The 57671-nt window shown below is 34.9% G+C and carries 54 protein-coding genes; 16 read left to right on the forward strand and 38 right to left on the reverse strand.

The window, feature by feature from the left end; translation table 11 throughout:
- The first annotated feature begins 2 nt into the window (after window positions 1–2).
- Window positions 3–302 (forward strand): hypothetical protein, encoded by a 300-nt coding sequence (locus BUA03_RS08345; protein ID WP_066081650.1) that lies wholly within the window; start codon window positions 3–5, stop codon window positions 300–302.
- 16 nt (window positions 303–318) lie between these two features.
- On the opposite strand, the gene BUA03_RS08350 is transcribed toward BUA03_RS08345, so the two are convergent.
- The 5 genes from BUA03_RS08350 to BUA03_RS08370 form a co-directional block, all read right to left on the reverse strand.
- Complete coding sequence (locus BUA03_RS08350) at window positions 319–621, reverse strand: DUF6787 family protein (RefSeq protein WP_066081648.1); 303 nt, start codon at window positions 619–621, stop codon at window positions 319–321.
- A gap of 140 nt (window positions 622–761) precedes the next feature.
- A complete protein-coding gene (locus BUA03_RS08355) occupies window positions 762–1196 on the reverse strand; it encodes a DUF6146 family protein (RefSeq protein WP_066081646.1) in 435 nt (144 codons plus the stop codon).
- Between the two features lie 116 nt (window positions 1197–1312).
- On the reverse strand, window positions 1313–2263 hold the full coding sequence (locus BUA03_RS08360) for a D-2-hydroxyacid dehydrogenase (protein WP_066081644.1): 951 nt from the start codon (window positions 2261–2263) through the stop codon (window positions 1313–1315).
- A gap of 125 nt (window positions 2264–2388) precedes the next feature.
- On the reverse strand, window positions 2389–3459 hold the full coding sequence (gene serC, locus BUA03_RS08365) for a 3-phosphoserine/phosphohydroxythreonine transaminase (RefSeq protein ID WP_066081642.1): 1071 nt from the start codon (window positions 3457–3459) through the stop codon (window positions 2389–2391).
- Window positions 3460–3552: 93 nt separating this feature from the next.
- Window positions 3553–4611, reverse strand: coding sequence for an acyl-CoA reductase (locus tag BUA03_RS08370; protein ID WP_066081640.1), 1059 nt, complete (start codon window positions 4609–4611; stop codon window positions 3553–3555).
- A gap of 134 nt (window positions 4612–4745) precedes the next feature.
- Between BUA03_RS08370 and BUA03_RS08375 the strand changes: the two genes are divergently transcribed.
- Window positions 4746–5096: a 4Fe-4S dicluster domain-containing protein gene (locus BUA03_RS08375; RefSeq protein ID WP_066081638.1), complete on the forward strand. Its 351-nt coding sequence runs from the start codon at window positions 4746–4748 to the stop codon at window positions 5094–5096.
- A gap of 56 nt (window positions 5097–5152) precedes the next feature.
- On the opposite strand, the gene BUA03_RS08380 is transcribed toward BUA03_RS08375, so the two are convergent.
- Window positions 5153–5893, reverse strand: a complete 741-nt coding sequence (locus BUA03_RS08380) for a class I SAM-dependent DNA methyltransferase (RefSeq protein WP_066081636.1) — start codon at window positions 5891–5893, stop codon at window positions 5153–5155.
- Between the two features lie 97 nt (window positions 5894–5990).
- Window positions 5991–8696, reverse strand: a complete 2706-nt coding sequence (locus BUA03_RS08385; RefSeq protein ID WP_066081634.1) for a TonB-dependent receptor — start codon at window positions 8694–8696, stop codon at window positions 5991–5993.
- Window positions 8697–8999: 303 nt separating this feature from the next.
- Between BUA03_RS08385 and ychF the strand changes: the two genes are divergently transcribed.
- The 4 genes from ychF to BUA03_RS08405 all read left to right on the forward strand — a co-directional run bounded on the left by ychF (window position 9000) and on the right by BUA03_RS08405 (window position 15888).
- Complete coding sequence (gene ychF / locus BUA03_RS08390) at window positions 9000–10094, forward strand: redox-regulated ATPase YchF (RefSeq protein ID WP_066081632.1); 1095 nt, start codon at window positions 9000–9002, stop codon at window positions 10092–10094.
- A 337-nt stretch (window positions 10095–10431) separates the two neighbouring features.
- Complete coding sequence (locus BUA03_RS08395; protein ID WP_066081630.1) at window positions 10432–10953, forward strand: NADPH-dependent FMN reductase; 522 nt, start codon at window positions 10432–10434, stop codon at window positions 10951–10953.
- Window positions 10954–11091: 138 nt separating this feature from the next.
- The gene (locus tag BUA03_RS08400) at window positions 11092–12954 is read left to right on the forward strand and encodes a DNA topoisomerase IV subunit B (RefSeq protein WP_066081629.1); all 1863 of its coding nucleotides are present in this window, start codon (window positions 11092–11094) and stop codon (window positions 12952–12954) included.
- 222 nt (window positions 12955–13176) lie between these two features.
- Complete coding sequence (locus tag BUA03_RS08405) at window positions 13177–15888, forward strand: DNA gyrase/topoisomerase IV subunit A (RefSeq protein ID WP_066081627.1); 2712 nt, start codon at window positions 13177–13179, stop codon at window positions 15886–15888.
- Window positions 15889–15923: 35 nt separating this feature from the next.
- Here the strand turns inward: BUA03_RS08405 and BUA03_RS08410 are convergent, their stop codons facing one another.
- The 5 genes from BUA03_RS08410 to murQ all read right to left on the reverse strand — a co-directional run bounded on the left by BUA03_RS08410 (window position 15924) and on the right by murQ (window position 19121).
- Window positions 15924–16697 carry a TerC family protein gene (locus BUA03_RS08410; protein WP_066081625.1) on the reverse strand — a complete coding sequence of 258 codons (774 nt, stop codon included), beginning with the start codon at window positions 16695–16697 and terminating at the stop codon, window positions 15924–15926.
- Between the two features lie 26 nt (window positions 16698–16723).
- Entirely contained in the window at window positions 16724–17098 is a 375-nt protein-coding gene (locus BUA03_RS08415) for a DNA topoisomerase IV (RefSeq protein WP_066081623.1), read from the reverse strand.
- Window positions 17099–17459: 361 nt separating this feature from the next.
- Window positions 17460–18032: a pentapeptide repeat-containing protein gene (locus BUA03_RS08420; protein WP_066081621.1), complete on the reverse strand. Its 573-nt coding sequence runs from the start codon at window positions 18030–18032 to the stop codon at window positions 17460–17462.
- On the reverse strand, window positions 18032–18253 hold the full coding sequence (locus BUA03_RS08425) for a DUF6095 family protein (protein ID WP_066081618.1): 222 nt from the start codon (window positions 18251–18253) through the stop codon (window positions 18032–18034). The genes BUA03_RS08420 and BUA03_RS08425 overlap by 1 nt, the downstream gene beginning before the upstream one ends.
- 52 nt (window positions 18254–18305) lie before the next feature.
- Window positions 18306–19121 carry an N-acetylmuramic acid 6-phosphate etherase gene (gene murQ / locus BUA03_RS08430; protein ID WP_066081616.1) on the reverse strand — a complete coding sequence of 272 codons (816 nt, stop codon included), beginning with the start codon at window positions 19119–19121 and terminating at the stop codon, window positions 18306–18308.
- Between the two features lie 212 nt (window positions 19122–19333).
- Between murQ and BUA03_RS08435 the strand changes: the two genes are divergently transcribed.
- Both BUA03_RS08435 and BUA03_RS08440 read left to right on the forward strand, forming a co-directional pair.
- Window positions 19334–20476, forward strand: coding sequence for a helix-turn-helix domain-containing protein (locus BUA03_RS08435; RefSeq protein WP_066081614.1), 1143 nt, complete (start codon window positions 19334–19336; stop codon window positions 20474–20476).
- A 156-nt stretch (window positions 20477–20632) separates the two neighbouring features.
- Window positions 20633–23023, forward strand: coding sequence for a TonB-dependent receptor (locus tag BUA03_RS08440; protein ID WP_066081611.1), 2391 nt, complete (start codon window positions 20633–20635; stop codon window positions 23021–23023).
- Window positions 23024–23080: 57 nt separating this feature from the next.
- Here the strand turns inward: BUA03_RS08440 and BUA03_RS08445 are convergent, their stop codons facing one another.
- Window positions 23081–23749, reverse strand: coding sequence for a ZIP family metal transporter (locus BUA03_RS08445; protein WP_066081609.1), 669 nt, complete (start codon window positions 23747–23749; stop codon window positions 23081–23083).
- Window positions 23750–23906: 157 nt separating this feature from the next.
- Complete coding sequence (locus BUA03_RS08450; RefSeq protein ID WP_066081607.1) at window positions 23907–24671, reverse strand: class I SAM-dependent methyltransferase; 765 nt, start codon at window positions 24669–24671, stop codon at window positions 23907–23909.
- A 330-nt stretch (window positions 24672–25001) separates the two neighbouring features.
- On the opposite strand from BUA03_RS08450, the gene BUA03_RS08455 reads away from it, so the two are divergent.
- Together BUA03_RS08455 and BUA03_RS08460 are read left to right on the forward strand one after the other, a co-directional pair.
- Window positions 25002–26207 carry a THUMP domain-containing class I SAM-dependent RNA methyltransferase gene (locus tag BUA03_RS08455; protein WP_066081604.1) on the forward strand — a complete coding sequence of 402 codons (1206 nt, stop codon included), beginning with the start codon at window positions 25002–25004 and terminating at the stop codon, window positions 26205–26207.
- A gap of 57 nt (window positions 26208–26264) precedes the next feature.
- Window positions 26265–26501, forward strand: a complete 237-nt coding sequence (locus tag BUA03_RS08460; RefSeq protein WP_066081602.1) for a hypothetical protein — start codon at window positions 26265–26267, stop codon at window positions 26499–26501.
- An 88-nt stretch (window positions 26502–26589) separates the two neighbouring features.
- On the opposite strand, the gene BUA03_RS08465 is transcribed toward BUA03_RS08460, so the two are convergent.
- The 5 genes from BUA03_RS08465 to BUA03_RS08485 form a co-directional block, all read right to left on the reverse strand.
- The gene (locus tag BUA03_RS08465; RefSeq protein WP_066081600.1) at window positions 26590–27453 is read right to left on the reverse strand and encodes a DUF6048 family protein; all 864 of its coding nucleotides are present in this window, start codon (window positions 27451–27453) and stop codon (window positions 26590–26592) included.
- Entirely contained in the window at window positions 27425–27946 is a 522-nt protein-coding gene (locus BUA03_RS08470; protein ID WP_066081597.1) for a DUF6452 family protein, read from the reverse strand. The genes BUA03_RS08465 and BUA03_RS08470 overlap by 29 nt, the downstream gene beginning before the upstream one ends.
- An 80-nt stretch (window positions 27947–28026) precedes the next feature.
- Complete coding sequence (rlmD, locus tag BUA03_RS08475; RefSeq protein ID WP_066081595.1) at window positions 28027–29442, reverse strand: 23S rRNA (uracil(1939)-C(5))-methyltransferase RlmD; 1416 nt, start codon at window positions 29440–29442, stop codon at window positions 28027–28029.
- A 404-nt stretch (window positions 29443–29846) separates the two neighbouring features.
- A complete protein-coding gene (locus tag BUA03_RS08480; RefSeq protein ID WP_066081593.1) occupies window positions 29847–31166 on the reverse strand; it encodes a mechanosensitive ion channel family protein in 1320 nt (439 codons plus the stop codon).
- Between the two features lie 513 nt (window positions 31167–31679).
- On the reverse strand, window positions 31680–32972 hold the full coding sequence (locus BUA03_RS08485) for a CPBP family intramembrane glutamic endopeptidase (RefSeq protein ID WP_066081591.1): 1293 nt from the start codon (window positions 32970–32972) through the stop codon (window positions 31680–31682).
- A gap of 313 nt (window positions 32973–33285) precedes the next feature.
- Between BUA03_RS08485 and BUA03_RS08490 the strand changes: the two genes are divergently transcribed.
- The gene (locus BUA03_RS08490) at window positions 33286–33696 is read left to right on the forward strand and encodes an OsmC family peroxiredoxin (protein ID WP_066081590.1); all 411 of its coding nucleotides are present in this window, start codon (window positions 33286–33288) and stop codon (window positions 33694–33696) included.
- Window positions 33697–33791: 95 nt separating this feature from the next.
- On the opposite strand, the gene BUA03_RS08495 is transcribed toward BUA03_RS08490, so the two are convergent.
- On the reverse strand, window positions 33792–34484 hold the full coding sequence (locus BUA03_RS08495) for an SGNH/GDSL hydrolase family protein (protein WP_066081588.1): 693 nt from the start codon (window positions 34482–34484) through the stop codon (window positions 33792–33794).
- A gap of 116 nt (window positions 34485–34600) precedes the next feature.
- Complete coding sequence (gene cysM / locus BUA03_RS08500; RefSeq protein ID WP_066081586.1) at window positions 34601–35488, reverse strand: cysteine synthase CysM; 888 nt, start codon at window positions 35486–35488, stop codon at window positions 34601–34603.
- A gap of 350 nt (window positions 35489–35838) precedes the next feature.
- On the opposite strand from cysM, the gene BUA03_RS08505 reads away from it, so the two are divergent.
- Window positions 35839–36537, forward strand: coding sequence for a DUF1003 domain-containing protein (locus tag BUA03_RS08505; RefSeq protein WP_066081581.1), 699 nt, complete (start codon window positions 35839–35841; stop codon window positions 36535–36537).
- Window positions 36538–36561: 24 nt separating this feature from the next.
- Here the strand turns inward: BUA03_RS08505 and BUA03_RS08510 are convergent, their stop codons facing one another.
- Window positions 36562–36849, reverse strand: a complete 288-nt coding sequence (locus BUA03_RS08510; RefSeq protein ID WP_066081579.1) for a DUF2752 domain-containing protein — start codon at window positions 36847–36849, stop codon at window positions 36562–36564.
- Between the two features lie 100 nt (window positions 36850–36949).
- Between BUA03_RS08510 and BUA03_RS08515 the strand changes: the two genes are divergently transcribed.
- A complete protein-coding gene (locus BUA03_RS08515) occupies window positions 36950–37132 on the forward strand; it encodes a hypothetical protein (protein ID WP_066081577.1) in 183 nt (60 codons plus the stop codon).
- Window positions 37125–37676: a Smr/MutS family protein gene (locus tag BUA03_RS08520; protein ID WP_066081834.1), complete on the forward strand. Its 552-nt coding sequence runs from the start codon at window positions 37125–37127 to the stop codon at window positions 37674–37676. Before BUA03_RS08515 ends, BUA03_RS08520 begins: the two co-directional genes overlap by 8 nt.
- A 138-nt stretch (window positions 37677–37814) precedes the next feature.
- Here the strand turns inward: BUA03_RS08520 and BUA03_RS08525 are convergent, their stop codons facing one another.
- Window positions 37815–38759, reverse strand: a complete 945-nt coding sequence (locus BUA03_RS08525; RefSeq protein WP_066081576.1) for a hypothetical protein — start codon at window positions 38757–38759, stop codon at window positions 37815–37817.
- A gap of 205 nt (window positions 38760–38964) precedes the next feature.
- On the opposite strand from BUA03_RS08525, the gene BUA03_RS08530 reads away from it, so the two are divergent.
- Both BUA03_RS08530 and BUA03_RS08535 read left to right on the forward strand, forming a co-directional pair.
- Window positions 38965–39885 (forward strand): EamA family transporter, encoded by a 921-nt coding sequence (locus tag BUA03_RS08530; protein WP_066081574.1) that lies wholly within the window; start codon window positions 38965–38967, stop codon window positions 39883–39885.
- A 19-nt stretch (window positions 39886–39904) separates the two neighbouring features.
- Window positions 39905–41029: a cysteine desulfurase family protein gene (locus BUA03_RS08535; protein WP_066081572.1), complete on the forward strand. Its 1125-nt coding sequence runs from the start codon at window positions 39905–39907 to the stop codon at window positions 41027–41029.
- A 183-nt stretch (window positions 41030–41212) separates the two neighbouring features.
- On the opposite strand, the gene BUA03_RS08540 is transcribed toward BUA03_RS08535, so the two are convergent.
- The 15 genes from BUA03_RS08540 to BUA03_RS16365 form a co-directional block, all read right to left on the reverse strand.
- Window positions 41213–43429, reverse strand: coding sequence for a glycosyltransferase (locus BUA03_RS08540; protein WP_066081571.1), 2217 nt, complete (start codon window positions 43427–43429; stop codon window positions 41213–41215).
- A 12-nt stretch (window positions 43430–43441) separates the two neighbouring features.
- A complete protein-coding gene (locus BUA03_RS08545; RefSeq protein WP_066081568.1) occupies window positions 43442–44479 on the reverse strand; it encodes a glycoside hydrolase family 130 protein in 1038 nt (345 codons plus the stop codon).
- Between the two features lie 49 nt (window positions 44480–44528).
- Window positions 44529–45521 carry an MlaD family protein gene (locus tag BUA03_RS08550; RefSeq protein ID WP_066081566.1) on the reverse strand — a complete coding sequence of 331 codons (993 nt, stop codon included), beginning with the start codon at window positions 45519–45521 and terminating at the stop codon, window positions 44529–44531.
- An 8-nt stretch (window positions 45522–45529) separates the two neighbouring features.
- Window positions 45530–46282 (reverse strand): ABC transporter ATP-binding protein, encoded by a 753-nt coding sequence (locus BUA03_RS08555; protein WP_066081564.1) that lies wholly within the window; start codon window positions 46280–46282, stop codon window positions 45530–45532.
- Window positions 46283–46288: 6 nt separating this feature from the next.
- Entirely contained in the window at window positions 46289–47071 is a 783-nt protein-coding gene (locus BUA03_RS08560; RefSeq protein WP_066081562.1) for an MlaE family ABC transporter permease, read from the reverse strand.
- Between the two features lie 306 nt (window positions 47072–47377).
- A complete protein-coding gene (locus tag BUA03_RS08565; protein ID WP_066081560.1) occupies window positions 47378–49972 on the reverse strand; it encodes a cation-translocating P-type ATPase in 2595 nt (864 codons plus the stop codon).
- 4 nt (window positions 49973–49976) lie between these two features.
- Window positions 49977–50978, reverse strand: a complete 1002-nt coding sequence (locus BUA03_RS08570; protein WP_066081558.1) for a sodium:calcium antiporter — start codon at window positions 50976–50978, stop codon at window positions 49977–49979.
- Window positions 50979–51116: 138 nt separating this feature from the next.
- Window positions 51117–51950, reverse strand: coding sequence for a universal stress protein (locus tag BUA03_RS08575; RefSeq protein ID WP_066081556.1), 834 nt, complete (start codon window positions 51948–51950; stop codon window positions 51117–51119).
- Between the two features lie 145 nt (window positions 51951–52095).
- Window positions 52096–52389: a chaperone modulator CbpM gene (locus BUA03_RS08580; protein ID WP_175542101.1), complete on the reverse strand. Its 294-nt coding sequence runs from the start codon at window positions 52387–52389 to the stop codon at window positions 52096–52098.
- Window positions 52386–53291 (reverse strand): DnaJ C-terminal domain-containing protein, encoded by a 906-nt coding sequence (locus BUA03_RS08585; RefSeq protein ID WP_066081553.1) that lies wholly within the window; start codon window positions 53289–53291, stop codon window positions 52386–52388. Before BUA03_RS08585 ends, BUA03_RS08580 begins: the two co-directional genes overlap by 4 nt.
- Before the next feature lie 1066 nt (window positions 53292–54357).
- Window positions 54358–55512: a phospholipase D-like domain-containing protein gene (locus tag BUA03_RS08590; protein ID WP_066081551.1), complete on the reverse strand. Its 1155-nt coding sequence runs from the start codon at window positions 55510–55512 to the stop codon at window positions 54358–54360.
- 123 nt (window positions 55513–55635) lie between these two features.
- Window positions 55636–56043: a hypothetical protein gene (locus BUA03_RS08595; RefSeq protein WP_169807444.1), complete on the reverse strand. Its 408-nt coding sequence runs from the start codon at window positions 56041–56043 to the stop codon at window positions 55636–55638.
- Between the two features lie 194 nt (window positions 56044–56237).
- On the reverse strand, window positions 56238–56591 hold the full coding sequence (locus BUA03_RS08600; RefSeq protein WP_066081548.1) for a site-2 protease family protein: 354 nt from the start codon (window positions 56589–56591) through the stop codon (window positions 56238–56240).
- Window positions 56592–56686: 95 nt separating this feature from the next.
- Window positions 56687–57349: an NAD(P)-dependent oxidoreductase gene (locus BUA03_RS08605; protein WP_082854348.1), complete on the reverse strand. Its 663-nt coding sequence runs from the start codon at window positions 57347–57349 to the stop codon at window positions 56687–56689.
- A 27-nt stretch (window positions 57350–57376) separates the two neighbouring features.
- Window positions 57377–57637 carry a Rossmann-fold NAD(P)-binding domain-containing protein gene (locus BUA03_RS16365; RefSeq protein ID WP_082854347.1) on the reverse strand — a complete coding sequence of 87 codons (261 nt, stop codon included), beginning with the start codon at window positions 57635–57637 and terminating at the stop codon, window positions 57377–57379.
- Window positions 57638–57671 lie beyond the last annotated feature (34 nt).

Genomic DNA, 57671 nt, shown 5'->3' on the forward strand with positions numbered 1-57671 from the left:
CTATGACAGAACAAGTTTCTATTACCACAACTGCTAACAAAACTAGAAACCTCATTTTAGGAATTGTATTTGATGGCATTGGAATGCTCTCGTTTACTGTTCCTCTAATTGGTGAGTTTTCAGATGTAATATGGGCTCCATTAGCAGGTTTTTTAATGACTTGGATGTATAAAGGAACGATTGGGAAGGTAGGAGGAGTGGTTACTTTTTTAGAAGAAATTTTACCGTTCTCGGATTTTATTCCAACATTTACCTTAACCTGGATTTATAATTATGTAATTAAAAACAAAGATGCCTCGTAATTCGAGGCATCTTTTGTTAGTCGTTAAAAAGAAATCCTAGTCCCAAGCGTTTAAGCATTTTTTTTTCGAAAGCCCAAAAGAATTTAAACTGGCCAAACAAAAAGCCAATTAGCACTAAAAGCACTTGGTAGATTGGAAATATTAAAAGTAGTCTTACTGGTGTAAACCAATAGCCTAAATCTTCTTTCGTAATTCCAAGCCAAAAGCAAAAAGGTGTTGAGAGCCATGCCGAGGCAGATCCAGTTATCGCAAAAACAATAAATATAATAGTAAGTTGGAAATTAGTTTCAATGCCCCAACGTTTTTTTAGTTTGTTCATTTTTATTTATAATCAGTACAAAGGTAGTGATACTGTTTGTTATTAGGTACTAGCGCATTAAAAATTGGACGATAGAAGTTCTGAAATGGCCTTTGACCAGAAAATGAAAGAATAAATTTCAAAAACAAAAAATCTCAATCTTATCTGATGGGTACAAAACCAAAAAGTATTTGATTGTACGTATTCTGAAAATAAATCATATAATTATAAATCAAGTAATTCACTTCGTATCCGTAATTAATTGTTGGATCATAATTAATAGTCATTTCATATAAATTAGGATCATACCGTTGCGGTTGCAAAACACGGCTGTTCCATTCCATAACATAAAGCTGATTTTTAGCCGCAAGAAAGGCTTGAGAATGATAACCCCGTTGAAATGCTCTTGAATTGAGCCACATATTAAATCCTGGATCAATTATAATTACTTCATATTCAAGTTCGTCATTGGCAATACGGACCGTGTCACCTTGAGCCGCAACCGATTTTTCAGTAGTGGGAAAATTAGACTTCGATGTGTTACAGCTAATAATGAACACTAGAATAATTGCTAAGAAATAAACACTATTTTTCATAATCAAAAATTGAATACTAAAATTACAATATTAAATCATTTGTTAGTAGCGTTTTAACAAAAAAGAGAGGTTGTCTTTTAGGGACAACCTCTCTCGAATATTTAAATAGTGTAGGACTAGCTTAATAAATTAATTATCTGTGATGCTAATTCAGTACCAATTCTATCTTGTGCTTCTCCTGTTGCAGCCCCAATATGTGGAGTCAAAGAGATTTTATGATTCATCAAAATAGCCATTTCTGGAGTGGGTTCGTTTTCAAAAACGTCTAATCCTGCAAATAATACTTTGCCGCTTTCTAATGCCTTTACAAGTGCCACTTCATCAATAACACCACCACGAGCGCAGTTTACAATACCTACACCGTCTTTCATGATTGCTAATGCTGCCTCATTGATAATGTAGCCGTCTTGAGCAGGAACATGTAACGTAATGAAGTCAGCTTCTTTGAATACCGATTCCAATGATTGTGAAACGATGGTAGTTGTGATAGCTTGTCCATCAAAAAATACAACTTTGATGTCAACTTGAGGGATAAAACTATCGGCAGCGATCACCTTCATTCCTAAACCCAATGCCATTTTAGCAGTAGCCTGACCAATGCGGCCAATTCCTACTACTCCAAGAGTTTTTCCTCTTAATTCAACTCCATTTGCATACGCTTTCTTCAAACCTTCAAAGTTTGTATCTCCTTCTAGAGGCATATTTCTATTGGAGTCATGTAAAAAACGAACTCCAGAAAATAAATGTGCAAAAACTAATTCTGCCACTGATTCTGAAGATGAAGCCGGAGTATTGATTACGTGAATTCCTTTACTTTTAGCATAATCCACATCGATATTGTCCATTCCTACACCACCACGTCCTATAATTTTCAATCCTGGGCAAGCGTCAATAATGTCTTTGCGAACTTTGGTAGCGCTACGAACTAAAACGACACTTACATTATTTTCATTAACAAAGTTAGCGACTTGCTCCTGCGCCACTTTTGTTGTTATTACTTCAAATCCACCTTTTTCTAAAGCTAAAATTCCACTTTTAGAAATTCCGTCATTGGCTAATACTTTCATTTATTTTTTATTTAAAAATTGAATCATTTAAAAATTAAAAGATTCAATATGGATTATTATACTGTATAAATTAAATGTTTAAAAATTGCTTTTTCAAATCTTTAAATCTTTAAATCATTTGATTTTTAAATCTTTGTTTCCAATTCTTTCATAACATCAACCAATACTTGAACGCTTTCTAAAGGAAGCGCATTGTACATAGAAGCTCTGTAACCACCTACGGAACGGTGACCTGGTAAACCTGAAATTCCCGCTGCTTTCCACATTGCATCAAATGTTGCCGCATGCGCTTCATCATGCAATAAGAAAGTAGCATTCATATTCGAACGATCTTCCACTGCAGCTGCTCCTTTAAATAATGGATTTCTGTCTATTTCGGTATAAAGTAATGTTGCTTTAGCATTGTTTATTTTCTCAATAGCAGCAATTCCTCCAAGATTTTTTAACCATTGTAAGGTCAATAAAGAGGCATATATAGGGAAAACAGGAGGCGTATTGTACATGCTTTCTGCTTTAATATGTTTGGCATAATCCAACATGCTTGGGATAACGCGACCGTTTTTACCTAGAATTTCTTCTTTAATAACAACTAAGGTCGTTCCTGCTGGACCCATATTTTTTTGTGCTCCAGCATAAATAATATCAAACTTAGAAAAGTCTAATTCTCTAGAAAATATATCAGAACTCATGTCGCACACTAATGGCATATCAACTGAAGGAAATTCCTTCATTTGTGTTCCAAAAATAGTGTTATTACTCGTGCAGTGAAAATAATCAGCATCTGCTGGTACCGTGTATCCTTTTGGAATATGATTGTAGTTTTGCTCTTTCGAAGAAGCTACGGTAACAGTTTCTCCAAAAAGTTGTGCTTCTTTTATTGCTCCTGCAGCCCATGTTCCGGTATCCAGATAAGCCGCTTTTCCGCCTTCTTTCATTAAATTGTAAGGAACCATTAAGAATTCTAAACTTGCTCCGCCAGCAAGAAATAAGGCGCTGTATCCTTTTCCCTCTAGACCCAAAAGTTCAAGTGAAAGTGCTCTAGCCTCATCCATAACGGCTACAAAGTCTTTACTTCTGTGCGAAATTTCTAAAAGCGATAATCCCGAATCATTAAAATTTAATAGTGCTTGTGCTGATTTTTCAAAAACTTCTTGCGGTAAAATACAAGGTCCTGCGCTGTAGTTGTGTTTTTTCATGGTGTAGTTTAAGTCCAAAAAATTAAAGAGCAAATTTCGGGAATAGGAATTTAAAAGGCGTTAATTATTTCGGAATTATTAAACTTATTTTGACTATGTTGTTAACAAAAACGAAATTGTATCGATGTTATCTGCGTAATTCCACAATTTAGGTTTTTGGGTTTGCCCAAAACCAATGCTATTTTCGATGCTGCTGTCACTCACTATACACTGAATATGCTCACTTTCTGATTGCAATCTGGTTTTTAAAGCATCTATGTTATCGTAGGTTTCATAAAATACACTCGAAATAGGGGAGGCGTGGCTTTTATCTTCTTTTAACGTTAAAAAACCATTGTCTAATAATTTAAAATTACTCATTAAAAAGACGGCTTTATTGTAGTCATAATTATTAGCATATTTTTCATAATGAATTACATCCTGATATTCAAAAATAGCTTCAAAAAAAGCAACAAACGAATAGCCCACTGGAACAAATAGTTTAGAAACGTTGCGACATCCTAATCCAAAATACCGAAAGATATCTTCGCCTAGAGCGCTAAGTTCTTCTCCAGTTTCATCACCCGTCAAAACGGCAACAGAGTTTCTGCTTTTGCGAATTATAGAAGGTTTATCTTTAAAGTAATATTCAAAATAGCGGGCTGTATTATTGCTGCCAGTTGCGATAACTGCATCAAAATTTTCAAGTTTTCCCGTTACAAAATTTATACTATTCCCAAGTTCTGGGTCAGCAGCAATCATATATTTTGCTAAAAACGGTAATAAATGTTGGTCATTCGATGACGTTTTCACTACTACATTATTTCCTGTGATTAAAACGGATAAGAAATCGTGAAAACCAACTAGCGGAATGTTTCCAGCCAGAATTAGGGCGATGTTTTTAGATTTTTTATTCTGTAAATCATAATCAGAAAGCCATTGAGTCAAATTTTCTTCCGTTAGGGCTTCTGCCCAAGAGTGTATGGAGAAATAGACGTTGTCCGCAGTGTACCAACCGTTGTGTGACTGGGATAGATTTATCAAGGCGATAAAAGCGTCAAAAAATGTTTCGTTATGCAAAACAGCTGGATTTTTTACCGTGTTATCCTTGGAAAACTGACCTAGAAATTTCCCTAATTCAACAAAAACACTTTTTTTTGTTTCTAATGTCATTATGTTTGCTTATGAATAGTTTAGATTGTAATTTTGCACAAAAATAAGGATAAAGTATTTAGGCATTGTTAAAAAAACTGAAGTTTTAAAAACAAACTACATTCCTAAAAACCGATCCTTTTAAACATAGAACAATGGCAATTATTATAACAGACGAATGTATCAATTGCGGCGCTTGCGAACCCGAGTGCCCAAATACAGCAATATATGAAGGAGCAGACGATTGGAGATATAAGGACGGAACTAAACTTAAAGGAAAAGTCATTTTACCTGATGGTACTGAAATTGACTCTGATGAGGCTCAAACTCCAATTTCTGATGAAGTATACTACATTGTACCTGGAAAATGTACAGAGTGTAAAGGTTTTCATGATGAACCACAATGTGCAGCTGTATGTCCTGTAGATTGTTGTATTCCAGATGACAATCATGTAGAAAGTGAAGAAACGTTATTGAATAGACAATCTTTTTTGCATAATGAATAGCAATATGCTGACAGCATTAAAAAAGGAATCCTGAGTTTTTGCTCAGGATTTTTTGTTTATTTTTTTCTTGCGATAATTACAAACGTGTCAAAGGCATAGGTTTTTCGATCGATTGTTTGTATGATTTCAAATTTATTTAGATACAAAAATAATTGTATTTCATTTAGAGTAAAAACGCGAACGGTAGAAAAATCATCTGCAATTATTTCCTTTTTATTATTTTGAAAAGTATAGTACTGCGCGCTCCATTCCAGTAAAAAAGTTTCTGACGTAGTTGTTCTCCAGTTGCTAGATCGATAGTAGATTAAATCTTCAAATGGGGCCTCATGGAGAATAGCACTATTATCTTTAGTAAATGGAATAAACCTATTGGCATCTATAAAATCAAAAATAAGAATTCCTTCTTTGTTTAGGTTTTTATATATGGATTGAAATGTGTTATGTAGATCTTCATTTGTAATTAAATAGCTGGTTGAGCGTCCTGTAATTAAAATAGTATCTACTGGTTGTTCTAACTTAAAATCCCGCATGTCTCCATGCAAGAAAATCCCTTTTTTGTTTTGCTCTTGCGCAATAGCAAGCATGCTTTCGCTATAATCTAGACCAAAGTAAGTAGTATTAGTAGCTAAAAATCGTTGCGAAAGGTTGCCTGTTCCGCTACCAATTTCTAAAACTGTTTTACATTGATACCCCTGAATCAAATTGTTGTAGAAGTTAAACTCCTTCTCGTAATCTATAAAAGTTTGGTACATGGCATCATAAATTGCCGCCATTTTTCCGTTGTAAAGATTTGCCATGCTGCTTCTTGTTTAACGTAAAATTTTAAAGAAAATATACGAAATAAAAAAGGACTGTCGAATGAGACAGCCCTTTTTTAGTGATTCGATAACCAAATTAGAATTTATAGTTTAAAGATAAATTAAACATAGTTCCCAATTGGCTAAAGTGATATCCATCATAAGTCATTTGAGAATAACGACCATTGAAAGTAACTAAATTAAATTGAGCTCTAGTTTGAGCTGGATCGTTTAAAATAGCTGTACCGGCTGCGTTTTCAGCTTTAAATTTCCATTCAGGTAATACATTTAATAAGTTATTTACATTTAAGGCTAGTGTTAGTTTGTCACTAGCAGCGTAATTAACACCTAAATCAGTAACCATTTTTGTTAAAAATTCTACTTTTAAATCATTTGACATACCAGCATTCTTAAATTTTGTAGGTCCGAATACAGTATTGTTCAAAGTGAATCCAAATTTTCCAAGTTCATATTCTGCACCACCAATAATTTTAAATTGTGGTCTTGAAGTAAACAATAGTGCTTCTTGTGTTTGATCAATTACTGATTGGTTAACTGCTGCTACACTTGCTGGGTTTTTTACAGGTCCATCAATTTCATTTTTTAAAGTATAGTTACCAGATATATTAAAGCCCATTTTTCCAGACCCTACGATTAGATTTTTGTATCCTGTAACAAGATCAATACCCGATGTTCTAGAATCAATACCGTTCACAAAAAATGCTGATGTGTTAGTAGGAGAAAATGTAATAGGGTTTCCTAAAACAATTCTATCTTCAACCTTTATATCGTAATAATCTATTGTAAGATTAAAATTCTTATTTGGTTTCAAACCTATTCCAGCGGTAAAATTAGTAGACTTTTCTGAGTCTAATTTTGGAACACCACTTGCTCTAGCAGCTGATGATACATTATTTATTAAACCTTGCACAACAATACCTTGTCCTGGAACAAATGATGATTGTGATTTTTGAGTATAAATCTGGTGTAAAGATGGAGCTCTAAAACCTGTTGATAAAGAAGCTCTTAATGTAATTTTATCGTCAGAAAATTTATATCTTGTGCTTGCTTTCCATACAGTTGCACTACCGAAATCACTGTAGTCTTCATATCTAACAGTACCATTAACTAAGAAATCTTCTGTTATATCTAATGCAACATCTAAATAAAGACCTAGGTTATATCTGTTAAATTTTCCAGAATTTTCTGGAGTATTACCTTGAAATGAATCGGCTCCACTTCTGTTTCCAATATATGAAGCTAGATCTCCTTCGAAAATTTCAAAATTTTCAGTTCTAAATTCAGATCCAAAACCTAAGCTTAATTGATCACTTAAATTTTTGGAAATATCGATATTCCCTACATAATGATTGAATGAAGTTCCACCTGGTTTGAAAGTAATTGGAGTTGATATACCATATAAAAAGTCCTCTCCTGGATCTTTACTATCATTACCATTAGCATCATTAAATGATCTGTTCTGAGAATTTGAAACTGTATATATTTGAGTATTTCCTCCAGTAGTTAAACTTACATCTGTATTCCAACCATTTTTTGTTGATTTGTAACCGATTGTCGCATTGTAATCATTTAGATCACCTTCGAATGTTGGCACATAACCTTGGTATGATGCAGGAGTCCCATCGCCAAATAATGTTGCTAAATAAGGCATATCAGCTACTGATCTCCAGTATGGAGTTCTGTAATTAGCAAACGAATTTACTTTCTTGTAAACGTATGCTGCATTATAATACATTTGATTGTTTTCATTGTAATCAACCCCACCATTTACTAAAAATTTAGCTGCTGCCGTTTCTGGAGATCCATTTACGTTCCCAGCATCAGGTTTTAAAGCTAAGAAAGCATTCACATCTGCAGGATTAGCACCAAAATCAGCGATTTCGCCATCTGCATTTACTCTTCCAGGTCTATTTGCTAATGCTACTTTTGAAAAGTCAACAGTATAATTGATAAATCCTTTTTCACCAATAGTAGAACCATTATTTAAACTTACACCATACATTTCTCCATCGCCTTCACTAGTTATCCCTGTTCTCAACGTTAAAGATCCTAGAGAAGCGTTCTTTTTTAAAATGATGTTCATTACACCAGCAATGGCATCAGATCCATATTGAGCAGATGCACCATCACGAAGAATTTCAACTCTTTCAATAGCATCAGTAGGAATCGCTGAGATATCCGAACCTGTTTCTCCACGTCCTGGAGAAGTTTGCGTATACACAAGTGAACTCATGTTTTTTCTCTTTCCATTGATAAGGATTAACGTTCTACTTGGTCCCATATTTCTTATTTCATAAGGGTCTAATAATGAAGTTGCATCATTTACTGGAGTTTGAACCGTGTTGAAAGATGGAATTTTGTATTGTAGTGCTTTGTCAAATGAAGCTTGTCCTGTTGATGTCAAGTCTTTTGAAGATAAAACATCTATTGGTAGTGCTGATGTCGTATTACTTCTTGGCGCCGTTCTTGTTCCAGTAACTACAACTTCATCTAAGTTTTGTCCTCCTTCTTCTGACAAAACCACGTTCAGGGTTGCACCAGTGACTGCTTTTTCTAATTTAGAAAAGCCTACATAACTAAAAACCAAAGTAGCTCCTTCTTTTACCTTAATCTTGTAAGCTCCATCCATGTCAGTAGAAACTCCGTTTTGCGTTCCTTTTTCTACAATGTTGACTCCTGGCAATGCATTGCCTGTGTTGTCTTTTACTACCCCCGAGACTTGTTGTTGCGCAAAAACAAACGACACGTTTAACAGGATTAATAATAATGCAAATTTTTTCATAATAAGTTGTATTAAATTTTTTGGTTTGGTTTAAAATCAGTTGCAATATAATTTTTTTTAACATAATTGTAACACATTTTTAAAATTTTTGTAAAAAACATTTCAGACTTTTTTAATGACTAATTTTTAATTATTTAAAATATTTTTAAAATGGTATATTTGCAAACTTTTAGCGCCCATACCTTATCTTAATTTTAATATCGTAGCAGTTATAAAAGCAGCATGTATTCGTACTGAATTCTATCTTTAAAATAGAAAAGGGACGATGCAATATTCCATTAAAAAACAAAATAGTATCTACCGATGAAAGCAGGAATTGTAGGATTACCAAATGTTGGAAAATCAACATTGTTTAATTGTTTGTCAAATGCAAAAGCGCAAAGTGCCAACTTTCCTTTTTGTACAATCGAACCTAATATAGGTGTAGTAAATGTTCCTGATTCCAGAATTGAAAAACTGGAAGAATTGGTTAAACCAGAACGCGTACAAATGGCAACAGTAGATATTGTTGATATTGCAGGTTTAGTTAAAGGAGCCAGCAAAGGCGAAGGCTTAGGAAATCAGTTTCTTGGTAATATTAGAGAATGTAATGCGATTATTCACGTATTGCGTTGTTTTGATAATGATAACATTGTTCACGTTGATGGAAATGTAAATCCCATTCGTGACAAAGAAACTATCGATATTGAGTTGCAATTGAAAGATTTAGAGAATGTTGAAAAACGTTTGGAAAAAGTAAATCGTGCCGCCAAAACAGGAAACAAAGAAGCGCAAACCGAAAAAGCACTTTTAGACCGAATTAGAGAAACGTTGCTGCAAGCAAAATCTGCAAGAACGGTAGCTCCGCAAAACAATGATGAGGAAGTTTTAATGGAATCTTTTCAACTGATTACTGCAAAACCAGTTCTGTACGTTTGTAATGTAGATGAGAATTCAGCAGTAAACGGAAATGCATACGTAGATCAGATTCGAGAACTAGTAAAAGATGAAGATGCCGAAGTGATCATTCTTTCCGTAGGAGCTGAGGCTGATATTACCGAATTAGAAAGTTATGAAGAGCGTCAAGTTTTTCTTGAAGATATGGGATTAACGGAGCCTGGAGCATCCGTTTTGATTCGTGCAGCTTACAAATTATTAAAACAGCAAACCTATTTTACGGCTGGTGTCAAAGAAGTTCGCGCCTGGACGATCAATATTGGAGCAACTGCACCACAAGCAGCTGGGGTTATCCACACGGATTTTGAAAAAGGTTTCATCCGCGCCGAAGTTATTGCTTATGAAGATTTTGTGCATTACGGTTCTGAAGCCAAATGCAAAGAGGCTGGAAAATTCAAAGTAGAAGGAAAAGAATATGTGGTTAAAGATGGTGATGTGATGCATTTCCGTTTTAACGTCTAAGTTATTGCGAGGAACGAAGCAACCTTATTAAATAAATTTGAAAGCCTGCAGAAGAAATTTTGCAGGTTTTTTTTGTACCTAATCCAGCTTTACACTTCAAGATTTTCCCATCAATCTCTTTTTTCTAAGTCATAAAAGGAGCTTCCGTTGGTCGCTCTTTTATGACAAGAAAAAATAAGATTGATTTGAAAAATGCTTTCCGTTTCAATCTGGGGTAAAAGTGATGCAGATAAAAATAAAGACTCGTTTTTACTTATTTATTTTGTAATCTGTGAATCAGTGGCTAATTATTTTATTACTGTTTTATTTTTACTACTTTTAACAAAAACGAACTATCATGAAAATAATCGCCTTTGGCGCAAGCCCTAGTAAGAATTCTATCAATAAGAAATTAGCGACCTACGCGGCTCATTTATTTGAAAATGGGGAAGTTGAAGTTTTGGATTTAAATGATTTCCAAATGCCAATTTATAGCGTGGATATCGAAGAAGAAATAGGACAGCATGCATTGGCGCAAGCGTTTTTAGATAAAATTGCTACTGCTGATATTGTAGTGGTTTCCATGGCAGAGAACAACGGAAATTATTCCGTGGCATTCAAAAATATTTTCGATTGGTGTACTAGAATAAATGCAAAAGTTTTTCAGGAAAAACCCATGCTGCTGATGGCAACATCTCCCGGAGCAAAAGGAGGAGCAAGCGTATTGGGAATCGCTAAAAATGCGTTTCCATTTTATGGTGGAAATATAAAAGAAACATTTTCTTTACCTAGTTTCGATGCTAACTTTGATAGTGTAAACGGCAAGATTTCCAACGCTGAATTGGATAATCAGTTGAAAAAGCTCGTTGACAATTTTTAATTTTTATAATGAAATCCTATAATCCTAAATCAAAAATCTCAGATCCTTTGTCAATATCATTCTTGATAACTTTGGGGTCATAGTCTTTTAAAGTATATTGAGATATCCTATATTAGCACCAAATCCACAAAATCTACAATGTCCGATCAAAATCAATATACCGAAGATAATATTCGGTCACTCGACTGGAAAGAGCATATTCGCATGCGTCCCGGAATGTACATCGGGAAATTGGGAGATGGTTCCTCGCCAGATGATGGTATTTATATCCTTTTAAAAGAAGTTCTCGACAACTGTATCGATGAATTTGTCATGGGTGCGGGAAAAACTATTGAGGTAACCATTAAGGATAAAACCGTTACCGTTAGAGATTACGGTCGTGGAATTCCGTTGGGAAAAGTGATTGATGTGGTTTCCAAGATGAATACTGGAGGGAAATACGATTCTTTGGCATTTAAAAAATCCGTTGGTTTGAATGGAGTTGGGACAAAAGCAGTAAATGCTTTGTCTAATTATTTCCGTGTAGAATCCGTTCGGGATGAGAAACAAAAAGCAGCGGAATTTTCAGCAGGGAATTTAGTTCTCGAAGAAGCTATTATTGAAACTACGAAGCGTAAAGGAACTAAAGTTACTTTTATTCCAGATGAAGCGATTTTCAAAAATTACAAATTCCGTTTCGAATATATAATCAAAATGCTTAAAAACTATTGTTATCTAAACAATGGTTTAACTATTTTATTCAATGGCGAAAAATATTTTTCTGAAAATGGTCTGAAAGACTTATTGGAAGAAACCATCCATGCGGATGATTTGGAATACCCAATCATTCACTTGAAAGGAGAAGATATAGAAATCGCCCTAACACATAGTAAATCGCAGTACAGCGAAGAATACCATTCCTTTGTAAACGGACAAAACACAACGCAAGGAGGAACACATCTCGCCGCCTATCGTGAAGCAATTGTAAAAACCATCCGGGAGTTTTATAATAAAAATTTTGAAGCGTCAGATGTTCGAAAATCTATTGTTACGGCGGTAAGTATTAAAGTAATGGAGCCGGTTTTTGAGTCACAAACCAAAACCAAATTAGGTTCTACGGATATGGGTTCTGAGCCAGGAATGCCTTCGGTGCGTACTTTTGTAAATGATTTTGTGAAAACAAAATTAGACAATTACTTACACAAGAATCCTCCAACAGCAGACGCGCTCTTGCGAAAAATTCTTCAAGCCGAAAGAGAGCGTAAAGAATTGTCTGGTATTCGAAAATTAGCTACAGATCGTGCCAAAAAAGCGAATTTACACAACAAGAAATTAAGAGATTGCCGCGCCCACCTTCCTGATACGAAACATCCTAAAAATCTGGAAAGTACCCTTTTTATCACGGAGGGAGATTCGGCTTCTGGATCCATTACAAAATCACGTGATGTCAATACACAAGCTGTTTTTAGCTTGCGTGGAAAGCCTTTGAATTCGTACGGAATGAGCAAGAAAATTGTGTATGAAAATGAAGAATTCAATTTATTGCAAGCAGCGCTAGACATTGAAGATGGATTAGAAAAATTACGGTACAACAACATTGTAATCGCTACGGATGCCGATGTCGATGGAATGCACATTCGCTTGTTGTTGATTACGTTCTTTCTACAATTTTTCCCGGAATTAATTAAAGAAGGACATTTGTATATTTTGCAAACCCCACTTTTTAGAGTTCGAAACAAGAAAGAGACGATTTATTGCTATTCGGATGAAGAACGAAAAGTAGCTATCGAAAAATTAAAACCAAAACCGGAAATCACACGATTTAAAGGATTGGGAGAGATTTCCCCAGATGAGTTTAAAAATTTCATTGGAGAAACCATTCGTTTAGATCCTATTATGATGGATAAAAACACCTCGATTGAGCAATTGTTATCTTTCTATATGGGTAAAAATACGCCAGACCGACAGGAATTTATTATTAAGAATCTGAAGGTAGATTTAGATGTGATGGAGAAGAATTAACAGATAATAATTGTATTATTATTAGCAAAAAAAATCTAATTTATGCTGTAATAGCTTTTGTTGCTGGTTTTATCGCGACATTTTTTATTATAAATAGTTTGAAATGATAAAGACGGCCCTTATTTAAAAAGTAAATTAAGAATAAAAAAACAGACCCGTAAAGAAGAATATTCTTTTCATAATAAAATTAAAGTTGAATGACTATTCAATAGGAGATATTAAATGAAAGACGAAGACGAAGATAACATCATCCCAAACGAAGACGAATCGCAAGACGAAATCAATGATTCAAATGAATCAAACGAGCAAGGTTTTGACGACATTGTAACTTCAGGAGGACAGCATTTTTACGATAATCAAGAAGACGGTAACGATACCATTACCAAAGTTACCGGAATGTATAAAGACTGGTTTCTAGATTATGCTTCCTATGTAATTCTGGAGCGTGCAGTTCCTGCGATTGAGGATGGCTTTAAACCGGTACAACGCCGCATCATGCACTCGTTGAAAGAGTTAGATGACGGTCGCTACAATAAAGTGGCCAATGTTGTTGGGCACACCATGCAATACCATCCGCACGGAGATCAAAGTATTGGTGATGCGATGGTACAAATAGGTCAGAAAGAATTACTAATTGACTGTCAAGGAAACTGGGGAAATATACTAACAGGTGACGGTGCAGCAGCTTCTCGTTACATCGAAGCGCGTTTATCCAAATTTGCTTTGGAAGTTTTGTATTCTCCAAAAATTACTGATTGGGGGGTTTCCTATGATGGACGACGTGCGGAGCCGAACAATCTTCCAGTAAAGTTTCCTTTATTACTAGCTTCCGGTGCCGAAGGAATTGCTGTTGGTCTTTCGACAAAAGTGTTACCTCATAATTTTAACGAATTAATAGATTCATCGATTAAAATATTAAAGGGAAAACCGTTTACGATTTATCCCGATTTTATGACACAAGGGATTGCTGACGTGTCGAATTATAATGACGGTTTGCGTGGCGGTCGTGTGCGGGTACGCGCTAAAATTGCGCAACTTGATAAAAATACATTGGTAATAACCCAAATACCATTTTCTACCAATACGACGACTTTGATTGACAGTATTTTGAAAGCCAATGACAAAGGTAAAATCAAAATCAAGAAAATAGAGGACAATACCGCGGCTGATGTCGAGATATTAATCCATCTTTTTCCAGGTGTTTCTCCTGATAAAACCATTGATGCCTTGTTTGCTTTTACGGCTTGCGAAACTTCTGTAGCGCCATTAGGTTGTGTAATTGAAGATAATAAACCATTGTTTATTGGCGTTTCTGAAATGTTGAAAATTTCAACGCACAGAACCGTGCAATTGCTAAAAAGTGAATTGGAAATTCAGTTGGGTGAATTGGAGGAGCAATGGCATTTTCTTTCTTTAGAGCGTATTTTTATTGAGAATAAAATCTACCGTGACATTGAAGAGATGACAACCCGAGAAACGGTAATTAAAGCCGTTGATGATGGATTGAAACCACACACGCAACATTTAAAACGTGCGGTTACCGAAGAGGATATCTTGCGTTTATTGGATATCCGAATTATGCGTATTTCTAAATTTGATAGTAATAAAGCACAAGATAAAATCGAATCATTGGAAGGTGATATCGAACAAGTCAAACACAATTTAGAGCATCTGATCGACTTTGCAATTGCTTATTTCGCCAAGTTGAAAGAGAAGTACGGGAAAGGTCGGGAGCGCCAAACAGAGCTCCGTATTTTTGATGATATCGAAGCTACAAAAGTAGTGCTGCGAAATACTAAATTATATGTAAATAAGGAGGAAGGTTTCGTAGGTACGAGTTTGAAAAAAGACCAATATGTGACGGATTGTTCGGATATTGATGATGTTATTGTTTTTCTTCGTGATGGAAAAATGATGATTACTAAAGTGGATGCTAAAACCTTTGTGGGTAAGGATATTATTCACATTGCTATTTTTGATAAAAGCGACAAGCGTACGATTTATAATATGATTTATCGTGACGGAAAATCTGGTCCTTCTTACATAAAGCGTTTTAATGTTTCGGGAGTTACGCGTGACAAAGCGTATGATTTAACGAATGAAACCGCTGGCTCACAAGTGCTTTATTTTTCTTGCAATCCAAATGGGGAAGCAGAAGTAATTACTATTTTACTTCGCCAAATAGGAACGGTCAAGAAACTGAAATTCGATATTGATTTTGCCAGTTTAGCCATTAAAGGCAGAGCTTCCAAAGGGAATTTGGTTACCAAATATCCGATCAAAAAAATCGAATTAAAAGAGAAAGGGATTTCGACTTTATTACCCAGAAAAGTTTGGTTTGACGATACTGTTCAACGCTTAAATGTAGATGGAAGAGGAGAGTTGCTTGGCGAATTCAGACCCAGTGACAAAATTTTAATTGTTTCGCAAAACGGAAAAATTAAAGTACTTACTCCCGAGTTGTCCACTCATTTTGACGAGGATATGATTGTTCTTGAAAAATGGGTTCCTAAAAAACCAATTTCAGCCATTTATTACGATGGAGAAAAAGAGCGCTATTACGTCAAACGCTTTTTGGTAGAAACTGAAAATAAAGAAGAAAGTTTTATTACAGAACATCCTAGCTCCCGTCTTGAAATCGTTTCTACCGATTATCGTCCGGTAGCCGAATTGATTTTTACGAAAGTAAAAGGGGTACAAAAAGAAAACATGACCGTAGACATAGAATCCTATATTGCCATAAAAGGATTTAAAGCTTTAGGGAATCAATTGACAACAGATAAATTAAAGCAAGTAAATCTTCTGGAGTCGTTGCCTTATGACATTCCAGTTGCCGTAATTCCAGAAGAGTTGGAAGTTTTAGGAAATACTAGTCCCGATGATTCCGATATTCAATTAGACGAAGATGGTCAAATAACCTTAAGTTTAGAATAAAATAAAGCGCTCAGTGAGCGCTTTATTTTTGAATATTATTTCTTTTTCTTTCGCATCTTCATATTGAGGAATTCTACAGCCAAGGAGAAAGCAATTGCAAAATACAAATATGCTTTTGGTACAGCACCCACCGTTTGTCCCACTAATACCGCTTCAGATAAGTGCATGCTTTCTGTGATTAGCATGAAACCAATCAAAATCAAAAAGGCCAAACCCAAAATCTGAATGGATGGATTATTGTTAACAAATGTCCCAACAGGGACGGCAAACACAAGCATCACACCAACAGAAATGACTACTGCTGTAACCATGATATACAAAGCACCTTCCAATCCATTAGTCATCCCAACGGCAGTAAGAATACTGTCTACAGAGAAAATAAGGTCAATCAATAAAATCTGAAAAATTACATTTCCAAATGATTTAGCGGCTGACGTTCTTAAACCTTTCTCTTCTTCGCCTTTGTGATCTACTTTTTCATGGATTTCATTGGTGCTTTTGTAAATAAGGAAAATACCACCACTTAATAGTATCAATGCTTGACCATTAAAATGACCGCTGAACCAGCCCCAGTCAAAACTAAAAAGAGGTTCCTTCATTTTAATCAGCAGCGTAATTCCAAAAAGTAATGCAATACGCATGAACATTGCTAAAAATAAACCAATTTGCGTCGCCTTTTTACGTTTCTCAGGGGGTAATTTTCCGGTAACTATCGATATGAATATAATATTATCAATTCCTAAAATAATTTCAAGAAAAGTCAATGTCAACAGCGCAACCCATGCGTCGGGGTTTAAAAATACTTCCATTATATTTTATTTATAAAGTGTAAAACTTAATCGGCTATTTTCGTAACCGTTCCTCTTTGTTTCCCATCAGAACCTACCATACCAAATTCAAAGGTATATGTTTTTTTTGTGGTTGTCAAGATTTTCATTCCAATAGCTTTTTCTTCAGCCATGTTTTTTGGATGTAATTTGAGCAACACATATTCACAATCGTTTACCCATCGGATTGATGCTGTATCCGTTTTACCTTCAAAAGTTTCAATTTCGATACTATCATTGCGTTCAAAAATTGCAGTTTTCTTTATGCCATCAACTTCATATTCAAATTTGAATTTTCCGGTTTTGAAGTCTTTGCAGTTGCGCTCTGCGTCATAGCAAGACAGTAGTGATAGTAGCGGAAGTAATAGTACTATTTTTTTCATTTAAAATTATTTTTTATTTTTATTAGGGCCTAATCGAGTTGTATGTTGCAATCCCGAAACTTCGGGGCTCGCTCTAAAATGGTTATTTCTAATGACAAAAAAGGGGTTTCCTTGGCCGCTCTTTTCTGTTAAGAAAAAATTGATTTAATCCCTACGGGGTTTTCACTTCCAACTGGGCAATGTTTATTATGATTGTCCGCTTTGAGGACTAACTTTATTTTTTTTTCACAGATTTAAAGTGTTTTCAAGAATCTCTCCCGTAAATCTAATTCACTTTTTCTTTAATCTGTGTGAATTTGCGAAATCTGTGAAATCTGTGGCAAAAAATAGTATTGGTACTAGTTACGGATCGTCTTACTCTTTATTGTATTTTAATATCATATTTGTCTAAAAGACCACTAATTCCTTGACTTGAAAATTTAGCTTTTTTCATGGGATTGAACTCGGGATCAATTTTATAATTGTAGGCTCCTGTAAAATCAACTCCTGCCAATTGTGTGTCATTGAAGACCGCGTTATCTAAATTACAATTTTCAAAAACTGAATTCGTTAGATTGGTTCCAACAAAATTGACCTCTTTCATCGAGCAAGTGTTGAATTGTGTCTTTGGCATTTTTTTATTAGCAAAGGAGGAATAATCCAAAACGCAGTCCTGAAAATTGACATTAAACAAGAAATCAGTACACCTGCTGAAATGAATTCCTAGTAGTTTACAATCTTTGAAATTAACGGTTTTTAAACTCGTTCCTGTTAAATCGATCATGGCTAAATTGCACTCGATAAACTCGCAATCCATAAAAGTATTGTTTGAGAAATTACTATTGGAGAAATCGCAATTCTGGAACACACAATCTTCAAATTCTCGATTGTTAATTCTTTTGCCGCTCCAGATGACTTTGTCAAATGTTTTTTGAATGTGAATTAGGTCTTCCATTAGTCGTCAGATAAGCTTCTTACAATAGTTTTTAATCCCAAATACATCAGGAACATAGCGGCAAGACACACAATTATTCCAATGGCTAAAACCAAATAATGCCAGACATTCCCTTTGTTCATAAAGGCGTTATAAATCACTGCCGGACCTAAAAAGAGAAGCGGTACGGAACCTGATAAATATTTAACTCCTTTGGATAATAATTCTTTGTTCGTTGCCATTTATTTTAGTTTAGAATAATTTAAGGTAACAGGTTTAAGGTAAATTACAATGCTATTTTTTGTTAAAACTAGCCACTGCTTTTCTCACGCTGCCGTATTTTTTCAATAGTGCGCCAGCTTCTTCATAGGAAGTTGGAATTTCCCCCATAATCATTTTTACACCACGATCTACTAGTTTGCTGTTGCTTAGTTGCATGTCAACCATTTTGTTGCCTTTTACTTTGCCTAATTGAATCATTGTCGCTGTGGAAATCATGTTGAGCACCAGTTTTTGCGCTGTTCCTGCTTTCATGCGGGAACTTCCCGTTACAAATTCAGGTCCTACAACAACATCAATCGGGAATTTTGCCGTTTGCGAAATCGGACTTTCAGCATTGCAAGATATACTTCCTGTAGAAATATTATTTTCATTGCAAGCTTGCAATCCACCGATAACATAAGGTGTTGTTCCTGAAGCGGCAATCCCAACCACTACATCATTTTCATTTATGTTAAATGCCTTCAAATCAATCCAAGCTTGCGTTGCGTTGTCTTCGGCATTTTCTACCGCTCTGCGAATGGCAGTATCGCCACCGGCAATAATCCCAATTACCAAATCGAAAGGAACGCCAAAAGTAGGCGGACATTCTGATGCGTCAAGGATTCCAATACGGCCCGAAGTTCCAGCACCAATATAGAATAATCGACCGCCCAATTTCATTTTGGAAACGATTTCAGTGACTAAACTTTCTATTTGTGGCAATGCTTTTTCTACCGCAAGCGGAACGGTTTTGTCTTCCTGATTGATATTAGAAAGCAAGTCAGCAACCGGCATATTTTCTAAATGTTCGTATTTTGAGGATTGCTCGGTGGTTTTAGTGTAGGTCATTTTCGTATTATTGGACAACTCCAAAATTAACCTTTTTTATCACAATCTCGAAATTTTCTATTTATAGTTTCAGGTTTTTCATCCGCGATTTTCTTTATATTCGATATATACTGAATTACTTTTTTTAATTATTAATTTCCGAAATGGAGAAAGGTTGTTGAATCTTTTTTAGATGAACTAAAATACTATATTTGTTATATATTAAAATATAAATGGATAGATTAAGCTTACTGCAGGGAATTGGCAGCATCTCAGTTTTTGTTTCTTTATTGCTTGCGTTTTTTTTATTAACGGTTAAAACCGAAAATAAATTAGCAAATCGTTTATTTTCCTGTTTTTTTATTTTTTCTGCTATCGATCTTAGTGGATTTTTTATTGATGCTGCAACCCGAACCCAACTGAATTTCGAGATTTTTAGATCTACAGCCTGTTTGTGTGGAATGCCTTTATTTTATCTTTTTGTACTGGCAGTCTGTTATTCTGATTTTAGATTAAAGTGGAAGCACGTATTGCATTTGCTTCCTTTTTTATTGGTTAATTTGGTTTTTATTCCAAGGATTTATCTTAGCACAAACATGGATAGAGATAGTTTTGCTGCAACGCTCAATCAAATGCCAGAGATATACCTGATTCAGATTTTGATTGAATTTCAATATGTATTTTATATCGTCAGCGTATTTTTGATTTTGAAAAAATATAGAGAAATCTATTTAGAAAATTACGCTGATTCGAGTACTGAGACTTATAAATGGCTTTTTCAGATAACTACTGTTTTTCTTATCGCACATTCTATTGTGGCATTAAAAAATGTATTGCGTTATAGCGGTTTCAGAGAGATATTCCTTTGGACAAATGTACTTGTAGGGGCTATTGCTTTGCTTATAACATGCTGGTTTATCATGAAAGCGCTCAATCATCCCGAACTTTTTAGAGGCGTTAATTCTAAATTGAAATTAGCAAAAGATATTCTACCAAAAGTCGAAGAAAAAACGGAATTTAAAGATGTTCAAAACAATGCGATTTCCAGTCAAATTTCGATATTGAAACAATATATGGTAGAGAGAGAGCCTTTTCTTGATCCATCACTTACCATTCAGGAGCTTGCCAATCAAATTGATTTTCCGGCTCGGGATTTATCTGTTTTAATTAATCATCATATGGATCAGCACTTTTTTGATTTAGTCAATGAATATCGTATTCAAAAAGCGATGGGTATTTTGAAAGATCAGTCTAGAAGTCAGCTTACCGTTTTGGAAATTTTATACGAAGTTGGTTTTAATTCTAAATCTTCTTTTAATACCTCTTTTAAAAAATATACAAATTTAACGCCTACAGCTTACAGAAACGCCTTGTAATAAGGAGTTTGTAAAAAGTCGTACTTCATACCTGATAAAGTCGAACTGATTTTCTGATTAGAAATTGGTTCGACTTTTTTTTGTCGGTCGAATTCTGAAAATTTCTAAGGCAACTTTGCTTCAAATTAATCGAAACAAGTTTTAAAATTAGAAATCATGAAAAAAGCAACCCTCCTTATTTTTTTAGTATTGCCTTTATTTTGTTTAGCACAAACATCATTTAAAATAAAAGGAAAAATAACAAATGAAACAATTCCATTAGAATGGGCGGATGTTTCTATATCTATTTCAGAAGGAAAAATTATTGATGGAACAACATCTAAACAAGATGGTTCTTTTGAAATTAACCTTAAAAAAGGAACCTATAAAATAGAAATCAGTCTTTTGGGATTTACAGATTTTGAAAAAGAGATTACAATAGAAAATGATACTGATTTAGGAACAATTATTCTGAAGGAAAATACAACCAATTTGGGTGAAGTTATCATTGAATCTCAAAAGAAAACAATCGAACAGAAAACGGATCGTTTGGTTTATAATCTTGAAAACAATGTTACGACTGTTGGTGGAGATGCTTTGAGTGCAATAAATACAGCACCGGGAGTTGTGGTACAAAATAACACAATCAATATTTTAGGAAAAGGAGCGTCACGCGTTATGATAGATGGAAGAATGATCGAATTGACAGGAGAAGAATTAAATAATTTTTTAAAATCAATCTCCGCGAGTGATATTAAAAATATTGAAATTATCAGCAATCCGCCGGCGAAATATGATGCTGAAGGATTGGGAGGAATTATTAATGTTATCATGAAAAAAGGAGTTCGTGATTCCTGGAAAAACACTTCTACTGTTTCTTACGATCAAAATAAATATAGTATTTATACTTTAAGAGATAACTTTTTTTACAATAAAAACAAGTTCCGATTTTCTGCCAGCATTAATGCAAAAACAGGATATTTGAATGCTACTGAAGAATTAAAAATGTATTTTCCTGATGGACTTTCGCACATGAAAAGCGTAACAAAGGTAAAAACCGAAAATCTTTCCGGTAAATTGGCTTTAGATTATGATCTTTCAGAAGGTACTACTGTTGGATTTCAATATTTAAACGATAGAAATAACCCTGATTTTAAATCGGATATTAGCATTGAGAATTACAACACGCAAAATGAATTGGATAATGTTACGCTGAATAATAGCTTCACTGATAAAGGATCAAAAAATCAAACCTATAATGCACATTTGATTACCAAACTAGATTCCTTGAAAAGAAAGTTATCTTTTGATGTAGACTATTTTAATTACAGTTCAAAATTCGATAGAAATTTTGTCGCTAATAATTACACGCCATTCATGACTTTTGTTGATATAAATCAGTCGGGAAGAAACATTTCGAATCAGGATATCGACAATTGGAGTTTTAAGGCAGATATGGAACATCCTCTTCAAGCGTTGAATTTGTCTTATGGTGCAAAAATGAGTTTTACAAATAGTGTGAGTAATGTACTTTATTACAATACAATTACAGGAACTCCGGAATTAGATTTGAACCAATCCAACCGATTTAAATACACTGAAAACAATCAGGTGGTTTATGTAAATGCGGATAAAAAACTCAATGAAAAATGGAATTTCCAAATGGGATTAAGATTGGAGAACACTCAATCAAATGGATTTTCTGAAACAATGAATCAGGAAACTGAAAATAATTATTTGAAATTATTTCCAACGTTTTATGCTTCATACAAGAAAAACGAAAACAATACTTTTAGTTTGAATTATGGAAAAAGAATCAACAGACCACGTTTTGACTTATTGAATCCGTTCAGAATTTACATCAATAGCAATAGTTATTCTGAAGGAAATCCGTTTTTAAGTCCATCATTTAGTGATAATTTTGAGTTGGTACATTCGTATAAAGAAATTTTGAGAACAAGTGTTTTTGTTAATGCAATTAAAAACGGTTATGGAGTTTTGTTTACTTCAAACCCGGAGACCAATACCCAGATTGTAACCCGTGAGAATTATTTTAAAAACTTAAATTATGGAATAGGGGAAAGTTACTCGGCAAGTTTTGCAGATTGGTGGTCTAGTGAAAATTCATTGTACCTTTTAGGTGCAAAAACAGCATTTATTAAAGCTATCAATGCTACACCATCAAACAGTTTACAAATTGATTTTTCGACAAATAATACGTTTATATTAGGTAAAATGGCAAAATTACAGATCGATTTTACGTATACCACACCTTTTAAAGGAGGTTTATATGAAGTAGGATATACCTCAAGTTTAGATATTGGTTTCAAACAGGATTTCTTTAATAAAACCTTGCAGATTGCATTTTTGGCAAATGATATTTTTAATACCTCTTATTTAAAAAAATTTACTTCAGTTATAAACGGTGTAAAACAGGTATATGATCAGAAAGAAAGTAATCGATTTGTACGTGTATCAATGGTTTATAATTTTGGAAACAAAAAAATCAATGTAAAACAGCGTGATTTTGGAAATATGGAGGAGAATAAAAGGACTGGAGGAAATTAGAAAATTGAAAGCTGGGAAACAGAAATCTCTTTATTTCTGTTTCTTAACTTTATAAAATCATAAAAAATACGCCAACGCAATTCCTATCACAATCATCGAAACTTTCGCGATATTGAATTTGTGTCCTTCGCTGCTTTCAAAAATTATGGTGGACGAAATATGAAATAATATTCCAATGACAACGGCCGTTATTTCAGTATAATAAACGTTTAAAATGGGTAAATAATCTGATAACATAGTTCCTAGCGGGGTCATTATGGCAAACGTAACCATGAAGAAAAAGATTGCTTTTTTATTGAGGCTTGAGTTGATAAAAAAAGTAGTCAGAATTATGGCTATTGGTAAATGATGGATTGCTATTCCTATGGCTAAATCATTGTGGTGACTGAGTGGAAATCCTTCTAAGAAGGCGTGAATACAAAGGCTGATGAATAGCAGCCACGGGATTTGAGTCATTATTGCATGCCCGTGAACGTGTCCATGCTCTGCTCCTTTGGAAAAAAATTCTAATATGATTTGGAATAAGATGCCCAACATAATAAAGAGGCCGATGGAGGGCGTAGCGCTTTCATAAATTTCCGGCAATAAGTGCATTACGGTTAAGGAAAGTAAAAACGAACCGCTAAAGGCTAATAGTAGTTTTAGGTTGGTCTTGTTTTTTGGCTTTAAAACCAATGCAATACTGTATCCTATAAGCACGGAAAGTAAGGGTAAAAGGTAATTCATATTTTTTGCTTAACCATTGATGTGTATTGTTGTTTAATCGTTTAGCTATTCAACTGTTAAAGTGTTTAGTTGTGTAATTGATTACTTCTTTAACTTTTTAACCTTTTTCTCGATTAGCCTTGTAAATAAGTAACCCTTTTCTCGATTATCCTGCTACCTATTTGAAAATCATAATCAGTCGTTCACTTTCTGTTTTATGGAATTTCTTCAATTTATAATCACCAAAAATATCCAATAAATAAATTCCGGCTTCCTCCATTAATTCCTCAAAATCTTTAAGTGTTAAGGCTTTTACTTTCTCGGTAAAGTGGAATTGTTCGCCTTTGTCTTCAAAATTAATGTCTTTGTAAATGTGGCCGTCTTTTAGATAGCGCGTCATGTGAAATTCGATTCCATCAACAGTTTTCGTTTCTTCAGGAACTAGAGTTTCCAGTACTTGAGCGACATTCATAAAATCAATCACCGCAAATCCATATTCCGAAAGGCTTTCCTTGATGGCTTTGAGGGTGATGAGATTGTCTTCATCATTTTCGAAATAACCAAAACTCGTAAATAAATTAAATATGGCATCGTATTTCTCTTCAAAAGTTTCTCGCATATCATGCACTTTGAAATGTAGTGTTTCATTCGTGTTTATGCTAGCTTCGGCAATACTGTTCTCCGATAAATCAGCACCAAGAACGTCAAAGCCCAGCTGGTTCAAATAAATAGAATGACGGCCTTTGCCACAGGCTAAATCCAGTACTTTTGCTTTTTCAGGAAGGTTTAGATAATGCGTGAGATTATCCATAAAAATTTGAGCTTCTCTGTAATTGCGGTCTTTGTATAAAATATGATAATAAGGAGTGTCAAACCAAGAAGAGTACCACTTTTCGGTTGAATTTAGTTCGTTTTTGGTAGACGGTTTTTCAGCTTCAGACATTTATTCTTTTTCAATTAATTCGATTCAGGCAAATTTAGTGTATTTTTGCAGAAAATAACTATTTCACAGCGATTCAAATGTTGTGACGGTAGGATATATTTTTTACCACATAGAAACATAGAAAATCGTAATAGAAGAGGATTTTTTAGATTTTTTTTTCGCTTACCGATGTTTTCTCCTAAAAATAAAATAATTTTTTGTTTAAAGGTACGGTATCTCTGGTGCGAATTGGGGAAAATTTGATTGCAAGAATATAAAAAAGAGGCACAATATTGTTGCGTTAGAATGGGGGTTTAATTGGAATTTACTTTTTGGAATTTATAAAGAAAAATGGAAAATAATTATAAGATGGTTGCCAAAACCTTTTTTGGTTTTGAGGAGATATTAGCAAAAGAGTTACAGATGCTGGGCGCACAAAACGTGGAGCAAGGGGTGAGAATGGTAAGTTTTAAAGGAGACAAAGGTTTTATGTACAAAGCGAATTTAGCGCTGCGTACGGCTTTGAAAATCTTAAAGCCTATTTATTTTTTTAAGGCTAACAATGAGCAGGCATTATACAAGGGCATTTCAGGAGTGAACTGGTCCAAATTGATTGGTGCTAATCAGACTTTTGTGATTGATACCACAGTGCACTCCGAATATTTTAATCACTCGGAATTTGTTTCCCAGAAATGTAAAGATGCCATTGTCGATCAGTTTCGAGAAAGAACGGGTCAACGTCCAAGCATTGATAAAGTACACCCTGATTTGAGAATCAATATTCATATCGATAAAGATCAAGTTTCTGTTGCATTGGACACCTCTGGAAATGCGTTGAACCAACGTGGGTACAGAACGGCTACCAATATTGCACCAATAAACGAAGTTTTGGCTGCGGGAATTCTTTTACTTTCAGGTTGGGATGGTCAAGGCGATTTCTTAGATCCAATGTGCGGTTCGGGAACTTTTCTAGCTGAAGCAGCAATGATTGCCTGCAATATTCCGGCAAACATCAACCGTAAGGAATTTGCTTTCGAAAAATGGAATGATTGGGACAATGACTTATTTGACAGTATTTCTGATAGTTTATTGAAACGGGTTCGTGAATTTCATTATACCATAAAAGGATACGATAAAGCGCCAAGTGCGGTTCAAAAAGCGAAAGACAATATCAAAAACGCCAATCTTGACGACTATATTTCAATCGAAGAAAAAAACTTTTTCGATACTGAAAAATCCTCTGAAGGGAAATTACATGTTGTTTTTAACCCACCTTATGATGAGCGATTGGATATTCACATGGAAGAATTTTATAAAAATATTGGTGATACCTTGAAGAAAAATTATCCAGGAACTAATGCCTGGATGATTACAGCAAACCTAGAAGCGCTGAAATATGTAGGGCTTAAACCTTCAAGAAAAATTAAACTTTTCAATGCTGGTTTAGAGGCTAGATTAGTGAAATACGAAATGTACGCAGGAAGTAAGAGGACAAAGTTTGCTTCGCCTGTTCGCCCTGAGGGCTCGAGTGAAGTAACAAATGATAGTGCTGAATAAGCAGGATTCAATTTTTTACTTTCGCCCTTTGATTTTATAACTTTAAGATTTAATTAAATGACCAAATTACAAATACGAGCCTTCATCTATCAATTAGGATGTTTTGCGATATTATTTATCTCCGCTAGATTTGCAGTGGAGCAATACACTAATTTAATTGGATTTTGGATTCCGTTAACTGCTTTTGTTATTGGCACACTATTGTCACCAAAATTCCAAGCAGTAAAAACCAAAGAGGGAGAGAAATTATACATGAAATGGATTTTCATGAAAGGAATTAAAGAAGTAGGATAAGGCAGGAGCCACAAAGCTGAAAGGTATTATTTTAAAATATTGACCGCTAATTCACTAATTTTTACAAAAATAAGTAGCGAATTAGCGGTTATTTTTTGTCGTTTTGTTTTGGAACAGCGATTGGTTTTACTTTCTTCTTATAAATAGGGACGAAATAAGTAACGGTGTAATTGAATCCTACTCCAAAGCTTCCATCATAGGTTCTATTAAATCCAGGAATGTATAAGTTAGAAAAATTATCTGGTTCTTTATTGGTTACCAATCGGTTCAATCGAAGGCTGAAACCCACAAATACATTGTCAAATACTTTGGCTTTTATTCCAGCCACCACTTCAAGCCAACTCGCGGATAATCCATCAAACTTTTTACCAGATGGAATTATTGGAGTTTCTGCAAAATAAGGGTTTGCATTATAAATTCTGTAACTGTTTAATTGCTGATTAAAAGTACTGAAACCGTATCGCATCCCAATAGAAATAATGTTTTCCATATCGAGCCAGTTTTCATAGGCATTGTAATCAAAACCAACTTTTAAATACGAACCTTTGGTAGTGAAATTAACGCGATCATCGTCTGTCGTTTTGTTTTCGTTACCTAGCTCGGCGGCCAAAAAGTATTTTTTTGTCAATCTATAGTCCCCTACGAATTCAATTCCTTTGTAATTCCTGTCATATAAACCGCGGGTTACTTTATAGAGATCCACGCCCACACGCAGGCCATAGCGATCTGTTTTTAACGGAATCGAATCGCTCTTTTTTAGTGTAGGGTCAATTGCTACTAATGGAAGTGGCGCATCAGGAATTTTCTGATCTGTTTTAGGAGTCACTGCAACTCTTTTAACAACTGTAGTCTGTTTCACCGATTCGCCTTTTGGCGTCGTTTCTTGCGCTTGCACCCAAGTAAAGCAGAGGAAGAGAAAAAAACTAAAAAAAGATCTTAATGTGTGTTTCATTTTCGTTTTCTATGTTATTTTTTTCTACCGATATAAATTTAATCCACTTTTGATTCGCAGCCGTTGCATCTGTATGCGTGTATGGATTTGTTGGGTCGAATGTGAAAATAGTTTTGTAGCCACAAGCTCTAGAAACAAAGAGTTCCTGAGTACTGTAGTCAAATCGAATAATATCCTGATCAACTAAAGCTGGATTTGTATTGCCAGAATTTAGCGTGAAACTATAAGTAGTAGTCGTTCCTACTGTTTTTAACGGAATCGAAATAGTAGTTCCACTAGTTGTCTCTGCTCCATTAAAAAGAATTCCAGTAGTCATCCCTTCGCCTATCACTTTTAGATTGGATACGTTTTTTAAAACCGAAGGATTCAAAAAGTCATAGAAACCAATCACTAACCGAGGGGTTGTGGGCGTATTTGAATCACAAATGTCATCTTTCTCACAACCGGAGAAGGATAGCGCTAATGCCACTACTAATAAAATTATTTTTTTCATAAAATATTTGTTCAGTTGTCAGTGTTCCGTGTTCAGTCCTCAGTTTAATAGCACTGAATACTGCTACTGAACACTGCTAACTATTTTCTTCTTTCCAAAAGGACTACGTTTTCCACATGATGTGTTTGCGGAAACATATCCACAGGACGCACGCGCGTTACTTTGTATTTCTCGTCCATCAAAGCCAAATCGCGGGCTTGTGTAGCCGAGTTGCAACTTACGTAAACCACTTTTTCAGGAGCAATTTTCATAATTTGTTCAATTACATCCTTGTGCATTCCGTCTCTGGGTGGATCGGTGATAATCACATCTGGATGTCCATGTTGCGCAATGAAGCTATCATTAAACACTACTTTCATATCCCCTACAAAGAACTCGCAATTTGTAATTTCGTTGCGTTCCGCGTTTAATTTAGCATCTTTAATGGCTTCAGGAACACTCTCCACGCCAATTACTTTTTTAGCTTTTTTAGAAACAAACTGCGCAATCGTGCCTGTTCCAGTGTACAAATCATAAACAATTTCATTACCCGTCAATCCAGCAAAATCTCTTGTTATTTTGTACAATTCATACGCCTGATCCGAGTTGGTTTGATAAAATGATTTAGCATTAATGCTAAACTTTAGTCCTTCCATTTCTTCTAAGATGTAATCTCTTCCTTTGTACAATTTGATGTCGGTATCATATAAAGTGTCATTTGCTTTACTGTTGATTACATATTGTAAAGAAGTAATTTGTGGAAACTTCTCATACAAATGATCCAAAATTAATTCTCTGTTGGCTTTGTCATTTTCAAAAAACTGAATCAAAACCATAATCTCTCCAGTGGAAGCGGTGCGCAACATCAAGGTTCTCAGCAAACCAGAATGGTCTCTTGGGTTAAAGAAGGTCAGTCCATTTGCATTAGCAAAATCCCGTACTTCATTGCGAATGGCGTTTGATGGATCTTCCTGTAAATGACATTTGTTAATGTCCAAGATTTTATCCCACATTTTTGGAATATGAAATCCTAATGCGTTTCTGTTTCCTAAATCTTCGGTGCTGTCAATTTCTTTTTCGGTCAGCCAACGGCTGTTTGAAAACGAAAACTCCATTTTGTTTCTATAAAAAAATTGTTTCTCCGATCCTAAAATGGGTTCAAATTCAGGAAGTTCTACTTTTCCAATGCGTTGCAAGTGGTTTAGCACTTCGTTTTGTTTGTAATACAGCTGTTGACTGTATTTCATATTCTGCCATTTACAACCACCACAAACACCAAAATGTTCACAGATAGGTTCTATTCTATGTTCCGAATATTCATGAAAATGAACTGCTTTTCCTTCGTAATACGCCTTACGTTTCTTGAACGTTTGCACGTCAACTACATCGCCAGGTACTACATTAGGGATAAAAACTACTTTACCATCGGGAGCTTTTGCTACCGATACGCCTTTTGCACCAGCATCAAGGACTTTTATTTGATGAAAGACAACTTTGTCTGTATTTTTCTTAGCCATAGCGCAAAAATAAGCGTTTGAATGGTTTTATAAATTCAATTTTGTAAATATTTTCAAAAAGTCTCCTTTTATTTTGTCCCTCATCCTGCTTTTCGCTACAATTCCGCTTCCCTTTATCTTAAAAGCGGCAACAAAAGGAGCTTTCTAGCGCTCCCACCTTAGGATAATTTTAATTTTAGGGCCTTATCAACACCTCTTTTTCTATTGCATTAGTAGAAAACACGCCGTTTGTCAGGTTGACTAAGCAATTCAGATAAATCAACGCAAAAATAAAAGGACTGAAGCTGTAGTACGACCTAAGTTTACTCTAGAGTTTTGTTTCTGCATTGAAGCAGTATAGGAGTAGGAATTTAGCAATAGAAAAAGCTAAAAAAGGAGTGCGTATCACTGTATTTCAACAGCCATTAGTATTGCGAATACACGCTAGCAACGCTTGCTTTTTGATTGGGAACACGTCCTATATTTCTAAAATCTCTTCCCGTCGGTTCTTCAAAAACTTCTAGTTGAAATTGAGAGGTTATGGTGAGCAAATGGTCAAAAATATCCGATTTAATGACCTCATGTTTTTCCCATTCTTTTTCATAACTAAAACAATAGATTTCTAAGGGCATCCCTTTTGAAGTTGGATCTAATTGCCGAACCATAGTCGTCATCTCCGTATTGATTTTCGGGTTCGAAAGAAGATAATTTTCGGCGTAAACTCTAAAAACACCAATATTAGTAAGGCTTATCATGTTTACCGGATTAGATTCATTATCAATTAACGATGAATTGGATTTCTTGATTTCTATTTCTTTTTGAAGGATGTAGTCTCTTATAAGCGTATATTTTTTAAATTGTTCTAGCATTTGATTATCACAAAAACAAAAGCTACTTACCTTAAGATAGATGGCTCTTTTGATTCTTCGTCCTCCTGAATTACTCATTCCGCGCCAGTTTTTAAAAGAGTCAGTGATGAAAGCATAGGTTGGAATTGTAGTAATTGTTTTGTCCCAGTTTTGAACCTTAACCGTACTTAAGTTGATGGACATGACGTCTCCATCAGCATCATATTTTGGCATCGCAATCCAATCGCCCACGCGTACCATATCATAAACAGACATTTGAATACTCGCTACAAAACCTAAAATAGTGTCTTTGAAAATTAATAACAATATAGCGGTCATGGCTCCCATAGCACCCAAAAAGTAAAATGGACTCTTTCCTAAAAGTAACGACAAAATAAGAATTCCACCTACGAAATAAACGACGATATTTAGCACTTGTATGTAACTCGTAATAGGTTTGTCTTTAAAAATAAGAGATTTGGACAGGATGACATCAAATACAGCCAGTAAGGCAATGATGGTCCAAATAATGACCAACAGAATTACGATCATCGACAAAGTAACAATATAACTCGAAATTTTTGGATATTCGACCAAAATGGAAGGCACGGTGAAAATGACAAGAACTGCTGGAATAATATATGCGAGTTTGTCAAATATTTTTTTCTCAATTAAGAGGTCGTCCCACGTCATCTTAGTTTTTAAAAATAGCTTATGTATTGCGTTAACAATTAATTTTTTGGTAATCAGCCAAGACACAATACCAATAAGGAACAAGCAAAAAAGCAGTATCGGGAGATTGATGTAATAGGCTATTCGAGGATCTATGTTAAAAAAATCAGTCAACCAGGTAGGATCTAGATTTATGGTAGGGTATTTTTCGGCTAGTACAATCATTATTTTACTTTGTTTCCTACAAAGGTAACATTCGCAAGTGAAGACAAGGCCAGATCCTTAGGATTGGCTTTTTCTTAACAGTACACAATGTGTTAATCGTATATGGAAATTTTTACAAACGTGTTTTCTTAACTAAGTATAGTATTATTTACGGTTAGGACAATTCAAATTTAGGTTATTTCGATTCCTACTATCGTTCTTATTATTTTGAAGTTGGGAAATAGGTTGTGATTCCAATTATAAAAAGGAAGGGTTTAGTAAGTTTACAAATAGCAGTCGATTATGAAAAGACAAAGAAGCTTCAACAGGAATTCGATTCTATTTTTGAAAAAAAAAGGGACAGAACTACAATGAAAATCTATTGTTAAAAAGTAAGGATTTCAACTAGGGCGCTAAAGTTTCTGTGTTTTTAAATATAAATAGTAGAAAGGCCAAGCGAAAGAAATAGCATGCTGAATCTCACCATTGTAATTTTTTATTCTTTACGGAAACAAATATAAAGTCGGTTTTGATTTATTCTTTTTTTTGAAATAGAATTGTGGTCTGTTCTAATTCCATTCTTCGTTTGATTAACGAAAGGCCATATTTTTCTTGTAATTGTTTGCTTATACTTTCAAAATTGGTCGTTTGAAGTGTGAAATTATAAGTGTCTTTGAGGTTAGTTTTGTCGAAAGTCATTCGCTTGTTCTCTTTGCTTAAAGCATTAACCAGCGCTATAATAGTGGATTTTTTGATAATAATTTCCTCTGGGTTTATAGTCACCATGTTGCCATACGAGTTATTGGTGGATTTGTATTTCGATAATAGGGTTTGGTTTATAACTTTTAAATCCCAAACTTCCATTTGTTGACGGGTCTTTTTAATTTTGAAATCATAGGTTTTTGCTAGTTGATTTAATGCAATACTTTTTGTTTGAGAGCTGTCTTCCGATTTGTTTTTGAAATATACGTTCAAAGTTTGTTCAAGCTGATCTTCATTATTGGTTTGTAACAAAATTTCATTTGTAGTCAATAATTGGGACAGAATTGTTTTTAGACTAACGTTTCTGTAAACTAGGCTATCCGGATAATTTTGTTGCGTACTTTGAAGGCGTATATCGTCAGTTTCTTCGATCTTGATGTAATACGCAGGGGTTTCAAAGTTTAGTTTTTCGGAATGGTTTGATATGGATAGTATTCCTATACCAACAAATAAAGCATTGTGAAGCCCGTGCATTAAAAAACCTGTAATAAATCCATCACGAACCCGCAGGTAGCCAATAATGAGACCCAATATTATTTGAGGCGCTACTAAAAGTGGCGATAGAAGTAAAATGGTGTAGGAGAATTCAAAATTTGTAAGGTGAACCATTCCAAAGACCACAGCAGAAAAATAAAATATGAATTTGTATCTTTTAGTCCAGACTGAACTTAGGAATGTTGCTACTTTTTGTTGATTTCGTTTTCCTGTAAGTGAAGCTACTGAAACGATAAAATGCAATGCGTAATTGTCTTTGTAACGTAAATACAGGCGAAAGAGTAGCTCTTCGAAAAAAGGTATTACGATAACTAGTAAAAGAAAGAGTACCGGAATTGATACTGACTTGATCAAATTTTCCAATGCGTGGTTTTCAGTATCCACTAATCCCAGTTCTTCAAGACCACTAATCAAAAGAATCAAAACTGCCATAATAGGAATTTCAATTAGCAGAAAGGAAAGAAGCGTTTTAACTTTTTGAACTATGGTACGTTTTGGTCCTGCCTCGTCTTTAGGATTTTTTAAAAAGGCCATTAAATCGAAGTAGTTTTCTTTGATTGTTTCCAGCATAGGAATAGCGGTGTAATTTAATTTTTAATGTTGTAGAAAAAAATTTACTGTGATGTATTGGGAAGTGGTTTCATTTAACCAATGTTTATTTCTCGTGCCACAAACATAATCAAATCAATACGAAAAATAGCACATATAGAATTATTTTTCGTTAGAATTATAAGTAGGTATCAAAGAAGTTTTCTTGATTGACAAAGCAGTTTGGGTACACTTTTGGTTTAATGTGAATTTTAAACTTTCGTTAAAAAATGATGTAGTTTAGACTATTTTTTAAGAAATGAACTAAATTTGAGAAAACAGAAAATTTAAAAGTATGAAAAGAAATGCAACCGCAGTCTGGAATGGTTCACTCAAAGAAGGAGCCGGAAAATTGACGACACAAAGTACGACATTAAGCGATACGCAATATTCATTCAAGTCCCGTTTTGAAGAAGGAGTAGGGACAAACCCTGAAGAACTTATTGCGGCGGCACATTCAGGTTGCTTTACGATGCAACTTTCAGCTTATATTACAGAAGCTGGTTTTGAAATTGAAAGTATCGAAACCAAATGCGACATTGATTTGGTGGATGGAACCATTTTGACATCACAACTAACGGTTACAGCAAAGGTAAACGGAATAGAAGAAGATGCTTTTCAACAATTAGTGACTAAGGCAGAAAAAAATTGTCCTATTTCTAAGGTATTGAATGCCGCAATTTCTAGTACGGCTACTTTAGCATAAACAAATAAAAAATTCTAAAAACAAAAGGCTCGAAATTAAATCGAGCCTTTTGTTTTTGCAGGTATTAACCGTTTTTATGCGATTCTTTGTGCTGCTTATTCTATTGCTACTACTTGAGAAATCGCTTTATCCGCGAGTGGCGCCATAATTTGATACCCCAATTTGTTAGGGTGTACACCATCGGCTGAATAAGCACTTTTTAGTCCATCGCGTTCATCTCTCATGGCCGAAAAGTAATCAAGATACAAAATGCCTTTGGCGTCAGCATAATTTTTTATCATTTTATTGAGATCCACCACTTTTTGAGCTGGATTTTGATTGGGTTTCCAAGGGAAGTCATAAGCAGGTAGAACGGAGCATAAAATCACTTTAATGTGGTTTGCATGTGCCAAGTCAACCATTGAGAAAATATTATTTGCTATCATTTGTAATGTTGCTGGACCCGTATTGCCAGCAATGTCATTTATTCCTGCTAAAATAACTACCGCGCTGGGTTTTAAATCAATCACATCTGCTCTAAAACGGAGTAGCATTTGTGGAGTAGTTTGACCACTAATACCGCGATTAAGGTACGGTTTTCCTATAAAATATTCAGAATCCGTTGTGCTCCAAAACTCTGTTATGGAATCGCCCATCAGCACAATTCTCTTTTCTCCGGGCACTACTGGTTTCAATTGCGCATTCTCAACTTGATATTTGTTTAAATTCGGCCAGTCCTGCGCCTGTGCTTTTCCTCCCATAATGATAGATAAAAATAAGATGCTGTAGAGGAATTGAATTTTCTTCATCTGTCCTTAGATTTAAAATTTTAAAATAAAAATAGGATACGCCAAATACAGCAGAATCAAACTTCTTTCGCTTCTTTGAATGGTACAGAAAAGAAGGTTGATTTTAAAAAGTAAAATTAATCAAACAGATCAGATGATAAATAGCGATCGCCACGATCACAAATTATAGCTACAATCACGCCAGATTCTAAAGTGTTGGCTATTTTTACTGCTGCAGCAACAGAACCGCCACTGCTCATCCCTGCAAAAATGCCTTCTTCAAGTGCCAAACGTTTGGTCATTGCCCGAGCTTCTTTTTCTGAAACTTCAATTATGACATCGACTTTTGAGGAATCAAATATTTTTGGCAAATATTCTTGTGGCCATTTTCTAATTCCTGGAATTTGCGAGCCATCGCTAGGTTGTGCTCCTACAATTTGAATAGCTGGATTTTTTTCTTTCAAATAGGTAGATGTTCCTATAATGGTTCCTGTAGTTCCCATTGCGGAGACAAAATGGGTTACGGTTCCTTCTGTATCGTTCCATATTTCTGGACCTGTTGTTTTGTAATGTGCTTTCCAGTTGTCATCGTTAGCAAACTGATTGAGCATGATATAGCCGCCTTCGGCTACTTTTTTATCGGCATAATCTCTTGAACCAATAATTCCTGTCGCAGCGGGCGTTAAAATCACTGTAGCGCCATACGCTCGCATGGTTTGGGTGCGTTCTTTGGTGGAGTCTTCTGGAAGTACTAATTCGATTTCGATATTGAATAATTTGGCTATCATCGCCAATGCAATCCCCGTGTTGCCACTTGTAGCCTCAATCAGCTTATCTCCTTTTTTTATATCTCCTCTTTCCAGTGCCGATTTGATCATATTGTAAGCCGCGCGGTCTTTTAGACTGCCTCCCGGATTATTTCCTTCCAGTTTTAGTAAAAGTTTTACGTTTTTATTTTGTACCAAATTAGTAGATTCTACCAAAGGCGTATTTCCAATAAGGTCTAATATTTTGAATGATTTCATGCTATTTTGTATCTTAAATTTTAATTAGAATGCGTATTTGGTACTACTGAAGGTTTTTAAAGCGCTCGTTTTTAAAAACAGCAACAAGAACAGTAGAAAGGAATATAGTTGTAATACGATGACATTCGGATTTGTTTTGCAGTTAAATACAAAGATATTGAACTATTTTGAATTATTTCCTTCTAAAACAGAAAGCGATCTTGTTTATGGAGGTACTTTTGTTAAATAAAATAATCAAAGTTGTTCGAATAGGAAAGTGAATCGTATGTGTATTAAGTTATAATCTACCACAGCAGATTAGTAGCTTTAATGAAAGTATTTTTTTTAAATTAGCTAATAAATACCAATCCATGAAAAGTAATTTGACTTTCGTAAGTGATATTTCTAAGAAAGAATTCCCACTTGCTGATAAAGTTTCGGCAAAAAAAATCCGAAATCCGATATTGGCACTTATAGAAAATGATTTTCCTGATTTTGATAAAACTAAATTTTTAGCAATTGAGGAGCTGAATATGTACCGGGAGAAATATATTTCAAATTATTTGCTGGTTGAAATAGGAGAGTTGTCCAATCTTGAAGCTAAGGTTATTGATTCTTTGAGCGAAGACAAATTATTGGTAAGTGGCGTTGAAGATGAATTGGGTGCTCGAACAGTGGGTCAAAAAGTGGCAGATCAAGTGGCAGGTTTTGGCGGAAGCTGGAAATTTATTATTCTTTTTGGAGTATTTATCATGCTTTGGATTTTAGCAAATATTTATATTTTGCTGAATAAAGGGTTTGATCCCTATCCCTTTATTTTATTGAATTTAATTTTATCTTGTTTGGCTGCACTTCAAGCTCCCGTAATTATGATGAGCCAGAATCGTCAGGAAGAAAAGGACCGGGAAAGAGCCAAAAAAGATTATATGATTAATCTCAAATCAGAACTTGAAATCCGAATGCTTCATGAAAAACTAGATCATTTGATAATGCATCAGCAAGAAGAATTGATAGAAATTCAGAAAGTCCAAATCGAAATGATGAATGATATACTGTCAAGAATTAAATAATTTTTTGAAAGGGGATAGTCAGAATTAAAGCGAATAATAGTGTTTGAAAAAATAACCAGCAATCATAAAAACACCATTTAAGATAGCGGAGGTAATAATCCATTTTCTGTAATTTCTATTTTTGTCAATCAAATTTAAACCAACAATTCCCAGAAATAATAAGGTCGTGAAAAGGGCTGGATACATCTTGAAAGCGCCGTAAAAATCACCTTCTACAAACAGTAAAAAACCCCGCTGAAAACCACAGCCCAAACACTCAATCCCAAAGAGGGTTTTGCTTAAACACGGGAGCATATATTTTTCTAAATCCAAAGGTTTTATTTTTTACAATTTTACAAAAAAATAACTAACGTTTGAAAAAATAAGTAGGTAATTTTAAATTCATTACTTTTGGAATCTGATATTCTAAAAGATGAAGAAGTTTATAATTCCCATAATGATTGTTGCCATCATTGTTGCTTTGTACGAGCAAGTCAGTGCAGAAAAAAATGTGTACATCATGGTTGTTGCTATTGTGATTTTCATGATGGGAATGATGCAATTGAGTGCCAAAACACCTAGTAAAAATCAAGATAAAGAAGATGAAAATGTTTAACAAAGGAGATAAAGTTTCAGTACTTGATGAAGCTATTGATGGCGTCGTATTGTCCATGAATGGAGACCAAGTTACCATCGAAACAGCAGATGGATTTATGATGACATTTTTTGTCAAGGAACTACTTAAAGTACAAGATAACAGTAATTTAATGGATTCAATTAGAAGAGTAAATGTAAGTGAAGTTTCCAAAGAAAAAGAGATCCCAAAAGCGCGAAGTTTTGTAAAAGAAAAAAAATCCAAGCATGAAATTCCGGCACCAGAGTTTGATTTACACATCGAAAAACTAGTGCCTAATAAACGGGGAATGTCAAACTATGATATTCTAACGTTGCAGACAGAAACGGCAAAACGGCACATAGAATTTGCTATTAGGAATCGGATTCCTAAGATTGTTTTTATACATGGTGTTGGTGAAGGAGTCTTAAAAGCAGAACTGGATTTCTTACTCGGTCGTTATGATAATATTGCTTTTGCGGAAGGTAATTATCAAAAATATGGACAAGGAGCTACAGAAGTTTTTATAAAACAAAGTGCGATGTAATTCCTTTTTTGGGTACTGCAAATCGAAAAAAAATCCCGATTTCAAGTCTGTTTTCTAATGGAAAGTGACTTTAAATCGGGATTTTTGTTGGTCAAAAAAACGATAGATTTGGACGTTTAATTTATATATAATGCAACATTAATTGGTAGTCAATAATTCACCGTAAACATAATTGTCACCCAAAAGAAAATCGCTGTTTCCTTTCTTCATTTTTACATTTTTAAGGATTACAGTATGTTTAAAACCGTTTCCAAAACTGGTAGTTGTCACTTCAATCCTCCCACTGCTATTTGCAACTCCAGCCACTGCAGTCCATTCTTCAAGAACTACAGGAGTCGCTGGATAAGTGGTATTGCAAAAGTAATCATCCGTCAACAAACCGGAGAATAATCTATAGGTAAGTTTGTTTTTAGTGTCACTAATTAAGCCACTTCTTGGCGTATTTATTGGAGTGGCTACATTGACAATCAAAGTGGGATCAATATCTAGAATCAGCGCTTCGCTACTATTTTTATCATAAAGTTGTTTAGAATTGGGACATTGCTTTAACACTTTGGTAAAAGCAAAAGGCAATACAGTCGTGCTCAGGATGTAGTCACCAAAGGCAAAAGTTTCATAAACTTGGATACCGTTTCCTTTATCAAAAGTGATGTTTTTAAAGGTAATATTGTGATTATAACCCGTAATTTTAGAACTGTTCTCCGTTTCATTTCTAGTTTTAATGGCAGTAGTATTTATGACTATTTTTCCGCCTGTAGCCGTCCATTGATCTGTTACTACTGGAGTTGCTGGAGGGATTGTTTCGCATAATGTAGCAGCAGTTACAGTACCATTATAAAAGCGATAAATTACTCGATTCGTGCTATTAATCTCTAATTCTTGGATGGAAGTTTCAGCGGGAAACTTGATTCCTGTAGCATCAAAAAGAAGAGCTTCACTGTCTTTTACTTTATAAATGATGGTATTTGAGGCGCATTTTTGTGCGGCAACATCTTCAAAATTGATGTCTTCTTGAATTAAATTTCCATCGTCGCAACTATTTAAAAATAGGGCAAAAACCAATACACTTAGAACTCTTTTCATTTTTATAAAATTTCTAACAAAAATAGAATTTTTAATTTATACCAAATACAATACCACTTAAAAATAGCATATTTAACAACATATTGTGTTTTTTGATTTCCAGAGATAGGGAATAAATTCACTATTTTCTTTTCAATTTTGGATTGAATTGTACTCTTCTAAAGCGGATAGAAATCAGTATATTTGTACCCATATAAGATGGTTCATGAGACTTAATAAATATTATTCGGCGGCGTTTTTAGCTTTTTTTGTTTGGGGTTTTTTTAGTTTTGCTTTAAAGCCTTTACATCACTATCCCTCTTTGGATATTTTGTTTTACCGCGTTTTTTTTAGTGCGATTACAATGGTTCTAATAAATGTAGTTTTTCGAAGAAGAGTAGTACGAGAAAATTGGAATCATTTTAAAAGTTGTGCACCCAAACAACAAAAAAGTATTGCTTTGCTAACACTTGGTGGTGGTGTTTTCCTCTCTTCAAACTGGTTTGTGTACATCTATGTGATGAACCATGTTAGTGTAGGTGCTGCCTCGCTAGCCTATTTGATTTGTCCTATTGTGACGACAGTTTTTGCCTTTCTTATGTTGAAAGAAACATTGAGTAAATGGCAATGGATTGCTGTAGCTATCAGTTTTTTTAGTTGTATTTTGCTTTCCTTTAATCATTTTCAAGACTTGTTTTACAGCTTAATCACTGCAGCAACTTATGCTTTGTATTTAGTGAGTCAGCGAAAAAATAGCGGTATAGATAAATTCCTAAGTCTTACGATTCAGTTGATTTTTACGGCACTTGTACTCTTGCCTTTTTATCCTAAGTACAGCGGAGCAGTTCCTACTGAAACGCTGTTTTACAGTTGTATGTTTATGATTGTAGTGTTTTTTACGATTATACCGTTGTTTTTAAATCTTTATGCACTTCAAGGAATTAACTCTTCCTCAGTAGGGATTATGATTTATATTAATCCAATTATTAATTTTTTACTCGCCCTATTTTACTACAATGAGCACATTAGTTCCCTTCAATTATTGTCTTATTTTCTGATTTTGGTTTCGATCGTGGTATTTAATGAAAAAATACTATTTTCCAAGAAACCGACAGCTATGGCAACAGAGGTGGAAGGTTACAAATAATTTTACAATTTTATATAAAATGAAAAAAGTATATCTCGATAACGCTTCTACAACAGCACTTCGTCCAGAAGTAATACAAGAAATGACCAAGGTGTTAACAGAGGATTATGGAAATCCATCTTCAACACATAGTTTGGGACGTGCTGCAAAAAATATCTTGGAGCTTTCTAGAAAAGCAATAGCTAAAAATTTAGGTGCTACGGCTCAGGAAATTATCTTTACCTCCTGTGGTACTGAAGCTAATAATTGGATTCTTCGTTCCGCAGTAAAAGATTTGAAAGTAAAGCGTATCATTACAAGTAAAATAGAGCATCATGCAGTATTGCATACCGCTTTAGTCTTAGAAAAAGAGTTCGGAATTCAGATTGATTATGTGGCGATAAAGCCAAACGGTGAGATTGACATCACTAATTTGGCAGAATTGCTTTCACACGAAACTAAAACATTGGTGAGTTTAATGCACGTAAATAACGAAACAGGAACTATTTTAGACTTAGAACGTGTTGGACGTATTTGCAAGGAGCACAGTGCGTTATTTCATTCGGATATGGTGCAGTCAGTTGGTAAAACAGCCATTGATTTGCAAAAACTATCGGTTGATTTTATCGTGGCTAGCGCACATAAATTTCATGGACCAAAAGGAGTTGGGTTTGCTTTTATTCGAAAAAATTCAGGATTACAACCCTTATTCTTTGGCGGGGAACAGGAAAAAGGACTGCGTGCTGGAACGGAGGCCTTACATCAAATCGCTGGAATGGCCAAAGCCTTAGAATTGTCCTACACTAAGTTAGAAATGGAACGAAGCCATATTTTGCAATTAAAAAACTATCTGATTTTAGAACTTGAAATTGAATTTCCTTCTTTTTCAATTAATGGAGGTGCCGATGGATTTTATACTGTTTTGAATATTTTATTGCCTTTTGCGGCGGATAAAACAGCAATGATTCTATTTCACTTGGATATGAAAGGAATTGCAGTTTCTAGAGGAAGCGCCTGCCAATCTGGAAGTGTAAAACCTTCTCACGTTTTAGCTGAAATCCTCTCTGATGAGGATTTAAAGAAACCAAGCCTGCGTATTTCTTTTAGTCATTATAATACACGCGAAGATATTAATTTGCTTATTGATGCTCTGAAAACCATATAGAACTAACTATAAAAATATAAGTTGTAGTACTTTTAATTACCAACTGTATAATTTTATGATTTAATAAAAATGGGAAAATTACCATTTTATATTTCCAAAGCAATTGTTCTACAAGAGTTTAATAGGGCTAATTCAATTGTAAGTAGAGTACTGTTCTTTGCTCATTTGTTCATCTGATTCCATTCAAGCGTATTTTTCCATTATTAAGCGTGCTTTAAAGAAGCATAAGGTGGATTCAGCACCTTGATTTATATTGATGTGTGTGTCTTCTAAGCCATCATAAGAAGCGCCATTTTCTGGATTATACATGATTTGTTTCAGATGATTGTTTCCTAGAAACCATATAAAGGCGAGTTTTAATTGATCTTTATATTTTGTATTTTGTGTCAGTTCATAAAAAAAGTCCAAGGCAATAATTGTTGTAGCCACTTCGATCGGCTGCTCGCCATAAAATTTTCGTTCATTTTGTTTCTTGAACCAACCTCTGTTTGATATTACTTTCAATTGTCCTTTCATAAAATAATGGGAGAGTAAAAAATCGAAGGTGATAATTGCAATTTTTTTATACTTCGATTTTTTTGTGACTAAATAGCTGTACATCATGGCTTCAGGTAGTATATTATTAGCATAGGTCATATAATCTTCGTACCAGCACCAGTCCTCTGCAGAGTTGATATTGTAATGGCGCAAAAGTTCATCGGCCAGTTTCTCAATGTGATTTTTGATTTCTTCGTCTTTGTATGTTTCATAGTAGAGGTACAATCCTTTTAGTGCGTAGGCAATAGCTCTTGGAGACTTGAAATTATCAATCTTTTTAATGGCTTTGTCCCAACATTTTACTGCCCTACAAATCATCTCCAGCGGCAGGCATTGTCTGTGAGAGATAACGGTTCCTAAGCTCCATAAGGCCCTGCCGTTAGCATCTTCAAGATTTACTTCTCCGTTTTGTTTGGTTAGTTTACCATTGTAATCTTTGTAATTGTCGAACCAGCCATCATTTCGTTGTATTCCTTCTATAAAATTCAAATACGTAAAGGCTAATTTTAAATTTTCATCAGCTGGAAAAGCTTTGTCGTACATGACAATATTAATTAAAGCTCTGGCATTGTCATCTAACGTATATCCAGATTCAGGGTCGGGCTGGCTAAATTTTGAAAACTGGAGAATTCCAAAATCGGTGGTCAGTTTTTTGATATGATCTAATCTTATTGGTGGGAAATTAAATCGTAAATCATCTTCTCGATTTGTTAATAAATCAAATAAAAGTCGGTATTGTATGGCTATATTTTCCCAATTTGTAGCACGAGCCATTGAAAAAGCGTTTTTGCCCATGGTTATTCTTTGTTCTTCATTTTCAATTAGATAACGTATTGCTTTTTGAAATTCTTCTGGATTATCAAAATTTTTCAACAAAATACCATTGCCGTTTCCCAAGGACTCAACAGCATGTGGTATAGGAGTTGAAATGACGGCACATCCGCTACTCATGGCATAGGCAAAAGTCCCGCTGACGGTTTGATTTGGATCTTTGGAACTGAATAAATAAATTTCGGATAGCGTTAAAAATTCGAGTAACTGTTGTAATTTAAGATACTCATTGATGAAAATCACATTGTTATCTAAATGTTTATCTTTTACAATAGATTGCAGGGTATGACGGTACTTCTCGCCCTCTCTTTTTAAAATTTCTGGATGCGTTTTTCCTATGATTAAATAGATAACTTCGGGATGATGCGCCACAATTTCTGGCAATGCATGCAATACGGTTTCTATTCCTTTATTTTCGCTTATTAACCCAAAGGTTGACAAAACAATTTTATCCTTGAACCCGTATTTATTTTTAAGTATTTTTTTTTGTTCCCAAAGTACAGTGTGATTGCCATGAGGAATAACCATAATTTTAGAGGATTGACAGTTGTAATATGCGGCTAAGACTTCTTTCGAATTTTTGGTTAGCACCACGACTTTATCTGATAAATCAGTAATGGCATACACGACTTTTTTTCTTTTCTCATTCGGAGTAGGCAGAACGGTATGAAAAACGGTTACAATTGGTTTGTTAAGGGCTAATATAAAGGAGAGGATATGATCACCATACTCTCCTTTAAAAAGGCCAAATTCATGCTGAATACAAACAAGTCCAATGTCATTGCGTTCATTTATTTTTTCGGCAACCAACCTGTAATGAACTAAGGAGTCAACCGGCAGGACGTAACTAACTTCGTCAGGATACTGAAATTCTTGTTCTCTGTTTTGCAAAGCACATACTTCAACTGGAAGCGTATCTCCAAAGACGATATTGACAGCATTAGCAATATCATTGGTAAAAGTAGCTATTCCACATTCTCTAGGCGGATAGGAGCTTACAATTAACATTTTTATTCCTGTCTCGAATTTCATAGCAGTTTATTTTTAAGGTTGTTTTCTCAATTCGAGAAGTAATTCATTGATATCTAATTTGGCTACAGCAATATGTTTATCTCCTACACCATAATAAATGTAAAGATCGTTCCCAAATAAAGCATGTCCGGTGGGGAAGACAACATTGCTGACTTTACCTTCCATTTCCCATTTTTTAGTTGGTGAAAATAGCGGGAAGGGCAGTCTTGAAAGCTCAATTTTAGGATTGTCCAATTGTAATAAAGCGGCTTTAGCATGGTATGTTTTTCCTTTAGTAGTTTCTTGTACACCATGGTAAATAAGCAACCATCCGTATTCCGTTTCAATAGGCGGGCCACCTGCTCCGATATAATTAACTTCAAAAATATCTTTTGGATCTAATACAATATAATCAACTAAATTAATAATGTATTCTCTCCAAAATGATTCGGTTAAGTCCTTCCAATGCTCAAATTCTACGATTTGAATTCCTGGCCAAATGCGGTGTAACAGGACAAACTTTCCATTTATTTTCCTTGGAAATAGGACGACATCTTTATCCCTGAGCAACCTGAATTCATCTGACACTAATCCTATTTGTGCAAAAAGATTGTAATATTGGTGGTATTTTGGATTGAGTTTGCTATGATCACAACAATTCACATAACTTTCATATTCATTGTAATTGACATGCGGTGTAATAATGCCGTGTTTTTCGAAATGAATCAAATCTTTAGAAGTAGCTAGTGCTCCCATGGCATTAACGCCGTCATAAGCCGTATACGTAATGTAATAAGTATCTTCAATTTTCACAATGCGGGGATCTTCTACACCGTGTTTTTCATATTCAAAATCGCGGGTAATTAATGGCTGTTCGTGGCGTTCAACAAGCTTAGTTGGTCCATCTAACTTAGCATAACCTATAGTTGAATAATTGCCATGTTCTGCTGCTCGGTATAAAACGTGAATTGTATTTCCTTCTTGATAAATGCCAGGATTAAAAACACCGTTATTTTCAAATGGCTTGTCAGTGGGACCCATAATTATGCCTAATTTTTCTATCGTAACCATGCTTCAATCGTCTTTTATAGCGTTTAAAAATTAAATTCTTATGTAAAATCTATTTTTGCTTCTCTTCCGTTTTTTGTTCCTTTAATTTTGCTTTTTCCTGTTTTCTAAAATACCCGCGAAATAAAAAATTATGTTTTAAGGCTTCTAAATTTTCATTTAAGCGGAAACTAGATTCCTTAATATTATCCATTGTGGAATCTATTTTTCTTACTAATTGTGGATCGTTTGAAAGGTAATTAATCGCCCCTTTCCCGCCTTTGATGTTGACTACTGTTGTGTCGAGGTTACCTATTACATTATTGATTTGACTACTTGATTGCTTTAAATTTTGGACTACTGACTTAATACTATTGGCCACTGCCGTATCTTTTAAAACACCAATCACATTATTTTTATTTTCAAGTGATGAAATAATTCGGTTTAATTTAAGGATCGATTCTGAACTACCTTTTCCTGTAATTTTCAAATAATGCATCGTTTGTCTCAAATCTCCTGCCAGTGTACTATCTTTAATCAATAAGCCTACAGTTCCCGTTCCTTGATTGATTTCCTTCGTTATTTTGAGTAAATCTGTTGTAAGGAGTGCTGCATTTTTGTTGGTCTTGTCCAATGTAATGAGCATGTCTTCTGTTCGTATGCGATTTATTGAGGCAATTTGATCTCCAGGTAGAATGGAGGCCGCTGATACTTTTCCTGGAAGGATATTAATAATCATGTTTCCCACTAAACCATCGGAACCTATTGTAGCAACAGCATTTTTCCGAATAAGCGGAAAAATAGTTTTGTCAATCAGCATATCGACTCTAATAGCTGTATCATTAACCATTTCTATTCCGCGTACCGTTCCCACATTGATTCCAGAAAAACGCACATTATTGCCAAGTTGCAGGCCATTGACATTATTAAAAACTGCGGACAGGTGATTGGTTTTTCCAAACATTTGTTTCTTATCGCCAATGAAATAAACAGCGAGTATAAACAATAATAAACCGATTATGACAAAAATTCCAAGTTGCAGTTTTTGTGAGGTTGTTTTTTTCATTTTTATTATTATTTAAAGAAAGCTTGTACTTTTGGATCTGTTGAAATGGATAGTTCCTCAAAAGTGCCTTCGCTATAATTAATGCCATCAACTAACAAAATCATGCGGTTAGAAATCATTCGAGCACAATCCACATCATGCGTGATAATTATAGCTGAGGTGTTGTATTTTTGTTGGATAGACATCATTAGCAGCAAAATTTCTTTGGCAGTTATGGGGTCTAAGCCTGTAGTAGGTTCATCATATAGAATTATTTTGGGTTGTAGAATTAAAGTTCGGGCTAACGCAATTCGTCGTTTCATTCCTCCTGATAGTTCTTCAGGCATTAAATTGATTGTGTTTGCTAGCCCAACGTTCTCTAATGCTTCCATTACCATTGGAGTGGTGTCCTTGATAACACCAAACTTCTTTTTGTGGCGTCGCAATGGAAATTCTAAATTCTCCCGGACCGTCATTGAATCGTAAAGTGCACTTCCTTGGAAAAGAAATCCAACTTCCGTTCGAAGGTCGTCCAGTTCTTCTCGATCGAGTTTACTTATATCATTTTCCATTACAATAATAGAACCGCCGTCAGGCTGCTCTAGTCCTATCAAGCACTTTATCATCACAGATTTTCCAGAACCTGATTTCCCCATTATCACGAGATTTTCACCTTCACGGAGCACCATATTAAATCCAGCCAAAACAGTATTAGTACCATAGCTTTTTCGGAGGTCTTTGATCTCTATGATTGGTTTTTGATTTTGTAATAATGTATCCATAATCAGTTATAAGTCATAAAATATATCAGTAATAAAAACAGCAATAAAATCAATAATAAAGAGCAACATCGAGGTGAAAACGACAGCAGAATTAGCCGCCAAACCTACGCCTGCAGTCCCTTTTTTGCAATAATATCCTTTGTAGCAACCTACTAATCCAATGGCAAAACCAAAAAAGAATGTTTTTATAGTTGCTGGAATTAAATCACCATATTCCAAAGCATTAAAAACCTGATTGTAATACAATAAGAAAGAAACTTTCCCTTTGATATTTTCCACCAGAAAAGAACCAAAAATGGCGATTGCGTTTCCAAAAAAAACTAAAATAGGAAGCATAAAAGTAGTTGCCAATACTCGGGTAACTACTAAATATTTAAAAGGATTAGTACCTGAAACTTCCATGGCATCTATTTGTTCCGTAACCCGCATTGAACCTAATTCAGCGCCAATTCCAGAACCGATACGTCCCGCACAAATCAATGCTGTAATTATAGGACCAATTTCTCGAATCAGCGAGATACTAACCATCGAAGGCATCCAAGATACTGCGCCAAATTCTTGCAATGTAGGACGAGACTGCAATGTAAATACCAATCCAATTATAAATCCCGTAACAGCTACGAGTAGCAAGGAACGATTTCCCATATTGTAACACTGCCGTAAAAACTCTTTAAATTCAAAAGGACGTTTAAAGGTCTCCTGAAAAAACCGACTAGCGAAGTAGGAGAGTTCGCCAATTTCAAGTAAAAAAGCTTTGAATAATTCAGTTATTTTAGAAAATGTATTCATAAGCAAATGAATTGGTTTTTAACAGAAATCAGCTACTCAAATATACATAATTATTTGTCTGATTATCATTTATTAAAAGTGTTGTTCGTCTGTTATTTAAAGGATTTTGTCGAGAAAAATTTAATTTAAAAAAATGAATACGATTTAGAAACGATTCTTTTTATTTCGCAACAAAAAGAATTCCTTGCTTTATAATTGTAAATAGTGGTTAAGGAATCTTAAAAAGTAAGAACTGAATTTTTTTTTGTTTAAAAAGTATAAATTGCAACTTTTTAAAGGAGAAATAACAACAAAAACACTTAAAGTTTATTTATTTCTGTTTTTTAGCCATTTCTCTATTTCTACTGACCAAAATACAATACTTGATACCGCTAATGTCACTAGCAGTTCTCGTAAAGTTAGCGGTTGTGTTTTAAAAATTCCATTAAATAAAGGAGAATAAATTATCATTAATTGAAGTGAAACCGTTATCGCTAAAGCGATAATCATGGGCTTATTAGAGAAAAAACCAATTTTAAAAATAGAATCGTTGTTGGAGCGAATGACCATTACGTGACCCAATTGGCTGAAACAAAGAACGGTAAATGCCATCGTTTGCCAATGTGAGTTCGCCACATGTATGGCATAAGCCTGCATTCCAATGGTAACCACTCCCATTAAAAATCCTACCCATAAAATATGCACTACCATTCCATTTGAGAAAATATTTTCCTTCGGGTTTCTAGGCGGTCGTTTCATAATATTTGCTTCTGCTGATTCAGAGGCTAAAGCCAACCCAGGCAAGCCATCCGTGATGAGATTAATCCAGAGAATGTGAATAGCCAGTAATGGTATAGGCAAACCAAAGAACGGTGCCAAAAATATAGCCCATATTTCTCCCGAATTTCCAGTCATAATATACTTTATAAATTTCAGAATATTATCGAATATTTTCCTGCCGTGCTTGACCGCAATTACGATGGTGGCAAAATTATCATCCAGCAAAATCATGTGCGACGCTTCTTTGGAAACTTCCGTACCGTTGATCCCCATCGCAATGCCAATATCAGCATTTTTAAGCGCTGGAGCATCGTTGACCCCGTCGCCAGTCATCGCTACAAAGTGATTTTTAGATTGTAAGGCAGTGATGATTCTTAATTTTTGTTCGGGATTAACACGTGCATAAACGCGAACCTTCGCCACGATTTCTTCAAACTCATGTTGGTTCAACACTGCTAATTCGGAACCAGTAAGAGCAAGGTCTTCCTCGGAAGAAATGATACCCAGTTTTGCAGCAATTGCTTTCGCAGTAAGTTTGTGGTCGCCGGTAATCATCACTGGAATGATGCCTGCTTCTTTACACTCGGATACGGCTTGCCTGGCTTCCTCCCGCGGTGGATCTATCATTCCAACAAAACCAATAAGCGTTAGTTCTGTTTCGATTTCTTCTGGATCCAAATGCTGCGGAAGAGATGACACTGTTTTCATTGCATATCCCAAAACGCGATAGCCTTTTGCAGCCATCTCATTTACTTTACGTTCCAATTCTGGAATATGTGATTTTTGATCGGCATTCAGCTTGTCAAATAAGACATCAACGGCTCCCTTTGTTAAAACAATCATTGTAGCGCTTTGATTGTCCTCAGGAGTACTAATTTGATGGATTGTCGTCATGCATTTTCTTTTGGAATCAAAAGGTAATTCTGCAATTCGCGGATAAATTTTTTCTAAATCACCTCGATTAAAATTCTTATCGAAAGCATATTCTACCAACGCTACCTCAGTCGAATCTCCTAACCATTTTCCATTTTCTTCTTTTGATACATCATTATTCAAAGCTATTGCCTGAAGCAGTCTGTTTTTATCTTTAAAAACCGTGTGATAATTTGTTGTTGAAGTTTCATAAAATTCCTGCACGGTCATTTTATTCAGGGTCAAAGTACCTGTTTTATCAGAACAGATATAGGTCACGGAGCCAAGTGTTTCCACAGCGGGTAACTTACGGATAAGAGCCTTGTGTTTCGCTAATTTCTTAGCTCCAAAAGCTAATGCTATCGTAACTAATGCGGGTAGGGCTTCTGGAATAGCAGCGACCGCGAGTGAAATAGAAGTGATTAGCATAGTCAAAATAGCTTCTCCACGCAGCCACCCAATAATAAAAATGACAGTGCAGATCAATAGTATGCCTACGGACAATCGTTTACCAAAAGCCGCTAATCGTTTCTGCAATGGCGTGGTGGTTTCATCGGTCTGGATCATTTTTGCGATGCGGCCCAATTCGGTCTGCATTCCCGTTGCCACAACATAAGCAAGACCTCTCCCATTGGTAACTGAAGTTCCTTTAAATCCCATGTTGGTCTGGTCGCCAAGGGCATAATTTCCTTCGGGCAATTCTTCGGTATTTTTTTCTAAATTATTTGATTCGCCCGTTAGCGTTGATTCATCCACTTTTGTCTGATGAGTTTCAAAAAATCGGACATCGGCTGGAATAATATTCCCTGCTTCTAACAGTACGACGTCGCCCGCAACGAGATCTGTTGCGGGAATACTCATCATTTTTCCTTCACGTAAAATATGAGCATGGTTTGCTGCCATATTTTTTAAGGCTTCCATCGCTTTTTCTGCTCGATATTCTTGAATAAATCCTACAGCTGCATTAATAATAACGATAGCTAGAATAATAATTGTATCCGTAACATCGCCTATAATACCTGAAATAATTGCTGCTGCTACAAGAATAAGAATCATGAAATCAGAAAACTGAGACAAAATCATTTTAAAAATACTCTTCTTTTTTGTGTCTTCAATTTGATTTTTTCCTTGTTCGCGCAACCGCTCAGCGGCTACTACTGGAGTAATACCGCTTGGATTTGTATTTAGCAATTGAGTTATTTTTGATATCGGGAGTACATGCCAGTTCATAATTTTAATCTTTTATGTGGTACAATAAAATCATCATTAAAACGTACACTAATGCTATTAAAGCAGTGTCAATAGCGAGTTTCCATTTTTTTTCTTCCTTAAATACGATACCGATAATGCCAATGGCAGTTATGATTATCGTTCCTAGAACTGGTATAATATGGTTGGGACTTGTAAATTGAAGGATAGGACCTTTAGTATACAGAATATCATCAATGGCCAAAATGGCAATATTAAAAATATTACTGCCAAAAACATTGCCAATCGCCAGATCAATTGTTCCCATTCGAATGGCCGCTATGGATACTACTACTTCTGGAAGTGAAGTTGAAGCAGCAATAAATAATGTGCCAAAAAAACTTTGTCCCATACCGCTGGCTTCGGCCAAGTTTTCCCCAAAATAAGGCAACAGCATTGCAGCTGCCATGAGTACAATTGCATTCATTGTAAACCTACCCACAACCTGTTTTAGTGTTAGGGTGCAGGTGTTTTTTCTTTCTTCCGGATGATGACTTTCTTTTTTATCATAAGAGAATATCACGCGAATGGCTATGATGTAAAATAAAAGAAAGAGTAGACTGAATTCTCCAATCCATAAAATGGTTCCAAAAATATCGGGCATTAAAATTGCAAAAGCGACCAAGCTCAATAACATTATGCCAAAGGATGCTGCAATTACGTGACCTGTTTGGGCAACTGATGTTAGCGGCTTTTTATGGTCATAAAATAAATCCATTATGGAAATAATAAGGATATTGAAAGCACAGCTTCCTACGATATCTCCAACGGCAAGATCTGGAGCATCAAGAAAAACCACTGCGCTAATTCCGTTCATCAGTTCGGGCATAGATGTTACCGATGCCAAAAGAATAATGCCCATAAACATTTTTCCCCAACCCAACATATCAGCCATCATATCACCATACTTAGAAAGCCGCGAGCCCGTCGCTACTATTACCGCTGTGGCTAAGATAAACCCGAGAATGTCCAGATAGATCGCATTCATGTGGAAATAATTATTTTGTTAGTGTCTTTAATTTTCTTGCTTATTGCTATAGGAAGTAGGAATATGATGGACTACTAGCCACTTTTATTAAATTTTAATTGTATTATTTATCTTAAAATGGGGAAGGGATCACGATAATTATTGAACTGGAATACTGAGTAATGGCTTGGTAATTAAATAGGCTGTTTTTTTGGTTATGCTAGCGTAAAAAATACGATTCCAAAAACCTTTTCTTTTGAAGGGATTAATTACAATCAGATCCGTTTTATCCGCTACTGTTTCTTCTAAGATGATTTTTGCTACGTTCTCTCCCGTAATATGTTTGAATGAGAATTCAAAATCTTTAAAATGATTTTCGATTGTATTTTTATACTTGTCAAAGTCTTCATCTGCGGTAAACGCCATAATTCCCTTATCGACGTGAAGAATGCTGATGGTAGCATTGAAAAGCTTGTTTATTTCCAGTAAATAAGAGAGAACCTTCTTGTCTTTTTTATGGTAATTAGAGGCATAAGTTATTTTTTTAGGTATCTTGAATTTATATTTTTCAGGAATGGCTAATACTGGGCAGGAAGCTTTGGTCATTACCTCGGCAGTAAAACTTCCAATTATTTTCTCTTTCAATCCGCTAGCTCCTTTTGTGCCCATTACTATTAGATCTATTTTCTTTTTTTTACAAAATTCCGTAATCTTAATTCCTTCAGGACCCTGATCCACGTGAATGGTTATTGAAAGACTTGGATTTTTATCAACTATTGAATTCATGATAGCAGTAAGGTGGTTGGTTAAAATTGTTTTAGTATCTAGATTTTCTTGAGTGGTCGAATTAAGCGGATAAAAAGCGCTTTCAAAAGGAATAAAACAATGGTATAAAATTAATGAAGCATCGAAAACTGTGGCCATTTTTACCGCATAATGTATAGCAGAATCTGCGAGTATAGAAAAGTCAGTTGGGCAAAGTATTGTTTTCATATTTTCAATTTTTAGTTTGTTATATCTTTAAGTTATCCAATAAGTTTTTTTCAAATTTCTATCCTCGACTGTTTTTTTTTAAATGCTACTGTATTGTTTGAAATTGAAACAGTTCTTCCCTTTTTTTCAATTGTAATTTAAATTTTTAACTTTCATACAAGCTCAGCCTATTTTTAACAGAAATCAATTCATTTTGCAAAAGTTCTATTTTTTCCAATAAATTTAAAATGACATCTATTCCATGAATGTTTACCTCTAGTTCCTCGTGTATTCGTATCATTTTTTCAATTTCATGAACAGATTCAGGACGGACATATTTAGTTTCATCGACGGTAAGGATCTCCAGCAACCCCATTTCATGTAACTTAAAAAAGAAAGACATTTCTAGATTATATTGTATGTAAAGTAGGGATAGAGGGATTAAGTTTTTGGTATTCATGATGTTTTTAATTTTGAAAGTTCCATAAATAAATCTTTTTCTTTTTGGGAAAGATCAGTTGGGATTTTAACTTGGTAGGTAATATATAAATCGCCAAATTCTCCTTCCTTTTTATAAATGGGAAAACCTTTTCCTTTCAATTTGACATTAGTTCCGTTTTGGGTTCCTGGTTTGACAGTCAGTTTTACTTTGCCGTCAAAAGTAGCAACGGTAATCTCACCGCCTAGTAGTGCAGCATATAAATCGAGCGCTACACTTGCATAAAGATTATTTTTGTCTCGTTTAAATTCCGTGTGATTGGCTACGGTAAATGTGATGTATAAATCGCCTTTTGGACCGCCACTGGCGCCTTCGCCTCCCATACCACTAATTTTTATTTGCTGTCCATTTTCGACTCCTGCAGGAATGGTAATTCGGATATTTTTACTGTTGATTGTCAGCGTTCTCTTGTGCGTGCTATAGACGTCTTTTAGGTCAAGATGCAATTCGGTACTGAAATCCTGCCCTTTAAACTGAGCTTCTCTTCGACTACCACCAGCGGTGGAACGACCACCAAACATGGATTCGAAAAAATTAGAAAAGTCACCACTACCACTAAATCCTCCTTCTTCATATCCTCCTTTTTGTCCATTTCCTTGATACTGTCGATGCTGTTTGGATTTTTCAAATTCCTCTGCATGTTGCCAGTTTTCGCCGTAATCATCGTATTTTTTACGGTTCTCAGAATGGCTTAATACTTCGTTTGCTTCATTGATTTCCTTGAATTTTCTTTCGGCTTCTTTATCATTGGGATTTAAATCAGGATGGTATTTGCGGGCGAGTTTGCGGTACGCCTTTTTAATCTCAGCTTCGGTTGCTTTTTTATCCACTTCAAGAATTTTGTAATAGTCTATAAATGCCATTGAGATTGTTTTTTATGTTGGGGTTATTTCGTTTTTTTTAACTTCCTGCGGCTGAAAAAATCGTACGAATTGCACTTTTATAGTATCAAATTTAAACAATTTTAAAAGAAGAAAAGCGAAATAAAGTGTTTTAATACAATTAGATAGGAAAAAAAAGCTCCTACAATGGAGCGTGTGATATTAATTTTTTCTCTTTATAAAGGAAACAACTCCTTTTCAATGGCTTTCACAACTTATAGGTATTTCAATTCAAAAAGTAGTGCCTCGTACTTTATAACTTCTATATGTTTTACCTTGATTTGTAGAACGAAATTTATTTTTCCTAACAAATGCTCTAGGTAATTCTGGCGGTTTATTATTTTGTATTTGTAATGTTCGTCCAACCCAAATTGCTGGATGTAATCAAGAGCTGGCCTCCATTACTTGCGCTTATCAAAAATCACCTTCGGTTTTTTATTTACAACAGCGCCAGTAAAAATTTGGCACATATAAGGGGTCATCAGTTTAGTTTTTTTGGCACGAATTCGTATTTGGAGTTTCCCCACCGTTTCTGTAACTATTTGCAGTACTTTTTTTGAATAAAAATCCCCTGCAAAGTAAATGTCGTCCGCATAAGGCGTATACTAGTTTAGCTTCTTATAAGTTCGGAGTTCTGCGGAGAATCTTTTAAACCTAGTACTTGAAAGAACATTCTTTTAAAGAATAGTGACTTACTGCTCCATTATTAACCTGAACTAACAATTTTTTTAAAAAATGAATTAATAAAATAATTCATCCTAATTCGGGATATTTATCTTTTTACAGTCCAATTTAGGGATTTTTGTTTTAATATCCTTTTGGATCCATTCCTCTTTCTTTTTTGACATTAATTCGGTATGTTTCCATTTTTTTAAATTGTAAATCAATACTATATAATTCATAACAAAATAATTGTCAAATAGTTAATTAAGATAAATATACAAAAAATTTAAAATAATAAATTTTAGCTTTTTCTAGAATATTTTTTGTTGCACCAATTTTAAATTTTTAATGGGATAGTGATGGCTAAAATTATTTTGGTAATTTTTTAATTATAGAAGCGTTTGTGAGGCGTATAAGTGACTAATAATTCTATGATTCTCGTGATACCGTACGAAATCAAATTAATGCATTTAGTGATAATATTGGTTTTAGTATTTAGAGATTCCCGCGTGATGCATTGGCATTGTGCAATGATTTCGTAGAGATGGGTCCGAAACATAGCTGCAAATAATTCTGAGTTTATTTCAATATTAGTTTCAATACTTCCGTACGAACTTAAATTATTCAGGTTAAAAGAGCCAATTGTGGACCAATTCCCATCAATAACTGCTGCTTTTCCATGCAAAACCGATTTGTCCCATTCATACAATTCAATGTTATACTTGAGCAGTTTATCATATAAAAAGCAAGTTGCCCGCCTAGTCATTGGAAGATCTGATTTTCCGGAAAGAATCAGTTTAATGGTCACTTTGTTTTTTGACGCTTTTTTCAATGCTCTAATGATTCGAATCCCAGGAAGAAAGTAGCTTCCTACTATAATTATTTCTTTTTTGGCCTGCCGAATGGATTTAATATATCCATCACAAATTTCATTTTTCCCCTTTAGCCAGTCGTTCTGGAGTATGCGAACGGAAGCATCTCCCTGAATAGCAAAGACCGCTTTTATTTTTTTATTTTGGAATCGCCTTTTCTTAGAATAAATATCGATGCAAAGTTGCTGCAGCGGTTTAGCAATTTCCCCTTTTAATTGAACGGCGTAATCCAGCCAAGGTTCTTCGGTTGCTGAGCCATGATATTTAGCAGCGATGTTTATGCCACCAACCAGCGCAACTTTTGCATCAGCAACAACAATTTTACAATGGAGCCTCCTGCCAATAAAAAAGGTGTATGTTGAAAATAAAGGGGCAAAAAAACGAATGTTAATACCAGTATTTTTCAGTTCTTTAACCAGCTCAGAAGGAAAGGATAAAGAGCCTAGACCATCCAGAAGCATATAAATTTTAACTTTCCTAGAAGCTGCTTCTTTTAAGGCGGTACTAATTCTTGTTCCTGTGGTGTCGTCTTCAAAAAGATACATTTGGATATAGATTTGAAATTGCGCCTGTTGTATAATAGTTTCTAAACGAGCAAAGTAATCTTCGCCACTGTGAACCAACTCTAGATTTTTAGGATCAGTAAAGCTATCGTTACTTTTTATCATGCGTCATCTTTTTTTTAACTTTATTGCGTAAAATAAATTCCATAAGATTATCATAGTCCAAAACGCCTGCTACTTCATTGTTCTCCAAGACTAGCTTTAATCTTGATTTATTACATGCAGCATCTAAAAACTATTTTCCAGCGGTGAATTACCATCAGGAAAAACCAAATTCTGATCCATGAAATTATAGACAAATTTATTTTCTCCATTTTTAGTGAACGCCATTATAATTGGATCTCGGTTCAGTGTTCCAGCAGGAATACCTGCTTTCGTAATTATAAAATTCTTGCTTTGGCTGCCTAAAACCACTGCGACGGCCGTTTTTATGGTTTCATTAGCATCCATCTTTGGAAATTGTTTCATCAAAATGTCATGAACTTTAAAATCTCTTAACATAAATTTAGTTTCGGTAGAATCCGCTTTTACTGGAGCTCCAATACTAACAAAAATACCAATAAAAACTAAAATGGGTGGCGAAAAAAAAAGAAAATTATAAATCCTAAGCAAGATATTGACCCATTCGTGCTGCAATTCGTTTCGCTACATGCCGTTGCATTTTATAGGACAACACAGCGTGTATAATTTGAACTGCATCCATTGGAAACGCAGGAATCAAGTTGAAAAGCGCCAGTTAAAGGTTGACTAGAAAGAAATTCAAAAAGAAATTATTCGAATTGATGCCAGTAGATAATTGCCATATTAATTCGTCTGTCGTTTCGGGATGGCTATCCCGTAATTACGACCAAGGTAATGTTTACTATAGGTCCTGCAATAGCCACTGTCAATTTCTCAAGTGGTTTTTTAGGAATATTTTCGAGCCGTGCTAAACCTCCAATAGGCAAAAGAGTGCTGTCTTTGGTCTTTATGTCGTACCTTTTCGCTGCCAAAGCATGGCCTAATGCATGTAGGATTATGGTAATAAATAAGCTCGAAATAAACAGCACGGACAAAAATATTTGAGTTGCGCTTTGGCCTGCTCGGTACTTAATAAAAATGATAAACAGAATCAATAATGTGAATGTCCAGTGAACAAAAATTCCAATGTCAGCGATTTTTCTGAGTTTAAAGGAACCTTTCATTTGTGGCGATTTAACAGTACGGATCCCAATATAAGTAGGAAAATGATCCAGTTGAAAATAGGCTTATTCTATTTTTATTTTCGAAATAAAGGACGCTATTTTTCATTTATTTCATTTTCAGAAATACCATTGTAGGTCCAAGCATTTAAATTGGCAATTGTTGTATTTGCTATTCCGGCTAACGTTTCCTTTGTCAAAAACCCTTGATGGCCGGTAATCAATACATTAGGATAAGAACGCAGTTTGAGAAACAACGGGTCTGTTACAGGAGATTCAGTATGATCCTGATAAAATAGCGCATGTTCTTTTTCATAGACGTCTAAACCAATAGCTGCAATAGTTTTATTCTCGATTGCTTCGATTAAATCTAAGGTGTTTACGAATGCTCCATGAGCGGTGTTGATAAATATCACACCTTTTTTTAAGGTTGAAAAAGTGGCTTTATCAAACATTTGCTTGGAGGAATCATTCCATTGCGCATGAACTGAGACTACATCTGAAAGTGCACAAACATCTTCAAATGAGGCGTAGAATAAAGGGATTTCAGCCATTAGTGCTTTATTTTCAACAGCATCGAAAGCTAAAATTTTACAACCAAAACCATGCATAATCCTTGCAAAAGCAGCACCTATTATGCCAGTTCCAATGATACCAACTGTTTTACCATGCAAATCAAAACCTACCAGATGATCCATGCGATAATCACCAATGTGCATCAACCGCTGACCCAAAACCAGTTTTCTGTTTAAGGCTAACAATAAACCTACTGCGTGTTCTGCAACGGACTAAGGGGAATAGGTAGGTGCATTTGGGACTTTTAAAGCCAAGGATTTGGCTCTTGGAAGATCAATAAGATCTGAAAGTACCGCCCGCAACGCAATATGTTTTGCGCCATAAGTATATAATTTTTGCAACACTGCTTCGGCTGCAACATCTGCTAAGGAAAGCGAAATTGCATCAAATCCCTTGGCTAGGTCTGCTGTGTTTTCATTCAAATGCTCTTCCGAGAAAACTAATTCGTGATTGCCATGAGCTGCTTTTTCCATAAATGGCTTATCAAAACCTAAGATGCTGTAGACT

It is taken from the genome of Flavobacterium fryxellicola, assembly GCF_900143245.1.
Taxonomy (GTDB): Bacteria; Bacteroidota; Bacteroidia; order Flavobacteriales; family Flavobacteriaceae; genus Flavobacterium; species Flavobacterium fryxellicola.

What these genes read in the sequence shown, in the direction of transcription:
- BUA03_RS08345 (WP_066081650.1), top strand. Translation starts at nt 3, where the DNA reads ATGACAGAACAAGTTTCTATTACCACAACTGCTAACAAAACTAGAAAC.
- BUA03_RS08350 (WP_066081648.1), bottom strand. Translation starts at nt 621, where the DNA reads ATGAACAAACTAAAAAAACGTTGGGGCATTGAAACTAATTTCCAACTT.
- BUA03_RS08355 (WP_066081646.1), bottom strand. Translation starts at nt 1,196, where the DNA reads ATGAAAAATAGTGTTTATTTCTTAGCAATTATTCTAGTGTTCATTATT.
- BUA03_RS08360 (WP_066081644.1), bottom strand. Translation starts at nt 2,263, where the DNA reads ATGAAAGTATTAGCCAATGACGGAATTTCTAAAAGTGGAATTTTAGCT.
- serC (WP_066081642.1), bottom strand. Translation starts at nt 3,459, where the DNA reads ATGAAAAAACACAACTACAGCGCAGGACCTTGTATTTTACCGCAAGAA.
- BUA03_RS08370 (WP_066081640.1), bottom strand. Translation starts at nt 4,611, where the DNA reads ATGACATTAGAAACAAAAAAAAGTGTTTTTGTTGAATTAGGGAAATTT.
- BUA03_RS08375 (WP_066081638.1), top strand. Translation starts at nt 4,746, where the DNA reads ATGGCAATTATTATAACAGACGAATGTATCAATTGCGGCGCTTGCGAA.
- BUA03_RS08380 (WP_066081636.1), bottom strand. Translation starts at nt 5,893, where the DNA reads ATGGCAAATCTTTACAACGGAAAAATGGCGGCAATTTATGATGCCATG.
- BUA03_RS08385 (WP_066081634.1), bottom strand. Translation starts at nt 8,696, where the DNA reads ATGAAAAAATTTGCATTATTATTAATCCTGTTAAACGTGTCGTTTGTT.
- ychF (WP_066081632.1), top strand. Translation starts at nt 9,000, where the DNA reads ATGAAAGCAGGAATTGTAGGATTACCAAATGTTGGAAAATCAACATTG.
- BUA03_RS08395 (WP_066081630.1), top strand. Translation starts at nt 10,432, where the DNA reads ATGAAAATAATCGCCTTTGGCGCAAGCCCTAGTAAGAATTCTATCAAT.
- BUA03_RS08400 (WP_066081629.1), top strand. Translation starts at nt 11,092, where the DNA reads ATGTCCGATCAAAATCAATATACCGAAGATAATATTCGGTCACTCGAC.
- BUA03_RS08405 (WP_066081627.1), top strand. Translation starts at nt 13,177, where the DNA reads ATGAAAGACGAAGACGAAGATAACATCATCCCAAACGAAGACGAATCG.
- BUA03_RS08410 (WP_066081625.1), bottom strand. Translation starts at nt 16,697, where the DNA reads ATGGAAGTATTTTTAAACCCCGACGCATGGGTTGCGCTGTTGACATTG.
- BUA03_RS08415 (WP_066081623.1), bottom strand. Translation starts at nt 17,098, where the DNA reads ATGAAAAAAATAGTACTATTACTTCCGCTACTATCACTACTGTCTTGC.
- BUA03_RS08420 (WP_066081621.1), bottom strand. Translation starts at nt 18,032, where the DNA reads ATGGAAGACCTAATTCACATTCAAAAAACATTTGACAAAGTCATCTGG.
- BUA03_RS08425 (WP_066081618.1), bottom strand. Translation starts at nt 18,253, where the DNA reads ATGGCAACGAACAAAGAATTATTATCCAAAGGAGTTAAATATTTATCA.
- murQ (WP_066081616.1), bottom strand. Translation starts at nt 19,121, where the DNA reads ATGACCTACACTAAAACCACCGAGCAATCCTCAAAATACGAACATTTA.
- BUA03_RS08435 (WP_066081614.1), top strand. Translation starts at nt 19,334, where the DNA reads ATGGATAGATTAAGCTTACTGCAGGGAATTGGCAGCATCTCAGTTTTT.
- BUA03_RS08440 (WP_066081611.1), top strand. Translation starts at nt 20,633, where the DNA reads ATGAAAAAAGCAACCCTCCTTATTTTTTTAGTATTGCCTTTATTTTGT.
- BUA03_RS08445 (WP_066081609.1), bottom strand. Translation starts at nt 23,749, where the DNA reads ATGAATTACCTTTTACCCTTACTTTCCGTGCTTATAGGATACAGTATT.
- BUA03_RS08450 (WP_066081607.1), bottom strand. Translation starts at nt 24,671, where the DNA reads ATGTCTGAAGCTGAAAAACCGTCTACCAAAAACGAACTAAATTCAACC.
- BUA03_RS08455 (WP_066081604.1), top strand. Translation starts at nt 25,002, where the DNA reads ATGGAAAATAATTATAAGATGGTTGCCAAAACCTTTTTTGGTTTTGAG.
- BUA03_RS08460 (WP_066081602.1), top strand. Translation starts at nt 26,265, where the DNA reads ATGACCAAATTACAAATACGAGCCTTCATCTATCAATTAGGATGTTTT.
- BUA03_RS08465 (WP_066081600.1), bottom strand. Translation starts at nt 27,453, where the DNA reads ATGAAACACACATTAAGATCTTTTTTTAGTTTTTTTCTCTTCCTCTGC.
- BUA03_RS08470 (WP_066081597.1), bottom strand. Translation starts at nt 27,946, where the DNA reads ATGAAAAAAATAATTTTATTAGTAGTGGCATTAGCGCTATCCTTCTCC.
- rlmD (WP_066081595.1), bottom strand. Translation starts at nt 29,442, where the DNA reads ATGGCTAAGAAAAATACAGACAAAGTTGTCTTTCATCAAATAAAAGTC.
- BUA03_RS08480 (WP_066081593.1), bottom strand. Translation starts at nt 31,166, where the DNA reads ATGATTGTACTAGCCGAAAAATACCCTACCATAAATCTAGATCCTACC.
- BUA03_RS08485 (WP_066081591.1), bottom strand. Translation starts at nt 32,972, where the DNA reads ATGCTGGAAACAATCAAAGAAAACTACTTCGATTTAATGGCCTTTTTA.
- BUA03_RS08490 (WP_066081590.1), top strand. Translation starts at nt 33,286, where the DNA reads ATGAAAAGAAATGCAACCGCAGTCTGGAATGGTTCACTCAAAGAAGGA.
- BUA03_RS08495 (WP_066081588.1), bottom strand. Translation starts at nt 34,484, where the DNA reads ATGAAGAAAATTCAATTCCTCTACAGCATCTTATTTTTATCTATCATT.
- cysM (WP_066081586.1), bottom strand. Translation starts at nt 35,488, where the DNA reads ATGAAATCATTCAAAATATTAGACCTTATTGGAAATACGCCTTTGGTA.
- BUA03_RS08505 (WP_066081581.1), top strand. Translation starts at nt 35,839, where the DNA reads ATGAAAAGTAATTTGACTTTCGTAAGTGATATTTCTAAGAAAGAATTC.
- BUA03_RS08515 (WP_066081577.1), top strand. Translation starts at nt 36,950, where the DNA reads ATGAAGAAGTTTATAATTCCCATAATGATTGTTGCCATCATTGTTGCT.
- BUA03_RS08520 (WP_066081834.1), top strand. Translation starts at nt 37,125, where the DNA reads ATGTTTAACAAAGGAGATAAAGTTTCAGTACTTGATGAAGCTATTGAT.
- BUA03_RS08525 (WP_066081576.1), bottom strand. Translation starts at nt 38,759, where the DNA reads ATGAAAAGAGTTCTAAGTGTATTGGTTTTTGCCCTATTTTTAAATAGT.
- BUA03_RS08530 (WP_066081574.1), top strand. Translation starts at nt 38,965, where the DNA reads ATGAGACTTAATAAATATTATTCGGCGGCGTTTTTAGCTTTTTTTGTT.
- BUA03_RS08535 (WP_066081572.1), top strand. Translation starts at nt 39,905, where the DNA reads ATGAAAAAAGTATATCTCGATAACGCTTCTACAACAGCACTTCGTCCA.
- BUA03_RS08540 (WP_066081571.1), bottom strand. Translation starts at nt 43,429, where the DNA reads ATGAAATTCGAGACAGGAATAAAAATGTTAATTGTAAGCTCCTATCCG.
- BUA03_RS08545 (WP_066081568.1), bottom strand. Translation starts at nt 44,479, where the DNA reads ATGGTTACGATAGAAAAATTAGGCATAATTATGGGTCCCACTGACAAG.
- BUA03_RS08550 (WP_066081566.1), bottom strand. Translation starts at nt 45,521, where the DNA reads ATGAAAAAAACAACCTCACAAAAACTGCAACTTGGAATTTTTGTCATA.
- BUA03_RS08555 (WP_066081564.1), bottom strand. Translation starts at nt 46,282, where the DNA reads ATGGATACATTATTACAAAATCAAAAACCAATCATAGAGATCAAAGAC.
- BUA03_RS08560 (WP_066081562.1), bottom strand. Translation starts at nt 47,071, where the DNA reads ATGAATACATTTTCTAAAATAACTGAATTATTCAAAGCTTTTTTACTT.
- BUA03_RS08565 (WP_066081560.1), bottom strand. Translation starts at nt 49,972, where the DNA reads ATGAACTGGCATGTACTCCCGATATCAAAAATAACTCAATTGCTAAAT.
- BUA03_RS08570 (WP_066081558.1), bottom strand. Translation starts at nt 50,978, where the DNA reads ATGAATGCGATCTATCTGGACATTCTCGGGTTTATCTTAGCCACAGCG.
- BUA03_RS08575 (WP_066081556.1), bottom strand. Translation starts at nt 51,950, where the DNA reads ATGAAAACAATACTTTGCCCAACTGACTTTTCTATACTCGCAGATTCT.
- BUA03_RS08580 (WP_175542101.1), bottom strand. Translation starts at nt 52,389, where the DNA reads ATGAATACCAAAAACTTAATCCCTCTATCCCTACTTTACATACAATAT.
- BUA03_RS08585 (WP_066081553.1), bottom strand. Translation starts at nt 53,291, where the DNA reads ATGGCATTTATAGACTATTACAAAATTCTTGAAGTGGATAAAAAAGCA.
- BUA03_RS08590 (WP_066081551.1), bottom strand. Translation starts at nt 55,512, where the DNA reads ATGATAAAAAGTAACGATAGCTTTACTGATCCTAAAAATCTAGAGTTG.
- BUA03_RS08600 (WP_066081548.1), bottom strand. Translation starts at nt 56,591, where the DNA reads ATGAAAGGTTCCTTTAAACTCAGAAAAATCGCTGACATTGGAATTTTT.
- BUA03_RS16365 (WP_082854347.1), bottom strand. Translation starts at nt 57,637, where the DNA reads ATGGAAAAAGCAGCTCATGGCAATCACGAATTAGTTTTCTCGGAAGAG.